The organism is Modestobacter muralis, assembly GCF_010682105.1.
Classification (GTDB): Bacteria; Actinomycetota; Actinomycetes; order Mycobacteriales; family Geodermatophilaceae; genus Modestobacter; species Modestobacter muralis.
Map to the genome: position 1 here is coordinate 1 of NZ_JAAGWH010000059.1, position 49,678 is coordinate 49,678.

General features: G+C 75.2%; 47 protein-coding genes. 27 read left to right on the top strand and 20 right to left on the bottom strand.

Features of this window, described 5'->3' with window-relative positions; genetic code table 11:
* The 4 genes from GCU67_RS19095 to GCU67_RS19110 all read right to left on the bottom strand — a co-directional run.
* Positions 1-657: hypothetical protein (locus GCU67_RS19095; RefSeq protein ID WP_211661728.1), on the bottom strand; the 657-nt coding region annotated here is incomplete at its 3' end.
* A gap of 228 nt (positions 658-885) precedes the next feature.
* Positions 886-1,722, bottom strand: coding sequence for a MaoC/PaaZ C-terminal domain-containing protein (locus GCU67_RS19100; protein ID WP_163612947.1), 837 nt, complete (start codon positions 1,720-1,722; stop codon positions 886-888).
* The gene (locus GCU67_RS19105; RefSeq protein WP_163612948.1) at positions 1,719-3,059 is read right to left on the bottom strand and encodes a 3-oxoacyl-ACP reductase; all 1,341 of its coding nucleotides are present in this window, start codon (positions 3,057-3,059) and stop codon (positions 1,719-1,721) included. Before GCU67_RS19105 ends, GCU67_RS19100 begins: the two co-directional genes overlap by 4 nt.
* 112 nt (positions 3,060-3,171) lie before the next feature.
* Positions 3,172-4,455, bottom strand: coding sequence for an acetyl-CoA C-acetyltransferase (locus GCU67_RS19110; protein WP_163612949.1), 1,284 nt, complete (start codon positions 4,453-4,455; stop codon positions 3,172-3,174).
* An 80-nt stretch (positions 4,456-4,535) separates the two neighbouring features.
* On the opposite strand from GCU67_RS19110, the gene GCU67_RS19115 reads away from it, so the two are divergent.
* The 3 genes from GCU67_RS19115 to GCU67_RS19125 all read left to right on the top strand — a co-directional run bounded on the left by GCU67_RS19115 (position 4,536) and on the right by GCU67_RS19125 (position 8,123).
* Positions 4,536-5,186 (top strand): TetR family transcriptional regulator, encoded by a 651-nt coding sequence (locus GCU67_RS19115; RefSeq protein ID WP_163612950.1) that lies wholly within the window; start codon positions 4,536-4,538, stop codon positions 5,184-5,186.
* A complete protein-coding gene (locus GCU67_RS19120) occupies positions 5,183-7,222 on the top strand; it encodes an acyl-CoA dehydrogenase family protein (RefSeq protein WP_163612951.1) in 2,040 nt (679 codons plus the stop codon). Before GCU67_RS19115 ends, GCU67_RS19120 begins: the two co-directional genes overlap by 4 nt.
* Before the next feature lie 190 nt (positions 7,223-7,412).
* Complete coding sequence (locus GCU67_RS19125) at positions 7,413-8,123, top strand: TRIC cation channel family protein (protein ID WP_163612952.1); 711 nt, start codon at positions 7,413-7,415, stop codon at positions 8,121-8,123.
* A gap of 6 nt (positions 8,124-8,129) precedes the next feature.
* Here the strand turns inward: GCU67_RS19125 and GCU67_RS19130 are convergent, their stop codons facing one another.
* Entirely contained in the window at positions 8,130-10,970 is a 2,841-nt protein-coding gene (locus GCU67_RS19130) for a SpoIIE family protein phosphatase (RefSeq protein ID WP_338105159.1), read from the bottom strand.
* A gap of 163 nt (positions 10,971-11,133) precedes the next feature.
* Between GCU67_RS19130 and GCU67_RS19135 the strand changes: the two genes are divergently transcribed.
* Positions 11,134-12,222, top strand: coding sequence for an EAL domain-containing protein (locus GCU67_RS19135; RefSeq protein WP_163612954.1), 1,089 nt, complete (start codon positions 11,134-11,136; stop codon positions 12,220-12,222).
* A 61-nt stretch (positions 12,223-12,283) separates the two neighbouring features.
* Complete coding sequence (locus GCU67_RS19140; RefSeq protein ID WP_163612955.1) at positions 12,284-12,457, top strand: DUF1059 domain-containing protein; 174 nt, start codon at positions 12,284-12,286, stop codon at positions 12,455-12,457.
* A gap of 99 nt (positions 12,458-12,556) precedes the next feature.
* On the opposite strand, the gene GCU67_RS19145 is transcribed toward GCU67_RS19140, so the two are convergent.
* Positions 12,557-13,480 carry an aldo/keto reductase gene (locus GCU67_RS19145; RefSeq protein ID WP_163612956.1) on the bottom strand — a complete coding sequence of 308 codons (924 nt, stop codon included), beginning with the start codon at positions 13,478-13,480 and terminating at the stop codon, positions 12,557-12,559.
* 370 nt (positions 13,481-13,850) lie between these two features.
* Between GCU67_RS19145 and GCU67_RS19150 the strand changes: the two genes are divergently transcribed.
* The gene (locus GCU67_RS19150; RefSeq protein WP_163612957.1) at positions 13,851-14,138 is read left to right on the top strand and encodes an HU family DNA-binding protein; all 288 of its coding nucleotides are present in this window, start codon (positions 13,851-13,853) and stop codon (positions 14,136-14,138) included.
* Positions 14,139-14,266: 128 nt separating this feature from the next.
* On the top strand, positions 14,267-15,220 hold the full coding sequence (locus GCU67_RS19155) for an acetamidase/formamidase family protein (protein WP_163612958.1): 954 nt from the start codon (positions 14,267-14,269) through the stop codon (positions 15,218-15,220).
* 192 nt (positions 15,221-15,412) lie between these two features.
* Here the strand turns inward: GCU67_RS19155 and GCU67_RS19160 are convergent, their stop codons facing one another.
* A complete protein-coding gene (locus GCU67_RS19160; protein WP_163612959.1) occupies positions 15,413-15,961 on the bottom strand; it encodes a DinB family protein in 549 nt (182 codons plus the stop codon).
* A 20-nt stretch (positions 15,962-15,981) separates the two neighbouring features.
* Between GCU67_RS19160 and folP the strand changes: the two genes are divergently transcribed.
* Both folP and GCU67_RS19170 read left to right on the top strand, forming a co-directional pair.
* Positions 15,982-16,854: a dihydropteroate synthase gene (gene folP, locus GCU67_RS19165; protein WP_246215385.1), complete on the top strand. Its 873-nt coding sequence runs from the start codon at positions 15,982-15,984 to the stop codon at positions 16,852-16,854.
* A 66-nt stretch (positions 16,855-16,920) separates the two neighbouring features.
* Entirely contained in the window at positions 16,921-17,907 is a 987-nt protein-coding gene (locus GCU67_RS19170) for an NAD(P)H-quinone oxidoreductase (RefSeq protein WP_163612960.1), read from the top strand.
* A gap of 73 nt (positions 17,908-17,980) precedes the next feature.
* On the opposite strand, the gene GCU67_RS19175 is transcribed toward GCU67_RS19170, so the two are convergent.
* A complete protein-coding gene (locus tag GCU67_RS19175; RefSeq protein ID WP_163612961.1) occupies positions 17,981-19,198 on the bottom strand; it encodes a cysteine desulfurase-like protein in 1,218 nt (405 codons plus the stop codon).
* 76 nt (positions 19,199-19,274) lie between these two features.
* On the opposite strand from GCU67_RS19175, the gene GCU67_RS19180 reads away from it, so the two are divergent.
* Both GCU67_RS19180 and GCU67_RS19185 read left to right on the top strand, forming a co-directional pair.
* A complete protein-coding gene (locus tag GCU67_RS19180) occupies positions 19,275-19,811 on the top strand; it encodes a bacterial proteasome activator family protein (protein ID WP_163612962.1) in 537 nt (178 codons plus the stop codon).
* 122 nt (positions 19,812-19,933) lie between these two features.
* Complete coding sequence (locus GCU67_RS19185; protein ID WP_211661729.1) at positions 19,934-20,212, top strand: DUF4190 domain-containing protein; 279 nt, start codon at positions 19,934-19,936, stop codon at positions 20,210-20,212.
* 42 nt (positions 20,213-20,254) lie between these two features.
* Here GCU67_RS19185 and GCU67_RS19190 read toward each other — a convergent pair whose 3' ends face one another.
* From GCU67_RS19190 to serS, 5 genes are all read right to left on the bottom strand, one after another.
* Entirely contained in the window at positions 20,255-21,793 is a 1,539-nt protein-coding gene (locus GCU67_RS19190) for a chemotaxis protein CheW (RefSeq protein WP_338105160.1), read from the bottom strand.
* Positions 21,794-21,798: 5 nt separating this feature from the next.
* A complete protein-coding gene (locus tag GCU67_RS19195) occupies positions 21,799-24,618 on the bottom strand; it encodes a methyl-accepting chemotaxis protein (RefSeq protein ID WP_163612963.1) in 2,820 nt (939 codons plus the stop codon).
* 153 nt (positions 24,619-24,771) lie between these two features.
* On the bottom strand, positions 24,772-25,581 hold the full coding sequence (locus GCU67_RS19200; RefSeq protein WP_163612964.1) for an HAD-IIB family hydrolase: 810 nt from the start codon (positions 25,579-25,581) through the stop codon (positions 24,772-24,774).
* Positions 25,574-26,572, bottom strand: a complete 999-nt coding sequence (locus tag GCU67_RS19205) for an HAD family hydrolase (RefSeq protein WP_163612965.1) — start codon at positions 26,570-26,572, stop codon at positions 25,574-25,576. Before GCU67_RS19205 ends, GCU67_RS19200 begins: the two co-directional genes overlap by 8 nt.
* Positions 26,569-27,873, bottom strand: a complete 1,305-nt coding sequence (gene serS, locus GCU67_RS19210) for a serine--tRNA ligase (protein WP_163612966.1) — start codon at positions 27,871-27,873, stop codon at positions 26,569-26,571. Before serS ends, GCU67_RS19205 begins: the two co-directional genes overlap by 4 nt.
* Positions 27,874-28,001: 128 nt before the next feature.
* On the opposite strand from serS, the gene GCU67_RS19215 reads away from it, so the two are divergent.
* From GCU67_RS19215 to GCU67_RS19230, 4 genes are all read left to right on the top strand, one after another.
* The gene (locus tag GCU67_RS19215; RefSeq protein ID WP_163612967.1) at positions 28,002-29,432 is read left to right on the top strand and encodes a GuaB1 family IMP dehydrogenase-related protein; all 1,431 of its coding nucleotides are present in this window, start codon (positions 28,002-28,004) and stop codon (positions 29,430-29,432) included.
* Complete coding sequence (locus GCU67_RS19220) at positions 29,429-29,776, top strand: metallopeptidase family protein (protein WP_338105161.1); 348 nt, start codon at positions 29,429-29,431, stop codon at positions 29,774-29,776. The genes GCU67_RS19215 and GCU67_RS19220 overlap by 4 nt, the downstream gene beginning before the upstream one ends.
* Positions 29,777-29,790: 14 nt before the next feature.
* Entirely contained in the window at positions 29,791-30,117 is a 327-nt protein-coding gene (locus GCU67_RS19225) for a GroES family chaperonin (RefSeq protein ID WP_269177701.1), read from the top strand.
* Positions 30,118-30,236: 119 nt separating this feature from the next.
* A complete protein-coding gene (locus tag GCU67_RS19230; RefSeq protein ID WP_163612968.1) occupies positions 30,237-30,521 on the top strand; it encodes a hypothetical protein in 285 nt (94 codons plus the stop codon).
* A gap of 30 nt (positions 30,522-30,551) precedes the next feature.
* On the opposite strand, the gene GCU67_RS19235 is transcribed toward GCU67_RS19230, so the two are convergent.
* From GCU67_RS19235 to pheA, 4 genes are all read right to left on the bottom strand, one after another.
* Entirely contained in the window at positions 30,552-31,004 is a 453-nt protein-coding gene (locus tag GCU67_RS19235) for a MerR family transcriptional regulator (RefSeq protein ID WP_163612969.1), read from the bottom strand.
* Between the two features lie 22 nt (positions 31,005-31,026).
* Positions 31,027-32,049, bottom strand: a complete 1,023-nt coding sequence (locus GCU67_RS19240; RefSeq protein ID WP_163612970.1) for an NAD(P)-dependent alcohol dehydrogenase — start codon at positions 32,047-32,049, stop codon at positions 31,027-31,029.
* A gap of 41 nt (positions 32,050-32,090) precedes the next feature.
* Positions 32,091-33,026 carry a quinone oxidoreductase family protein gene (locus GCU67_RS19245; protein ID WP_163612971.1) on the bottom strand — a complete coding sequence of 312 codons (936 nt, stop codon included), beginning with the start codon at positions 33,024-33,026 and terminating at the stop codon, positions 32,091-32,093.
* A 207-nt stretch (positions 33,027-33,233) separates the two neighbouring features.
* Positions 33,234-34,205, bottom strand: a complete 972-nt coding sequence (gene pheA, locus GCU67_RS19250; RefSeq protein WP_163612972.1) for a prephenate dehydratase — start codon at positions 34,203-34,205, stop codon at positions 33,234-33,236.
* Between the two features lie 125 nt (positions 34,206-34,330).
* On the opposite strand from pheA, the gene GCU67_RS19255 reads away from it, so the two are divergent.
* From GCU67_RS19255 to GCU67_RS19275, 5 genes are all read left to right on the top strand, one after another.
* Positions 34,331-36,085 (top strand): diguanylate cyclase, encoded by a 1,755-nt coding sequence (locus GCU67_RS19255; protein WP_163612973.1) that lies wholly within the window; start codon positions 34,331-34,333, stop codon positions 36,083-36,085.
* Between the two features lie 136 nt (positions 36,086-36,221).
* Positions 36,222-39,077: a diguanylate cyclase domain-containing protein gene (locus GCU67_RS19260; RefSeq protein ID WP_338105162.1), complete on the top strand. Its 2,856-nt coding sequence runs from the start codon at positions 36,222-36,224 to the stop codon at positions 39,075-39,077.
* Positions 39,078-39,309: 232 nt separating this feature from the next.
* Positions 39,310-39,909 (top strand): TMEM165/GDT1 family protein, encoded by a 600-nt coding sequence (locus tag GCU67_RS19265; RefSeq protein WP_163612975.1) that lies wholly within the window; start codon positions 39,310-39,312, stop codon positions 39,907-39,909.
* 25 nt (positions 39,910-39,934) lie between these two features.
* Positions 39,935-40,198 carry a hypothetical protein gene (locus GCU67_RS19270; RefSeq protein ID WP_163612976.1) on the top strand — a complete coding sequence of 88 codons (264 nt, stop codon included), beginning with the start codon at positions 39,935-39,937 and terminating at the stop codon, positions 40,196-40,198.
* 104 nt (positions 40,199-40,302) lie between these two features.
* The gene (locus GCU67_RS19275; RefSeq protein WP_163612977.1) at positions 40,303-40,884 is read left to right on the top strand and encodes a GGDEF domain-containing protein; all 582 of its coding nucleotides are present in this window, start codon (positions 40,303-40,305) and stop codon (positions 40,882-40,884) included.
* Between the two features lie 44 nt (positions 40,885-40,928).
* On the opposite strand, the gene GCU67_RS19280 is transcribed toward GCU67_RS19275, so the two are convergent.
* The gene (locus GCU67_RS19280; RefSeq protein ID WP_163612978.1) at positions 40,929-41,837 is read right to left on the bottom strand and encodes a haloalkane dehalogenase; all 909 of its coding nucleotides are present in this window, start codon (positions 41,835-41,837) and stop codon (positions 40,929-40,931) included.
* Between the two features lie 295 nt (positions 41,838-42,132).
* On the opposite strand from GCU67_RS19280, the gene GCU67_RS19285 reads away from it, so the two are divergent.
* From GCU67_RS19285 to GCU67_RS19300, 4 genes are all read left to right on the top strand, one after another.
* Positions 42,133-42,681: a TipAS antibiotic-recognition domain-containing protein gene (locus GCU67_RS19285; protein WP_246215386.1), complete on the top strand. Its 549-nt coding sequence runs from the start codon at positions 42,133-42,135 to the stop codon at positions 42,679-42,681.
* 142 nt (positions 42,682-42,823) lie between these two features.
* On the top strand, positions 42,824-43,906 hold the full coding sequence (locus tag GCU67_RS19290; RefSeq protein ID WP_163612980.1) for an aromatic acid exporter family protein: 1,083 nt from the start codon (positions 42,824-42,826) through the stop codon (positions 43,904-43,906).
* A gap of 69 nt (positions 43,907-43,975) precedes the next feature.
* Positions 43,976-45,223: an MFS transporter gene (locus tag GCU67_RS19295; protein ID WP_163612981.1), complete on the top strand. Its 1,248-nt coding sequence runs from the start codon at positions 43,976-43,978 to the stop codon at positions 45,221-45,223.
* A 49-nt stretch (positions 45,224-45,272) separates the two neighbouring features.
* On the top strand, positions 45,273-45,605 hold the full coding sequence (locus GCU67_RS19300) for a TfoX/Sxy family protein (RefSeq protein WP_163612982.1): 333 nt from the start codon (positions 45,273-45,275) through the stop codon (positions 45,603-45,605).
* Positions 45,606-45,723: 118 nt separating this feature from the next.
* Here the strand turns inward: GCU67_RS19300 and GCU67_RS19305 are convergent, their stop codons facing one another.
* The gene (locus tag GCU67_RS19305) at positions 45,724-46,518 is read right to left on the bottom strand and encodes a methyltransferase domain-containing protein (protein ID WP_163612983.1); all 795 of its coding nucleotides are present in this window, start codon (positions 46,516-46,518) and stop codon (positions 45,724-45,726) included.
* A 177-nt stretch (positions 46,519-46,695) separates the two neighbouring features.
* On the opposite strand from GCU67_RS19305, the gene GCU67_RS19310 reads away from it, so the two are divergent.
* Positions 46,696-47,034, top strand: a complete 339-nt coding sequence (locus tag GCU67_RS19310; RefSeq protein WP_163612984.1) for an STAS domain-containing protein — start codon at positions 46,696-46,698, stop codon at positions 47,032-47,034.
* 6 nt (positions 47,035-47,040) lie between these two features.
* Here the strand turns inward: GCU67_RS19310 and GCU67_RS19315 are convergent, their stop codons facing one another.
* On the bottom strand, positions 47,041-47,292 hold the full coding sequence (locus tag GCU67_RS19315; protein WP_163612985.1) for a hypothetical protein: 252 nt from the start codon (positions 47,290-47,292) through the stop codon (positions 47,041-47,043).
* Positions 47,293-47,534: 242 nt separating this feature from the next.
* Between GCU67_RS19315 and GCU67_RS22910 the strand changes: the two genes are divergently transcribed.
* Complete coding sequence (locus GCU67_RS22910; RefSeq protein WP_163612986.1) at positions 47,535-49,037, top strand: DUF3352 domain-containing protein; 1,503 nt, start codon at positions 47,535-47,537, stop codon at positions 49,035-49,037.
* Between the two features lie 92 nt (positions 49,038-49,129).
* A partial coding sequence (locus GCU67_RS19325) for an arginine deiminase family protein (protein WP_246215387.1) occupies positions 49,130-49,678 on the top strand: 549 nt, incomplete at its 3' end.

Below are 49,678 nucleotides of genomic sequence, written 5' to 3' on the forward strand. Positions count from 1 at the left end.
GCCGGTGTCCGTGCCCGTGCCGGTGTCCGTGCCCGTGCCGGTGTCCGTGCCCGTGCCGGTGTCCGTGCCGGTGTCCGTGCCGGTGCCGGTGCCGGTGCCGGTGCCGGTGCCCGTGCCGGTGCCGGTGCCGGTGCCCGTGCCGGTGTCCGTGCCGGTGCCCGTGCCGGTGTCCGTGCCGGTGTCCGTGCCGGTGTCCGTGCCGGTGTCCGTGCCCGTGCCCGTGCCCGTGCCGGTGTCCGTGCCCGTGCCCGTGCCGGTGTCCGTGCCGGTGTCCGTGCCCGTGCCGGTGTCCGTGCCGGTGTCCGTGCCCGTGCCCGTGCCGGTGTCCGTGCCCGTGCCGGTGTCCGTGCCCGTGCCGGTGCCGGTGCCGGTGCCGGTGTCCGTGCCGGTGTCCGTGCCGGTGCCCGTGCCGGTGCCGGTGTCCGTGCCGGTGCCGGTGTCCGTGCCGGTGCCGGTGTCCGTACCGGTGTCCGTGCCGGTGCCGGTGTCAGAGCCCGTGTCGCTGCCCGGGGTCTCGACCACTGGACCACAGTCGCTGACGCTGGGCGTGACCTCAGCGTTTGCCACGCCGGAGACGCCGAGGACGGCGGTCGAGAGGGCGATGGTGCTGGCGGCCAGCAGACCGCTCCAGCGCTTCGAAGGGTGGTTGATGCTCACAGTTGACTCCCCGTTCGGACCCGGCGAGCCGGGCGGCATTGCCCGGATTCCCAGGCGCGAAGTGACAACACCACCTCTCAGCCGAAGCACATATTTAGCAACACACGGTGTGACGTCCCGTTACCAAAGCGTTATGTTGGTCCTGAGCGGACTTCCTTTGTCATCTTCTGCCTACCGGGGTCCGAACCTAGACGTCGGGCTGCCCCCGAGCGGACGACTGCCCTCCGGTCAGTCCAGACGGATGGTGCCCACGAGGTGGTCGGGGCCGGCGTGACTCCCGTGGACGGCGAGGTCCCAGCCACCGCCGGCGCGGACGGTGGCCAGCTCGACTGTCGAGGGCAGCAGCAGCGGCTTGCGGAACGCGACGTCCACGGTGAACGCGTCGGGCAGCCGGCCGGACAGCGCCGCCAGCGCCCGGGCCTCCACCCACATGCCGTGCGCGATGGCCCGCGGGAAGCCGAACGCCCGCGCGCTGAGCGCCGACAGGTGGATCGGGTTCACGTCACCGGAGACCCGGGCGTAACGCCGGCCGGCGTCGGCGGACACCCGCCACCGTGCGCTCGCGCGGTCCAGCGCGCCCACAGGGACGTCGACGTCGGTTTCCGGGGCACCGTCGGGCGCCGTCGCGCCGCGGGCCAGGTACGTCGACCGGCCCCGCCACACCTCGGCGCCACCGGCCGACACCGCCGCGCACAGGTCGACGGTGGCGCCGCGCCGGTGGGTGGCGAACCGCTCGGCCCACACCTCGACGTCCAGCGGCTCGCCGGCCCCGATCGGTCGGACCACCGAGATCTGCTGCCGCACGTGCACCAGCCCGGGCAGCGCCAGCGGGAACGCCCGCTCGGTCATCAGCGCGGTCTGCAGCGGGAAGGCCAGCACGTGCGGGAAGGTCACCGGCAGCTCGCCGGTGAGCGGGAACCCGCAGACGGCCGAGTACGCGGCCAGCCGCGCGGGGTCGACGGCGACCCCGGCCCGGGCCAGCCGGGTGCCGGGCAGCGCGCCGCCCCGGCCGCGCGCGGTGAGCGCCGCCCGGAGGAAGAGCCGGGGCAGGGAGGGGGCCGTCACGCGCCGACCAGGGACTGGCCGCAGACCCGCACGACCTGCCCGTTGACCCCGGCGCTGGCCGGCTGGGCGAGCCAGGCGATGGTCTCGGCGACGTCGACCGGCAGCCCGCCCTGCTGCAGCGAGTTCAGCCGGGCACCGATCTCCCGGGTGCCCAGCGGCATCCCCGCCGTCATCTCGGTGACGATGAAGCCCGGCGCGACGGCGTTGACCGTGGCGCCCCGCTCGGCGAACGCCGGCGCCCAGGCGCGCACCATGCCGATGATCCCGGCCTTGGACGCCGCGTAGTTGGTCTGCCCGCGGTTGCCGGCGATGCCCGACTGCGAGCTGACGCTGACCACCCGGGCGCCGGCCTTCAGCGCGCCGGCGGTGTCCAGCAGCGCCTGGGTGAGGTCGAGCTGGGCCTGCAGGTTCACCGCCAGCACCGCGTTCCAGCGGTCGGCGTCCATGTTGACCAGCAGCTTGTCCCGGGTGATGCCGGCGTTGTGCACCACGACGTCCGCGCCGCCGTGCCGGGCGACGAGCTGGCGGGCCAGCCGCGGTCCGGCGTCGGGGGCGGTGATGTCCATGGCGACCGCCGTCCCGCCGACCTCGTTGGCCACCGCGGCCAGGGACTCCCCCGCCGCCGGGACGTCGACCAGCACGACGTGTGCGCCGTCGCGGGACAGCACCCGGGCGATGGCCGCGCCGATGCCGCGGGCGGCCCCGGTGACCACCGCCGTCCGCCCGGCGAGCGGCCGGTCCTCGTCCTGCCCGGCCGGGACGGTCGCGGGCGTCAGCGTGAGCACCTGGCCGTCGACGTAGGCCGCGCGGCCGGAGAGGAAGAACCGCACCGGGCCGGCCAGCCCGTCCTCGGCGCCGGCGGGCACGAGCACCAGGTTCGCCGTGGCACCGGCCCGCAGCTCCTTGGCCAGCGAGCGGACCAGGCCCTCCAGCGCCTGCCGGGCCGCGGCCTGCGCCGGGGAGTCGGCGTCGGCGGGCGGGTCGGCGAGCACCAGCACCCGGCCGCTCGGGGCCAGCCGCTTGACCGCCGGGGCGAGCAGCGCGTGTGCGGCGGCCAGGTCGGCCGGGCCGGTGAGCCCGGTGGCGTCGAGCAGGACGGCGGCCAGCCGCTCGCCGTCCGCCTCGGGGCTGCTCACGGTGACCCCGGCGTCGATGAGCAGCGCGGTCAGCTGCTGGCGCAGCCGCCCCTGCCCGGCCGACCCGACCACGGCCGGGCCCGGCAGCAGCGGCTGGCCCGGCTCGTAGCGGCGCAGCTCCACCGGCCGGGGCAGGCCCAACTGCTTGGTGATCGTCGCGCCGAAACCGGAGTTGGCGAAGTCGCGGTACCAGTCGCTCATGTCGTCGTCCTCGTGTCGGTGGGTGCGGGCTGGGATCAGGTCACCTGATCGTGCGTGCTCCTGGCTCACGGCAGGAGCTGAGCCAGGAGCACGCACGGTGAGCCAGGACGGGTCAGGACTCCAGGACAGCGACGACGCCCTGGCCGCCGGCGGCGCAGATGCTGATCAGCCCGCGCTTGCCGGGCCCGGCTTCGGCCAGCAGCTTGGCCAGCGTGGCGACGATCCGCCCGCCGGTCGCAGCGAACGGGTGCCCGGCGGCCAGCGAGGACCCGGCGACGTTGAGCTTCGACCGGTCGATGGCGCCGAGCGCACCGTCCAGGCCCAGCGTGTCCTTGCAGTAGGCGTCGTCCTCCCACGCCTTGAGCGTGGCGAGCACGGTGGAGGCGAAGGCCTCGTGCACCTCGTAGAAGTCGAAGTCCTGCAGGGTGAGGCCGTTGCGGGCGAGCAGCACCGGCACGGCGTGCACCGGCGCCATCAGCAGGCCCTCGCCACCGTGCACGTGGTCGACCGCCGCGGTCTGCGCGTCGACCAGGTGGGCCAGCACCGGCAGCCCGCGCTCGGCGGCCCACTCGTCGCTGGCCAGCAGGACCGCCGACGCCCCGTCGGTGAGCGGCGTGGAGTTGCCCGCCGTCATCGTGGCGTCCGCGCCCGTGCCGAAGACCGGCTTGAGCTTGGCCAGCTTCTCCATCGAGGTGTCCGGCCGCAGGTTGTTGTCGCGGGCCAGCCCCAGGTACGGGGTGACGAGGTCGTCGAAGAAGCCGCGCTCGTAGGCGGCGGCCAGGGCCTGGTGCGAGCGGAGGGCGAGCTCGTCCTGCTCGGTGCGGCCGATCTCCCACTGCGCGGCGGTGATCGCGGCGTGCTCGCCCATCGACAGCCCGGTGCGCGGCTCGGACGTGCTCGGCACCGACGGCGACAGGTGGCCCGGCCGCAGACCGGAGAGCGCCTTGATCCGCTGCTGCACGGTCTTGGCGCGGTTGAGCTCCATCAGCACCCGGCGCAGGTCCTCGTTCACCGCGACCGGGGCGTCGGAGGCGGTGTCGACGCCCCCGGCGATGCCCGACTCGACCTGACCCAGGGCGATCTTGTTGGCGACCAGCACGGCCGCCTCGAGTCCGGTGCCACAGGCCTGCTGGACGTCGTAGGCGGGGGTCGCCGCCGACAGCCGGGAGCCGAGCACGGCCTCGCGGGTGAGGTTGAAGTCGCGGGAGTGCTTGAGCACGGCACCGGCGGCGACCTCCCCGACCTGCTGGTCCTGCAGCCCGAAGCGGGCGACCAGGCCGTCGATCGCCGCGGTGAGCATGTCCTGGTTGCTCGCGCGGGCGTAGACGGAGTTGGCGCGGGCGAACGGGGTGCGGTTGCCCCCGACGATCGCGGCCTTGCGGGTCGGCGCTGCCATCGAGGACCTCCGTTGGTCGTGTCCGGAGTGACCCGGACGGGTGCTTTGCGGTACTGAGAGTACCAGGTACCGTTCGTGCCGTGAACGCTCCGACGACGCCGCCGCGCGACCGGCGCAGCACGCGCTGGGACGAGCACCGCCGCATCCGGCGCGAGCAGCTGGTGCAGGCCACGCTCACCGCCGTCGGCAAGCACGGCGCGGGCGTCGGCATGGACGAGATCGCCGCCGAGGCCGGCACCAGCAAGACCGTCGTCTACCGGCACTTCGCCGACCGCAACGAGCTCTACGTCGCCGTGTGCACCCGGGTCGCCGAGCAGCTGACCCGCAAGCTGCGCGAGGCCGTCGGCAGCAGCGACCACCCGCGCGAGATGGTCGCGGCCGCGGTCGACACCTACCTGCACTTCCTCGAGGCCGACCCCGAGGTCTACCGCTTCGTGGTCTCCCACCAGCTCCCCACCGACGGCGACGACCCGCTGACCAGCCTCTCCGACCTCGTCGGCGACCAGCTGGGCGAGATGGTCGCCGCCGCCCTGCGCCGGGCCGGGCAGGACACCGCTGCCGCCGTCCCGTGGGGGCACAGCGTCATCGGAGGTGTCCGGGCCGCCGCCGACTGGTGGCTGCGCGCCGACCGCCCGATGCCCCGCACCCAGCTCGCCGCCTCGCTGACCGACCTGGCCTGGGCCGGGCTCGGCGGCGTCGTCACCCCGCACACCCCCCTGGAGGACAGATGACCGGCAGCCCCGCACTCCAGCCCGTCGACCCCCGCGCCGTCCAGCAGGTGCTCGACGGCCGCTGGGCGCACGTGCGCCAGGACGCCCGCGAGATGCTCGGCACTCCCGAGTACGCCGTGGTCCACGGGGAGTCGATGACCGAGGCGCGGGCCCGGATCAGCGCCCTGACCGCGAAGCTGGCCGCCACCGGCCAGGTCGGCCTGGCCTTCCCGGCGGCCTACGGCGGCTCGGACGACGCCGGCGGCTCGGTCGCCGCGATCGAGATGCTCGCGCTCGCCGACCTCTCGCTGATGGTCAAGGCCGGCGTGCAGTGGGGCCTGTTCGGCGGCGCGGTGCAGGCACTGGGCAACCAGCGCCAGCACGACGCTTACCTGCCGGCGATCCTGTCCTTCGACCTGCCCGGCTGCTTCGCGATGACCGAGACCGGCCACGGCTCCGACGTCCAGCAGCTGCGCACCACCTGTACCTACGACCCGGCGACGCAGACGTTCGACCTGCACACCCCGCACGCCGCGGCCCGCAAGGACTACATCGGCAACGCCGCGCAGGACGGCCGGATGGCCGTGGTGTTCGCCCAGCTGGTGACGCAGGGGCAGGGCCGGGGCGTGCACGCCTTCCTGGTGCCGATCCGGGACGCCGACGGCTCCCCCATGCCGGGCGTGACCATCGGCGACGACGGCTCCAAGGCCGGGCTCCTCGGGGTCGACAACGGCCGGCTGTCCTTCGACCACGTCCCGGTGCCGCGGGACATGCTGCTGGACCGCTACGGCCAGGTCGCCGCCGACGGCACCTACAGCTCCTCGATCGAGAACGAGTCCCGGCGCTTCTTCACCATGCTCGGCACGCTGGTGCGCGGCCGGGTCAGCGTCGGCGGCTCGGCGTCCTCGGCAGCGAAGGTCGCCCTGGAGATCGCCGTCCGCTACGGCGACGTGCGCCGCCAGTTCGCCGCCCCGGGCGAGGACCGCGAGGTGGTGGTCAACGACTACCTGGTGCACCAGCGCAAGCTGCTGCCGGCGCTGGCCCGCACGTACGCGCTGGCCTTCGCCCAGGAGGAGCTGACCAGCACGATGCACGACGTGCTCATCGCCGAGGAACCGGATGACGCCGCGCAGCGGGAGCTGGAGTCCCGCGCCGCCGGGCTCAAGGCCGTGCAGACCTGGCACGCCACGGCCACCGTCCAGCTGTGCCGCGAGGCGTGCGGCGGCGCGGGCTACCTGGCGGAGAACCGGCTGCCGGGTCTGCGCGCCGACGTCGACGTCTTCACCACGTTCGAGGGCGACAACACGGTGCTCATGCAGCTGGTCGCCAAGGGCCTGCTCACCGGCTACCGGGACGCCTTCGGCTCCCTCGACGGCTGGGGGCGCGCCCAGTTCGTCGCCGACCAGGTGCGGGAGACGGTGCTGGAGCGCACCGCCGCCCGCGGGCTGATCCAGCGGCTGGTCGACGCCGTCCCCCGCCGGGACGAGGACACCTCGATGCTCGACCGCGGCTGGCAGCTGCGCGCCTTCGAGGACCGCGAGCAGCACCTGCTGGACGGCGCGGTGAAGCGGCTGCGGAAGAACGCCGCGACCAAGCGCGACCGGCCGTTCGACGTCTTCAACGACGTCCAGGACCACGTGCTGGCCACCGCGCAGGCGCACGTCGACCGGGTCGTGCTCGAGGCGTTCGTCGCCGGCATCGAGCGGACTCCCGACCCGGCCGCGAAGGCCCTGCTCGGGCGGGTGTGCGACCTGTACGCGCTGACCACGATCGAGGCGGAGAAGGGCTGGTTCCTGCAGCACGGCCGGCTCACCCCGGCCCGCGCCAAGACGCTCACCAGCGTGGTCAACGACCTGCTCCGGGAACTGCGCCCGCACATGCGCACCCTGGTCGACGCCTTCGGCACCCCTGAGCCCTGGCTCAACGCCGCACTGCTGACCGAGGAGCCCGCCCGGCAGGCGGAGATGGCCGCGCACGACGCCGCCCTCCGCCGGGCCGGCACCGAGCCCCAGCAGGCCGCCACCGCCACCGACCTGGCGGTCGCCCCGGCCCAGTGACGCCGCGGGCCGGGCGCCGGCGAGTTCTGCGATCTCGAGCCCTCCCGCCCCCGGTGGCCCTGAGATCGCAGATCTCACGGCCACCGGGACCCTGCCGCGCGGTGCAGCGGTCAGCCGCCCGCCGGCGACTCCCGGTCCCGGTCGGGACGGACGACGGGGCGTGCACGGGCACCCGGGATGATGTGCGGCTGTGGAACTGGTGGCAGCAGCGGCCGAGGGGCTGCACGTGCCGGCTGCGGTCGACCTGGTCGCGATCGTCATCGGGGCGCTGACCGGCGGGCTGCTCGCCGCGCGCGAGGGGTTCGCCGTCTCCGGCGTCCTGCTGCTGGCGGTCAGCACCGGGCTGGGCGGTGGGCTGATCCGCGACGTCCTGCTGGCGTCGGGGCCGCCGGTCGCGCTGACCGACCCCGCCTACCTGCCCACCGTGGCGATCACCGCGGCGGTGACCTTCTGGTTCTCCGGGGTGCTGTCCCGGTTCAACCGGCTGCTGGTCGGGCTGGACGCCGTCACCCTCGGGTTCTTCACCGTGATCGGCGCGCAGAAGGCCCAGCTGGCCGGGCTGCCCAGCGCCTCGGTGGTCTTCATCGGCACGCTCACCGCCGTCGGCGGGGCGGTGATCCGCGACGTGCTGCTGGCCCAGCGCGCCGACATCGTCCAGCCCGGCCCGTACAACGCGGTCGCCGCGCTGCTGGGCGCCACTTCCCTCACGGTGCTGGCCGGACCGCTCGGGCTCCCGCCGCTGCCGGTGGCCGCCGTGGTGATCGTGCTGGTCGCCGGCCTGCGGGTGCTGTCGGTGGAGCGGGGCTGGGAGGCGCCGGTGGCCGTCGACCTGGCCGAGCGGGCCCGCGCGCGGCGGCAGCAGCGGGCGACCCGGGCACGGCGTCGCCGCCGCCGGAGCTGACCCGACTCAGTCCAGGTCGGTGCCCGCGCCCGGGACGACCGGCGGCGCGGCCGGGATGCCCGGGGGGACCACCTGCGGGCCGGCCTCGGGCGGGCGCGGCTCGTCCTGCGGGTGCACCCGCACGGCCAGCAGCGCCACGTCGTCCTCGGTGTCGGGCAGGTACATCCGCTGCAGCAGCTGGTCGCACAGCTCCCGCAGCGGGAGCTCGGTGAGCCCGCCGAGGACCCGGCACAGCTCGGCGATGCCGGCGTCGAGGTCGCGGTCGCGCCGCTCGACCAGGCCGTCGGTGTAGAGCAGCAGCGTGCCGCCGCGGCCGATGGTGGCCACCCGGTCGTGGCGCGGGCTGGTGGGGTCGACCCCCAGCAGCAGGTCCGGGTCCTCGCAGTCGAGCAGCGTCACCGAGCCGTCGGCGCCGATCAGCACCGGCGGCGGGTGGCCGGCGGTCGACCAGCGCACCCGGGTCTCGTCCTTCGCGAGCTCGGGGGCGTCCTGCTCCAGCCGCGCGACCAGCGCGGTCGCCAGGGTGTCCAGGTCCAGCCCCAGGCCGGCCCGGTCCAGACCGGTCAGCACCTCGGCCGGGGTGCCGCCGGTGTGGTGGCCGATGCCGCGCAGCAGTCCACGCAGCTGGCCCATCGCGGCCGCCGCCCCGCTGTCGTGGCCGACGACGTCCCCGATGACCAGCATCGTCGCCCCGTCGGGCTGGACGAACGCGTCGTACCAGTCGCCGCCCACCTCGGCCCCGGCCGCGGCCGGGTAGTACCGGACGGCGATCTCGCAGTGGTCGGGCGCCGGTGGGGCGGTGAGCATGCTGCGCTGCAGCACCTCCGCGAGCTGGCGCTGCTGACCGAACAGCTGGGCCTGCTGCACCGCCACCCCGGCGCGCCGCCCCACCTCCAGTGCGGTGTCCAGCTCGGCGTCGGTGTGCGGGCCGCGCTCGGCGTCCCGGTAGATCCCCAGCGCCCCCAGCGTCCGCCCGCGGGCGGCCAGCGGGACGACGATGCCCGAGCCCGGCGCCAGCCGCGCCAGCATCTCCCGGGCCGCCGGGTCCGGCAGCGCCCGCTGCACGTACTCCGCGTCCAGCGCGCCGACGACGACCGGGTGCCCGGTGCGGGTGACGACCCGCGCGGCCGCGGCGTCGGTGATGCCGGCGACCATGGCGCGCACGTAGGCGGCCAGCTCGGGGTTGCGGGCGGTGTCGCGGTGCGCCGAGGCCAGCTGGCGCATGCGGCCGTGCTCGTCGGGCACCACGACCCAGCACCAGTCGCCGAGCGCCGGCACGACCAGCCCGGCGAGCCGGCCCAGCTGCTCGGTGATCTCGAGCGTGTCGGACAGGACCCGGCCGGCCTCGGCCAGCAGCTCCAGCCGGGCGTTGGCCACGCGCAGCGCCTCGACCGCGGCGTCGCGCTCAGCATCGGCCTGCAGCCGGGACACGCTCAGCCCGATCTGCGCGGTGAGCGCCTCCAGCAGCTCGACGTCCTCGTCGGCGAAGGTCCGGTCCTCACCCCACACGGCGACGAAGCTGCCCAGCACCCGGCCCTCGACCCGCAGCGGCAGGGCGGCCAGGGCGCGCACGCCGATCAGGTCGCCGACCTCGGCCATCTGCGGGAACCGGGCCACCGCCTGCGCCCGGTCGGCCAGCAGCACCCGCTCGCCGTGCCGGGCCACCCACTGGGTGGGCAGCTCGTCGTCCAGCTCGATCTCCACGCCACCGGTCGGCAGGTCGACGTCGGCACCGGTCGCGACCGCGTCGACCAGACGGCTGGTCAGGTGCAGCCGCAACGGGCCACCGCCGGTGTCGAAGGCGGCCAGCGCACTGCCGTCGGCGCCGAGCACGGTTGCGCACCCGCGCAGCGCCATCTCGGCCAGCTGCTCCATGCGCTGCGCGTTGGCCAGCGCGGCGGCCACCTCGGCGATCGCCGCCGCGCGCTGGACCGCCGACAGCCGCCGAGCCGCAGCCTCCCGCGCGTCGGTGACGTCGACGGTCGTGCCGATCAGCCGCACCGGCTCGCCCCGCGGGTCACGCACGACCCGGCCGCGGGAGACCGTCCAGCGCTCGCTGCCGTCGGGGCGCAGCACCCGCATCTCCACGGTGAACTCACCGCTGCCGGCCAGCGCCGCGCGCATGGCCTCCTCGACCGGGGCGTGGTCGTCGGGGTGGACGCTGGTCAGCAGGACCGCGTCGCCGTCCTCGATCGTCCGGGCGCCGTCCAGCCCGAAGATCGCGGCGTTGCGCTCGTCCCAGTGCACGGCGCCGGTGCGCAGGTCGCGGTCCCAGGTGCCCACGGACGCGGCCTCGAGGGCGATGTCGAGCCGGGTGAGGGAGGCACCGACCGCCGAGCGGGCCGCGGAGAGCTCCAGCTCGGCGACCACCGAGGCGGCCAGCTGCTCGAGCAGCTCGGTGGCGTCGGCGGACCAGTCGCGCGGCGTCGGGTCGTAGACGGCCAGCACGCCGACCACGTGACCGGAGGCGGCGACGAGCGGTGCCCCGAGGTATGCCTGCACCCGCCCGGAGACCACCCCGGGCAGCCGGACCACCCGCGCGTCGGCGCCGGCCGCCGGCACGTGCAGCGGCGTGCCCGTCCGGACGACGAGTGCGGAGAACCCCCCGGTCAGCAGCGCCGGCCCGCCGATCGCGCCGGCCGGCAGCCCGTGCCCGCCGATGACGACGTCGGAGTCGGTGAAGAGGGTGACCTTGGCGTGCGGTGCACCGACCAGCCGGGCGGCCAGCGCGGACAGCCGGTCGAACGCGGCCGGGCCGGCGGCCTCCTCCAACAGCCGGCGGGCCGCAGCCACCCGGTGCGGGTCGGTCAGCGGGTCCGGCGCCGCCGACGTGCTCGGTGCGGACACGACCAGTCGACCTCCCTCGTCCCCCCGGCGGGAGCTCGTGCCCATCCCGGACCGCCGTCCCCCGTGCAGAACGCCCCCATGCTGGCAGATCGGCGCCCCGATCCCCGAACTCCGGGCCGGACCGGCGCTCAAGCACCGCACGGCGGCGTCCGATCAGGAGGAGGTGACGTCGACCCTCTCCTCCCGTTGGGACTGTCGCCCGCTGCTGGCCGGCGAGGACGACCTGTCCGTGGTGTTCCAGCCGATCGTCGACCTGGCCGGTGCCACGGTCGCCGGCTACGAGGCGCTGGCCCGGTTCCCCGGCACCGCCACCCCCGACGTCTGGTTCGCCGCCGCCCACGAGGCCGGGCTGGGTGCGGAGCTGGAGGCGCTCGCGCTGCGCAAGGCGCTGGCCGCCCTGCCCGACCTCCCGGCCGACACCTTCCTGACCGTCAACGTCAGCCCGCACCTGCTCGGCACCGCCCCCGTGGCCGCCGCCCTGGCCGCGCCCCCCACGCTGCGCCGGGTCGTGGTCGAGCTGACCGAGCACATGCCCACCCCCGACCTCGCCGCGCTGCGTGAGCAGACCGCCCTGCTGCGCGGCCGCGGCGCGCTGATCGCCATCGACGACGCCGGCTCGGGCTACGCCGGCCTGCAGCAGCTCGCCGAGGTGCGCCCGCAGCTGGTGAAGCTGGACCGCGCGCTGGTCTCCGGCGCCGACACCGACCCGGTCAAGGCCGCACTCGCCGAGATGGTCGGCACGTTCACCAGCCGGATCGACGCCTGGCTGCTCGCCGAGGGCATCGAGACCGTCGGGGAGCTGGCCGTCTTCGCCCGGCTCGGCGTCCCGCTGGCGCAGGGCTGGCTGCTCGGCCGGCCCACCCCGCACTTCGCCCCGCTCGCGCCCGAGGTCGTGCAGCTCGTCCGCGCGCAGGTCGCCCGCGTCCAGCTCACCGAGAGCGTCGCCAGCCTGCTGCGCCCGGTCCGCCAGCTCGACGTCGGCGACGAGGCCGGGTCACCGGCGCCCTACGTGCTGCTGGACCGCACGGGTGTGCCGGTGGAGCTGGTGCTCGCCGACCCCCGCACCAACGCCGCCTACCGGGCACCGGTCTCCCTGCGCGTCCCACCGTCGGCGCCGGTCGCCGAGACCCTGCAGCGGGCGCTGACCCGCTCACCCGTGCACCGCTTCGACCCGGTGCTGTGCACCGACCGCGCCGGCACGGTCGTCGGCCTGCTGCGCGTCGAGGACCTGGCCGCGGCCGCCGCCGCCTGACCTCACCCCTGCTCCCGACCCCCACCCGGCGGCCGGGCCCTCCCGATCACCCGGAGTCTCGATGAAGAGCTTTGCCTGTGGGGACGTCGTCCCCGGTTGCACCCAGACGTTCACCGGCCCGGACGACGGCGCCGTGCTGTCCCAGGTGGCCGCGCACGCCTCCGCCGACCACGGGCTGACCACGGTCCCGCCGGAGCTGGTCGAGCAGGTCCGCGCCGCCATCGTCTACGCCTGACGAAGGACCCTGCTGCCCCCCACGACACGCTGCGCGCGCCGCGGGTCCCTGCAGCAGGGCCGATGAGCCGGGTGGGCCGCCCTCGGCGACCCACCCGGCTCACGCGCTGGCGTCGGTGAGGCGCTGGCGCTCGTCGTCGGTGAGCACCAGGTCCTGCATGGGCAGCAGGTCGGCGAGCTGCTCGACCGAACGGCCGCTGGCGATGGGTGCGGTGACGGCGGGCTGGTCGGCCAGCCAGCGCAGCGCGACCGCCGCGCCGGGCACCGCGTGCGCCTCGGCGACCTCGGCGAGGGCGGCAAGCACCCGGTCGCCCTTCTCCCCCACGTACTGCGCCGCGCCCTTGGCCCGCGGCGAGTCGATCGTCTCCCCGGCGGAGTACTTGCCGGTCAGGAAGCCCCGGGCCAGCCCGAAGTAGGGCATCGAACCCAGACCGCGCCCGGCCACGACGCCGGCCAGCGCGTCCTCGTAGACCGGGCGCTCCATCAGGTTGTAGTGCGGCTGCAGCGCGACGTAGCCGGTGACGCCCAGCCGGTCGGCGGTGTCCAGGGCCTCGGTCAGCCGCTCGGCCGAGTAGTTCGAGGCCGCCACGTGGCGCACCTTGCCCGCCTGCACCAGCTCGTCGAAGGCCGTGAGGGTCTCCTCCAGCGGCGTGGTCGGGTCGTCGTAGTGCGCGTAGTACAGGTCGATCGTGTCGATCTTCAGATTGCGCAACGACCGCTCGCAGGCCTCCCGGATCTCCCCCGCCGACAGCGGGTGCTCCTTCTCCCCGGGGCTGGCCTTGGTGGCCACGACCATCCGGTCACGGACGCCGCGCTCGGCCATCCAGTTGCCCAGGATCGTCTCCGACACCCCGTTGCCGTACATCTCGGCGGTGTCCACGAACGGCGACTGCGTGCTGGGGACGGCGTCGAGGAAGCGGTCAAGCAGGGCGAAGGACGTCGCCTCGTCGGCGGTCCACCCGAAGACGTTGCCGCCCAGGCAGAGGTCGCTGACGGTCAGGTCGGTGCGGGGCAGCTGAGGCATGCCCCCACGCTAGAAGGGCCCTCCGACAGCCACCACTCGCAGGTCGGGGGAGGCCGCCGCCGGTCGGCCCGGTAGCCGCGGAAACGTGACGGTTGTGACGAATGAGCGGGAAATCCCCGGGAATCCGGGCTTCCGGCTGGCCATGACCGACGTGTCGTGGCAACGTGCCCGCCGTTCCTGGTCGACGCCGGGGACGGCCAGGTCCGCCCCACAGGACCCCCGCCGCGCACCCGGTGCAGGGCGGCAGGGCACCGTGGAGGACCCGGACGTCCGCGCGGACCCCGGGACGCGACCGGTCGGACCGGGCGCGACACGAGCTGCGACCGCTCCACCGGGGCCGGCCGCGAGAACCCACTTCGAGAGGAACCCGATGAACAAGGCCGAACTCGTCTCTGCCATCGCCAAGCGCGCCGACGTCCCCGCGGCCACGGTCGACTCCGTGATCCTGGGCCTGCAGGAGGAGCTCGTCGAGGCCATCACCCGCGGCGACAAGGTCTCCCTGCCGGGTCTGCTGACCGTCGAGCGCTCGCAGCGCTCGGCCCGCACCGGCCGCAACCCGCAGACCGGTGAGTCGATCGAGATCGCCGCGGCCCACACCGCCAAGGTCAGCGCCGGCTCCAACCTCAAGAAGGCCGCCGCCGCCGTCCCGGTGAAGTGACCCTCCAGCACTGACCGCGCCCCCGTCCGCCGCCGACCACCCGGTCGGTGTGCGGGCGGGGGCGTCGTGCGTCCCGGAGTGGATCGGCCGCCGTCACCGGCCCTGAGCCACTCCACCAAGATGGGCACATGGAGCCCCGCCACGTCCTGCTGCCCGGCGAGCGCACGCTGCACGGCCACTGGGACCCCTCGCTCCCGCCCGCGCTGACCGTCGAGCCCGGGACGACGGTGCGCATCGGCACCCTGGACTCCGGCTGGTCCACCGGCCCCTACACCGGCCCGGACACCACCGCGGGCCTCGCCGTCCGGCCCCGGCACCCCCTGCACGACCCGGCCGCCGGGCACGCGCTCACCGGCCCGGTCGCGGTCGCCGGCGCGGAGGTGGGCCAGGTGCTCGCCGTCCGCATCGACGACGTCGTCCCCGGGGCGTTCGGCACGACGTACGTGGGGCTGCGGTCCACGGCGCTCAACGAGCGGCTCGGGGTGACCGCGGACCCCAAGGTGCACCGCTGGACCCTCGACGCCACCGCCGGCACCGGCCGCAACCACGCCGGCCACTCGGTCGCGCTGCGGCCGTTCCTGGGCGTGATGGGCGTGCCGCCGGCCGAGCCGGGGCAGCACTCGACCATCCCGCCGTACTGGCACGGCGGGAACATCGACTGCCGCGAGCTGGTCGCCGGCTCCACCCTGTACCTGCCGGTGACGGTGCCCGGTGGGCTGCTGTCGGTCGGCGACGGGCACGCCGCGCAGGGCGACGGCGAGGTGGCCGGGACGGCGATCGAGTGCCCGATGGACGCCGTCGACCTCACGCTCGATGTGCTGCCCGACCTGTTCGGCGCCCCGGTCCGCACGCCCGTGGCCAGGACGCCGGCCGGCTGGGTGACCATGGGCGTGGCCGACGACCTGGACGAGGCGATGGCCGTCGCGCTGGACGCGATGCTCGACGTGATGGCCGCGGTGCACGGCATCGGCCGCTCCGACGCCCTGGCGCTGGCCAGCGTGGTCGTCGACCTGCGCGTCACCCAGGTCGTCAACCAGGTGGTCGGCGTCCACGCCGTCCTCCCCTGGGGCGCCGTCCGCTGAGCTCGGCCGGGATCAGGTGACCTGATCGTCGGTGCTCTTGGCTCACGACAGGGGGTGAGCCAGGAGCAACGACGGTGAGCCCAGCTGATCCCGGAGCGGCCCGCGGCCCCGTCGCAGGGGCCCACCACGAGGGGGAGGACCCCGACCCCGTCCCTCACCAGCTCGGGACCAGGCCGGGGGTGACGGGGTCCCTCACTCGCCGGTGACGCCGTCGATGCGCTCGCGGAGCAGGTCGGCGTGGCCGTTGTGCCGGGCGTACTCCTCGATCATGTGCAGGAAGACCCAGCGCACCGACACCTGCTCCGGGCTGCGGCTGGTGCGGCCGCGGCCGAGGTCGTCCAGCGACCCGAACCCGTCGGCGACCTCGCGGCTGCGTGCGCAGGCGTCGGCGAAGCGGGCGAGCTCGGGCCCGACCGCGGCAGCGGGGTCGTCGCCGTCCCGGCCGACGCCGTCGAACTCACCGTCCGGGTCGTCGGTGGAGCTGTACAGGTCGGGGACGTCCCGGCCGTCGAGCACGTGCTGGAACCACCCCTCCTCGACCTCGGTCATGTGCCGCACCAGCCCGCGCAGGCTCAGCCCGGACGGCGGCACCGACCGCTCCCCCAGCTGCTCCGGCGTCAGCCCGGCGCACTTGGTGAGCAGCGTGGCCCGGTGGAACTCCAGCCATGCCTCGACCGCGGCACGCTCGCCGTCGCGGTAGGGCGGGTCGACGCGGTCGGGCGCTGTGAGGAACTCGGCCATGGCCGCAGATGATGGCGTGGTTGGGTGACGTCGTGCTGCGCATCGGCTCCCTCGACGTCCCCGACGGCGGGCTGGTCGTGATGGCCATCGTCAACCGCACCCCCGACTCCTTCTACGACCGCGGCGCCACCTTCGGCCTGGACGCCGCGCTGGCCCGCGTCGACCAGGTGGTGGCCGAGGGCGCGGACATGGTCGACGTCGGTGGGGTCAAGGCCGCACCCGGCGCCGACGTCGACCCGGCCGAGGAGATGCGCCGCACCGTCGACCTGGTCGCGCGGATCCGGGCCGCCCACCCCGCGCTGCCGATCTCCATCGACACCTACCGCGCGGAGGTGGCCCGCGAGGCGCTGGCCGCCGGCGCCGACGTGGTCAACGACGCCTGGGGAGGGGTCGACCCGCAGCTGGCCGTGGTCGCCGCCGCGGCCGGCGCCGGGATCGTCTGCACGCACGCCGGCGGCCTGCCGCCGCGCACCCGGCCGCACCGGGTCACCTACGACGACGTGGTCGCCGACGTCGTCCGCCGGACGACGGCCCTGGCGGAGGCCGCGGTCGCCGCGGGCGTCGACCCCGAGCGGGTGCTCATCGACCCCGGCCACGACTTCGGCAAGAACACCCGCCACTCGCTGGAGGCCACCCGCCGGCTGGACGAGCTGGTGGCGACCGGCTGGCCGGTGCTGGTGGCGCTGTCGAACAAGGACTTCGTCGGCGAGACCCTCGACGTCCCGGTCGAGGACCGGCTCACCGGCACGCTGGCGGCGACGTCGGTAAGCGCCTGGCTGGGCGCCCGGGTGTTCCGGGCGCACGACGTCGCGGCGACCCGGCAGACGCTGGACATGGTGGCCTCCATCCGCGGCGACCGGCCGCCGGTGCGCACCACCCGCGGCCTCGCCTGAGAGAGGACCCCGCTGCCCCGCACGCTCGCCGCGGGGCCCTGCAGCGGGGCCACCTAGGGTCGGGGCATGCGCGCTGTCACGATCTCCGAGCCCGGCGGCCCCGAGGTGCTCGGCTGGGGCGAGGTGCCCGACCCCGTCTGCGGGCCCGGCGAGGTGGTCATCGACGTCACCGCCGCGGCGGTCAACCGGGCCGACCTCATGCAGCGGCAGGGGAGGTACCCGCCGCCCGCGGGGGCGTCCGAGGTGCTGGGCCTGGAGTGCAGCGGCGTGATCAGCGAGGTCGGCGCCGAGATCACCGGCTGGGCGGTCGGCGACGAGGTGTGCGCGCTGCTGTCCGGCGGCGGGTACGCCGAGCGGGTCGCCGTCCCGGCCGGTCAGCTGCTCCCCCGCCCGGCCGGCGTCGAGCTGGCCACGGCCGCCGCGCTGCCCGAGGTGGTCTGCACCGTCTGGTCGAACGTGTTCATGCGGGCCGGGCTGCGCGCCGGTGAGGTGTTCCTCGTCCACGGCGGGTCCAGCGGCATCGGCACGATGGCGGTCCAGCTCGCCGTCCGCGCCGGCGCCCGGGTCGCGGTCACCGCCGGAAGCCCGGAGAAGCTGGCCTTCTGCCGCGAGCTGGGCGCGGAGATCACCGTCGCCTACCGGGACGAGGACTTCGTCGAGGCGGTCCGAACGGCGACCGGCGGGCACGGCGCCGACGTCGTCCTGGACAACATGGGCGCGGCCTACCTGGCCCGCAACGTCGACGTCCTGGCCGACGGCGGACGGCTGGTGGTGATCGGCATGCAGGGCGGCGCGCGGGCCGAGCTGGACCTGGGGAAGCTGCTCGCCAAGCGGGGCAGCGTGACCGCCACCGCGCTGCGGTCCCGCCCGGCGACCGGGCCGGGGAGCAAGGCCGAGATCGTCGCCGCGGTCCGGCGCGAGGTCTGGCCCGACGTGGAGCGCGGCGTCGTCCGGCCGGTCGTGGACCGCCGGCTGCCGATGTCCCGCGCCGGCGAGGCGCACGCCCTGCTGGAGGCCAGCACCCACATCGGCAAGGTCCTGCTGCTGCCCTGACCAGGCATTGGTACCAATACGTGCGTCTCGCCGCCCAGGACGCACGTATTGGTACCAATGCCTGGGGGCGGCGTCAGCGCAGGGAGGAGACGGTGTCGAGCAGGTGCTCGACCTCCTCGACGGTGTTGTAGTGCATCAGCCCCAGCCGCACGGCACCGCCGGACTCGTTGACCCCGATGGCGTCGAAGAGCTCGCGGCAGTAGAAGTCGCCGTCCCAGGCGCAGACGCCGCGGCGAGCCAGCTCCCGGGCCACCGCGCGCGGGCGCAGCCGGGACACGGTGAACGACAGCGTCGGGGTCGTGTACCGGGGCTCGCCGAGCACCTGCACGTGCCCCATCGACCGCAGCCCGCGGTCCAACCGGGAGAACAGCGCGCTCTCGTACAGGCTCACCGCGGTCATCGAGGTGGCCAGCCGCTCGCGCCGGGTGCCCCCGGTCTCCGGGCACAGGCCGGCCAGGTGGTCGACGGAGGCGGCGACGCCGGCGTAGAGCTCGTAGGGCGGGGCGCCCAGCTCGAACCGGTCGGGCACCCGGTCGGGCGCGGGCACGAGCTTGTCCGGGTGCAGCTCCTCGAGCAGGCCGGGGTGGGCGACCACGGCGCCCACGTGCGGGCCGCCCCACTTGTAGGCCGACAGCGCCAGGAAGTCCGCGCCCAGGACGTCGGCGTCCAGCAGTGCGTGCGGGGCGGCGTGCGCCCCGTCGAGGAAGACCAGCGCCCCGACCCGGTGGGCGCGCAGCGCGATCGCCGCGACGTCCGGGCAGGTGCCGATGGCGTTGCTGGCCGCGGTGACGGCGACCAGCCGGGTGCGGCTGGTGAGCAGCTCGTCGTACTGCCAGTCCGGCAGCTCGCCGGTCTCGATGTCGACCTCGGCCCACCGGACGACCAGGCCGAACTCGGCGGCGATCTGCAGCCACGGGCGGACGTTGGCGTCGTGGTCGAGCCGGCTCACCACGATCTCGTCGCCGCGCCGCCAGTGCTTGGCCAGCGCCCGGGCCACCGCGTAGGTCAGCGTGGTCATGTTCGGCCCCAGGACGACGCCGGCCGGCACCCCGCCGACGAGGTCCGCGATCGCCGCGCGGGCACCGGAGACGAGCTGCTCGGCGCGCGCGGAGGGGGCGAACACCCCGCCCCGGTCGGCGATCGGCACCCGCATCGCCTGGGAGACCGCGCGCACGACGCTCTCGGGCACCAGCGAGCCACCGGGCCCGTCGGCGTGCACCAGGCCGTCGGAGAGGCCCGGGAACAGCCCCCGGACCCGGGCCACGTCCAGCTGGCCCTCCCCCGACGCCATGCCGGGAGCGTAGTTCGGCCGGGGCCCCCACCGGGCACCTCGGCGTGTCCGTCCGGGGCCGGGGCAGGATGGGGGCATGACAGCACCAGGCAGCGGTGACCCCCGGGCGCAGCAGGTCCTCGTCGTGGGGCCGGACGGCCAGCCGGTCGGTACGGCCCCCGTCCCCTACGACGACGGGGCCGTCGACGGCATGGGCGGCATCGGCGACCTGGTCGAGCAGCCGGCCAAGGTCATGCGGATCGGCACGATGATCAAGCAGCTGCTGGAGGAGGTCCGCGCCGCTCCCCTGGACGACGCCAGCCGCAACCGGCTGCGCGACATCCACGCCTCCTCCATCCGCGAGCTCGAGCAGGGCCTGGCCCCCGAGCTGCGCGAGGAGCTGGAGCGCATCGCGCTGCCGTTCAACGAGGACGAGACGCCGTCGGACGCCGAGCTGCGGATCGCCCAGGCGCAGCTGGTCGGGTGGCTGGAGGGCGTCTTCCACGGCATCCAGACCGCGCTGTTCGCCCAGCAGATGGCCGCCCGCGCGCAGCTGGAGGAGATGCGGCGCAAGGCGCTGCCGCCCGGCGCCAGCACCCCCGACGCACGCCCCGGCGGCGGCCAGTACCTCTGAGGGAGCAGCCGGCTCACCCGTTGGGGTGATCCGGCGGGTCCGGCATTGCCGATGACCCCGCTGGTCGTCACCGTCGGCCACCGGAGGCCGGACTCACCGGCCCCGTCCACGGGAGGACCAGCATGACCGCAGCACACCGACCCGACGTCACCGGCAAGGCCACCGGCTCCAACGGCCAGGCCGTCGCCGGGTTCGTCACCGGCCTGCTCAGCCCGATCTCGGCGCTGTTCATCCCGATCGTCGGCATCGTCCTGGGCGTCGTCGGCATCGTGCTGGGCCTGCGCGCCCGCAAGCAGCCCGGCTCGACCGGGCTGGCCACCGCCGGCATCGTGCTCGGTGCCGTCGGCATCGTCCTGGCGATCGTGCTGGTCGTCGCCGCGGTGGCGATCGTCAACAGCTGACGGCCATCGCCGGCCGGGGGCACGCGCCCCCGGCCGGCGGGCTCAACCGGCGACCAGCTCCTCCGCCCGCGGCACGCGGGGGACCGGGACGGCGACCGGCCCCTGGACGGCGCGGGCCACCCGCTGCAGGTCCAGCCCGGGCAGCAGCCGGGTCTCCCCGCCCACCTGCACCAGCGGCGAGGTCTGCAGCACCCGCTCGAGCTGGTCGGCGCCGCGGTCGCGGACCTGGTCGGGGTCGGTCCAGGTCAGCGGGTCGATGCTGCGCAGCGTGTCGACGGCGAAGGCGACCGACGCGCCGTCGACGTCCACCAGCAGCAGGCAGGTCGAGGCGGTGACCGGCCGGCTCGCGTGGCCGATGAGCGAGGCCAGGCACAGCACCGGTACCACCGTCCGCCGGTGAGTGATCAGCCCGAGCAGCCCCGGCACCGACGTCCGGGTGAGGGTCTCCGGGAACGGCAGGATCTCGCTGACCTGCTCCAGCGGCGTGGCGATGTCCAGGCCGATCGAGTACGTCAGGTACGCCGGCGCCCCGCTGGCCGCCGCGGCCGCCGCGGACACCCTCGCCTCGTCCCCACCGTGGGTGGGCTCCAGCGCGGTGTTCACCGACGCGAAGCCCGACAGCTGGGCGTCGGCCAGCAGCGCCGTCCCGTCCAGCACCAGGCAGTCACCGAAGCCGTCGACCTGCACCATCCCGTCGAGCAGGTCGGGCCGGGGCAGCGCGAACGACGGGGTGGGCAGGACGTCGTCCGGGCCGACGTGGGCCAGCTCCAGCAGCTCGCTGAGCGCCAGCACCACGTAGCCGGTGCCCAGGTCGAGCACCAGCCCGGCGCCGGTGTCCGCGCGCGCGAGCTCGCCCAGGCCGAGCAGCACCAGCGGGTCGACGACGGGCACCTCCCGGTCGTCGTACTCGACGGTGCCCGGGCACATCCGGCTGGTCAGCACCGAGGCGCGCAGGTCCGGCGTCGGGATCGTGGTGTGCACGTGCGCGGCGTCGATCGCCAGCCGGTACTCCCCGCAGCGCAGCACGGTGAGGGTGCGCCGGCCCGCCCCCGGGCTGCCGTCGCGCCCCGCGGCCGGGGCCCGGGTGACGTCGGTGACCGTGGGGACGCCGGGCAGCTGGAGTACCGCAGCGGCGTCCAGCACGCTGTAGGCGCGACCGGTGTCGGGGTGGCGGAAGGTGTGGGAGAACAGCAGCCCACCGCCGTGTGCGTGGGCGGCCACCAGGGTCTCGGCGGCGACCTCGCAGATGCCCTGCACCTGGTCGGCCAGCAGCCCCAGCACCCGGTCGCCCCAGGCCACGACGACGACGACCTGGTCGGCGCGCCGGACCTCGGGACGGCCGGTCACCGCCTGCAGGTCCAGCACCGGCAGCACCAGCCGGCGCAGCTCGATCGCGCCGAGCAGGCCGGGCGCCACCGCGGGCAGCCCGGCCAGCTCGGCCGGGCACGGCACGACCTCCCGCAGCGCCGACAGCGGCAGGGCGACGTCCATCCCGGCCAGCCGGAGCAGGCCGTAGACGACGTACCCGCCGGTGTCCCCGTCAGCGCCCCCGGGCACCGGGTGCTCCAGCGAGGTGGTCACGGCCGTCAGCCCGCCGAGGCGAGCTGGGCGATGAGCTCGTCGACCTCACGGGATGCCTCCTGCTGCAGCTGCGTGGACTCCGAGATGCTCAGGATCGTCTCGTTGGTGCGCGTGACGCTGCTGACGATCCGCTCGAAGGCGTTCTCGGCCCGCTTGGACACCTCCGAGCCCTGGGCGACCCGCTCGGCGGACTCCTCGATGAGCTTGCCGATCTGCTGCGAGGCCTCGAAGGAGCGCTCGGCCAGCTTGCGGACCTCACCGGCGACGATGGAGAAGCCGACGCCGTGCTCACCGGCCCGGGCCGCCTCGATCGAGGCGTTGAAGGCCAGCAGGTTGGTCTGGTTGGCGATCTCGCCCATGACCCGGACGATCTCGGTGATCGAGTTCGACGACTTCTGGATCAGCGCGATGGCCTCCAGCGAGGCACGCAGCGCCTCCACGCCCTGACGGGCGTTGTCCTGGGTCTCGGCGGCCAGCCCGGTCGCGGTCTGGGAGCTGCGGGCGATGTCCTCGATGGAGGTGGACAGGTGCTGCACCGAGGCGGTCATGTCCCGGGTGCCCAGGGCGATGCGCCGCTCCCGCTCGACCTCCGCGGTGACGTCGTAGGCGAACTTGACCACCTTGAACGGCTTCCCGGTCAGGTCGAGGATCGGGTTGTAGGTGGCCTGGATGTGCACGTCGCGGCCGTACTTGCCCTTGCGGTGGAACCGCCCGGCCAGCACCTCGCCGTCGGCGAGCCGGATCCAGAAGTCCCGGTACTCCGGCGAGCGGATGTGGTCGTCGGTGCAGAACTCACTGTGGTGGTGACCGAGGACCTCGCGGCGCGAGTAGCCCATCGTGCGCAGGAAGTTGTCGTTGGCGGCCAGGACGTTGCCCTCGAGGTCGAACTCGATGACCGCCTGGGCGCGGTCCACCGCGTTGACCCGCGCCTCGATCTCGGCGCTGCGCAGCTTGGCCGTGGTGACGTCGGTGGCGAAATTGACGACCTTGAACGGGCGGCCGGTGTCGTCGAGGATCGGGTTGTAGGTCGCCTGGATCCACACGTCCCGGCCGCTCTTGTGCAGTCGCCGGTACTCCCCGGTGTGGAAGTCGCCGCTCCCGAGCTTCTCCCAGAAGTCCCGGTACTCCTGGGTGGCGGTGTAGGCAGGGTCGCAGAAGACCCGGTGGTGCTTGCCCTGCACCTCCGACAGCGTGTAGCCCAGCGCGTCGAGGAAGTTGCCGTTCGCGGTCAGGATCGTGCCGTCGAGGTCGAACTCGATGACCGCCTGGGCGCGCTCGATCGCGGCGACCTTGCCGGTGAACTCCGCGTTCTGCCGCTTGGCCCGGGTGACGTCGGTGGCGAACTTGACCACCTTCAGCACGCGGCCGGCGTCGTCGAGGATCGGGTTGTAGGTGGCCTGCAGCCACACCTCGCGCCCGTCCTTGTCCCGGCGCTTGAACTCCCCGGACTCGTAGTGGCCCTGGCCCAGACGCTGCCAGAACTCGGCGTACTCGTCGGAGGCGGCGTAGGTGGCGTCGCAGAACATCCGGTGGTGCTTGCCGCGGATCTCGTTGAGCGGCCAGCCCATGGTGTCGACGAAGTTCTGGTTGGCCGTCAGCACCCGGCCGGTGAGGTCGAACTCGATGACCGCCTGCGCGCGCTCGATGGCGGCCACCTTGCCGCGCGCCTCGGCGCCGGCGAACTTGGCGTCGGTGATGTCGCTGGCGAACTTGACGATCTTGATCGGCCTGCCGGTGTCGTCGAGGATCGGGTTGTAGGTGGCCTGCAGCCACACCTCGCGCCCGTCCTTGGCCAGCCGCTTGAACTCCCCCGCCTCGTACGCGCCGGCCCCCAGCCGCGCCCAGAACTCCTCGTACTCCTGGCTGCTGGCCAGCGTCGGCTCGCAGAAGACCCGGTGGTGCTTGCCCACGACCTCGTGCAGGGCGTAGCCCATCGTCTCCAGGAAGTTGGCGTTCGCGCCGAGGACGGTGCCGTCGGTCTTGAACTCGATCACCGCCTGGGCCCGGTCGATGGCCGCCACCTTGCCCCGCGACTCCACGTCGGCCAGGCGCGCGACGGTGATGTCGCTGGCGAACTTGACCACCTTCACCGGGTGGCCCTCGTCGTCCAGGATCGGGTTGTAGGTGGCCTGCAGCCACACCTCACGGCCGCCCTTGGCCAGCCGCTTGTAGACCCCGCCCTCGAACTGGCCGGTGCCCAGCCGCTGCCAGAACTCCGCGTACTCGGCGCTCGCGGCCACCGCGGGCTCGACGAACATCCGGTGGTGCTTGCCCCGCACCTCGGCGAGGGTGTAGCCCATCGCGTCCAGGAAGTTGCTGTTCGCGCTGAGGACCGTGCCGTCGAGGGTGAACTCGATGACGGCCTGCGACCGGTCGAGGGCCACCGCCTGGCTCTGCCGCTCGAGTGCGGCGACCTTCCCCTCGGTGATGTCGGTGGCCAGCACGACGACCTTGACCGGCTGGCCGGTCGCGTCCGGCATCGGGATGTAGGAGCCGCGCAGCCACACCTCGCGGCCGCCCTTGCCCATCCGCTTGACCACCACGCCCGCGTCGATCTCCCCGGCCGCCATCCGCTCCCAGAACGCGGCGTAGTCGGCGGAGGCGGCGTGCACGGGGTCGCAGACCATCCGGTGGTTCCGCCCGATCAGCTCGGCGGCGGAGTAGCCCATGACGTCGAGGTAGTGCTGGTTGGCCGTCAGCACGGTCCCGTCGAGGGCGAGCTCGACCATCGCGGACGACTCCCGCATGGCCAGCGCGATGCGGCGCAGCTCGAGGACGTCGTCGGGGACGGCCGGCGAGCTGGCCGGGGCGGGTCGATCGGGCATGGGGGACCTCCGGGCGAGGGCAGTGAGGGGGTCCGGCCGCGTCGTCGACCGGTGTTCCCCCTTCTCATCGGCAGTCCCACCGCGGGGATGACCGGTGGCGCGCGGTCCGGTCGTGCGCCACCGGACTGCGCGGTGGAGCGGCCCGGCCCCGGCTCAGCGAGGCAGCGACGCCAGGAAGACCGCCACGCCGTCGGCGGTGTGCGCGTCGGTGACGTCGGTGGCCGCGGCCAGCACGTCGGGGTGGGCGTTCGCCATGGCCACGGCCCGGCCACCGCCCTGCCGGACCCAGTCGAAGGCGGCGAGGTCGTTGGGCATGTCCCCGAAGTAGACGACGTCGGCCGGGCCCAGCCCGCGCTCGGCGGCGACCCGGGCCAACCCGGTGGCCTTGGTGACGCCGCGGGCGGAGATCTCGGCCAGCGCGTCGGTGGATGAGTTGGTGACCGTCGCGGCGTCGCCGACGACCTCGGCGACCATCTCGACGAACTGCTCACGGGGCAGGTGCTCGTGCCGGGCCAGCAGCTTGGCCACCGGCTGGGCCACCATCTCCTCCAGCGTGGCGAGCGAGACACCGGGGGCGTCGACGTCCCACCGGGGCTGGTAGATCGGCTCGTGCCGGAACTGGTCGCCGTACTCGACGGCGAACCAGGTGTCCGGCTCTCGGCGCCGCAGCTCCCCGGTGACCTCGCGCAGCACGTCGGTGGTGACCGGGTGCTCCTCCAGCACGGTGAACGACTCGAGGTCCAGCAGCACCGCGCCGTTGCAGCACACCGCGAGGCCGCTGCCCAGCTGCTCGCGGATGCCCAGCATCCAGCGCGGCGGCCGGCCGGTGGCCAGCAGCAGCGGGACGCCCGCCTCGGCCCAGCGGCCCAGCTCGGCCAGGGTCGTGTCGCTGATGACCTCGTCGGAGCCGAGCAGGGTGCCGTCGATGTCGCTGACGATCAGCGACGGGCGCCAGTCAGCCACCGTGCACCCCCAGCGCGCTGTCGTCGAGTGCCAGGAGGGCCTCGAGGTAGCGGGCCACCCCGTCGGCGTCGTGCCCGCTGGTGCGGTCGGCGGCCGCGGCCCGGACCGCGGGGTGTGCGTTGGCCATCGCCACCGCGCGGCCCCCGGCGGCGGTGACCGCCTCGATCATCGGCAGGTCGTTGGGCATGTCGCCGAACACCAGCACGTCGGCGAGGTCCAGGCCCAGGTCGGCCAGGGCGACGGCGAGGCCGGTGGCCTTGGTGACCCCGGGCGGCAGCACCTCGATGAAGCCGAGCCCGGCGTGGGTGAGCTCGGCGTCCGCGGGGTCGACCACGGTGCGGGCGAGGGCGACCAGCTCGTCCTCCACGAGGCTCGGCGAGCGCAGGAACACCTTGAGCACCGCACCGACGGGGAGCACCTCGTGCCGCGGCAGCAGCTGCGCGGGCTCGGGGTAGGGCCAGTCGAAGCCGTGCTGGACGCGCAGCGGGCGCAGCGCCTCGATCTGGTCGGCGGCGTCCTCGACGGCCACGACGAGCTCGCCGGTGACCTCCTCGATGGCCGCGATGACCCGGGTGGCGACCTCCCGCGACATGCCGACGGTGCGCAGCACCTCGTCGGGCGCACCCTCGGTGCCGAACCGGACGACGTAACCGCCCTGGGCCAACACGGCCAGGCCCTGCCCGGCGAGCGCCTCCCGGACGCTGTCCAGCAGCCGGGGCCCGCGGCCGGTCGCGCCGACCACCGGCAGGCCGGCGGCGCGGCAGGCGGCGACGGCGGCGTGCGTGCGTGCGCTCACCACCCCCGCACCGTCCAGCAGCGTCCCGTCCATGTCGCTGACCACGACCCGCGGCCGCCAGTCGCCAAGCCGGGCACCGAGGTCGCCCAGGTCGACGACGTCGCGGGCGAGGGCCGCTCCCGCCGGCGCAGTCAGGCCGGCGCCGGTCGGGACGCCGAGCACCGGGACAGCGCCGTCCGGCTGCGGGCTGCTCATGCGGGCAGGCCCGGTGCGGCGACCGCGGCCAGCGACATGCCGGGGGTGAGCACGGCGTGCCCGCCCAGCCAGGGGCGCAGCGCGGCCGGGACGTGCACCGAGCCGTCGGCCTGCTGGTGCACCTCGAGCAGGCAGGCGATGGTGCGGGCGATCGCGCACAGCGTGCCGTTGAGGGTGGCCAGCGGCTGGGGCTTCCCGTCGGCGTCCCGGGAGCGGATGGCCAGCCGGCGGGACTGGAAGGTGGTGCAGTCCGAGGTGCTGGTGAGCTCGCGGTAGGCGCCCTGGCTGGGGAACCACGCCTCGATGTCGAACTTGCGGGCGGCACTCGTGCCCAGGTCGCCGGCGGCGATGTCGACCACGCGGTAGGGCAGCTCGAGCAGCTGGAGGAACTCCTCCTCCCACTGCAGCAGCCGGCGGTGCTCGGCCTCGGCCTCCTCGGGCGGGCAGAAGCTGAACATCTCCACCTTGTCGAACCAGTGCACGCGGATGATGCCGCGGGTGTCCTTGCCGTAGGAGCCGGCCTCGCGGCGGAAGCAGGACGACCAGCCGGCGTAGCGGCGGGGCCCGGCGGAGAGGTCGAGCACCTCACGCGCGTGCATCCCGGCCAGCGCGACCTCCGAGGTCCCGACGAGGTACAGGTCGTCGCGCTCGACCCGGTAGATCTCCTCGTCGTGCTCGCCGGTGAACCCGGTGCCCTCCATCGCCTCGGGCTTGACCAGCGCCGGGGCGATCACCGGGATGAAGCCGGCGGCCACCGCGCGGGTGATCGCCAGCTGGGCGAGGGCGAACTCCAGCAGCGCACCGGGGCCGGTGAGGAAGTAGAAGCGGGCGCCGGAGACCTTGGCGCCGCGCTCCATGTCGATGGCGCCGAGGGCCTCGCCGATCTGCAGGTGGTCGCGCACCTCGAAGTCGTAGGTGGGCACCTCGCCCACGGTGCGCAGCGTGACCGCGTCGTCCTCACCGCCCGGCGGGACGTCGGGGTGCACGACGTTGGGGATGCGCAGGTGCGCCTGGCGCAGCACGTCGTCGGCGGCGCGCTCGGCCTCCTCGGCCTCCTTCACCGCGGCGGCCAGCGCCTTGGCCCGTTCCAGGACGGCCGGGCGTTCCTCCTTCGAGGCGCCGCGGACGGCGAGGGAGGCGGCCTTCTGCTCCCCGCGCAGCTCGTCGGCGGCCTTGACCGCGGCCCGCCGCTCGGCGTCGGCGGACAGCAGGGCGTCGACCAGGGACTCGTCGGCACCCCGGGCACGCTGGCTGGCGCGGACGAGGTCGGGGTTCTCGCGGACGAGGCGCAGGTCGATCACCCCCTGATCGTAGGTGGCCGACCACAGCGCCCCAGGCATTGGAACCAACACCTGCACCGCCGGGCCCGATGTGCACGGGTTGGTACCAATGCCTGGGGCGGAGAGGCGGGGGCTGGGACACTGGGGGCATGCGCTTCCTCGGCGACCGCCGTCCCGACCACGACCTGACCTACGCCGACGTCTTCATGGTGCCGGCGCACTCGACGGTCGGCTCCCGGCTCGAGGTCGACCTGACCACGCCGGACCGGGTCGGCACGACCGTGCCGATCGTGGTCGCCAACATGACGGCGATCTCCGGCCGCCGGATGGCCGAGACCATCGCCCGGCGCGGCGGGGTCGCGGTGCTGCCGCAGGACATCCCGGTCGACGTCATCGGCGAGGTCGTCTCGTGGCTCAAGGCCCGGCACCCGGTCTACGACACCCCGATCACGCTGGGCCGCACGGCGACGGTGTCGGAGGCGCTGGCCCTGATGGGCAAGCGCGCGCACGGTGTCGTGGTCGTCGTCGAGGGCGGGCGCCCGGTCGGCGTCGTCACCGACGGCGCCTGCCAGGACGTCGACCGGTTCACCCAGCTGTCGGAGGTCATGGCCCCCGACCCGCTGACCATCCCCGCGGGCACCGACCTGCCCAAGGTGTTCGACGTGCTGTCCGAGGAGCGGGTGAACGCCGCCCCCGTGGTCGACGGCGACCGGCTGGTCGGCCTGATCACCCGCAAGGGCGCGCTGCGCTCGGCGATCTACGCCCCGGCCCTGGACGCCGGCGGGCGGTTGCTGACCGCCGCGGCCGTGGGCATCAACGGCGACGTGGCCGGCAAGGCCGAGGCGCTGCTGGCGCACGGGGTCGACGTCCTCGTGGTCGACACTGCGCACGGACACCAGGAGAAGGCCATCGAGGCGGTCCGCGCGGTGCGCGCCGTCGCCGGGTCCGTGCCGGTGGTGGCCGGCAACGTGGTCACCGCCGAGGGCACCCGCGACCTCGTCGAGGCCGGTGCGGACGTCGTGAAGGTCGGCGTCGGCCCGGGCGCGATGTGCACCACCCGGATGATGACCGGCGTCGGGCGCCCGCAGTTCTCCGCCGTCGAGGAGTGCGCCGCCGCAGCCCGTGAGCTGGGGAAGCACGTGTGGGCCGACGGCGGGGTCAAGCACCCCCGGGACGTGGCGCTGGCGCTGGCCGCGGGTGCGGCGAACGTCATGGTCGGCTCCTGGTTCGCCGGCACGTACGAGAGCGCCGGTGACCTCTACGACGACGGCGGGCGCAAGTACAAGGAGAGCTTCGGCATGGCCTCCGCCCGCGCGGTCAAGGCCCGGACGTCGAACCAGAGCGGTTTCGACCGGGCCCGCGCCGGCATGTTCGAGGAGGGCATCAGCGCCTCGCGGATGTACCTCGACCCGGCGCGTCCGGGCGTGGAGGACCTCGTCGACTCGATCGTGGCCGGGGTGCGGTCCTCGGCGACCTACGCCGGTGCCCGCACCATCGACGAGCTGCACGAGCGCGCGGTGCTCGGGGTGCAGAGCGCGGCCGGCTACGACGAGGGCCGCCCGCAGCCCACCAGCTGGTGAACCCGCTCCCGCTCCCCCGCTTCGAGGAACTGGTCGCCGACGCCCTCGACGAGGTGCCGGCCGAGCTGATGCGCCTGCTGGACAACGTCGTCGTCCTGGTGGAGGACCGGCACCCCGAGGAGCCCGACCTGCTGGGCATCTACGAGGGGTACGCGCTGACCGAGCGCGGCGCCGACTACGGCGGCACCCTGCCGGACCGGATCATGATCTACCGCGAGGCGATCTGCGACATCTGCGAGGACGAGGAGCAGGTGGCCGAGGAGGTCACCGTCACCGTCGTCCACGAGATCGCACACCACTTCGGCATCGACGAGGAGAAGCTCCACGCCCTCGGCTGGGGCTGAGTAGCGTCGGCGTCGTGCCTGAGGACGCTGCCCGTCTCCCGATCAAGATGCTGCACGACCGCCTGCTCGTCTCCCTCCGCAAGGAGGACGGCGACCGGCGCTCCACCGGCGGCATCCTGATCCCGGCCACCGCGCAGGTCGCCAAGCGCCTGGTCTGGGGCGAGGCCCGCGGCGTCGGGCCGAACGTCCGGCAGGTCGCGGTCGGCGACCAGGTGCTGTTCTCCCCCGAGGACCAGCACGAGGTCGAGGTGCACGGCGAGGACCTGATCATCCTGCGCGAGCGCGACGTGCACGCCGTCGCCGCCGAGCGCATCGAGGAGTCGACCGGCCTGTACCTCTGACCGAGCCCCCGCTCGGTCGGGGCGGGCCTCGGCGAAGGCCCTGCACGGAACGCGGAGAGACGTCGTCGATGGGAGCCGCCGCCCGTCTGCGGACCGACCGAGCCTCCAGCGTGCGCGACATGGTCGAGCCAGGCGAGGACGAGCGAGCCACCCTCGAGGACGGCGACTTCGTGCGGATTCTCCCCCACGCCCACGATCAGGCGGACGGCAATCCGCCCTTCGGTGTGGTCGGCGACGAACTGCCCGTCGGCGGGCTGCTGGTCGCGCAAGCGGGAGCAGGTCTCGGTGTGTTTGCTCCGGAGGACCTGCAGCGGGTGTCACCTGACGACATCCCGCCCGACGCCCTCGCCGACATGCGCCGCCGCGCCGGACTGACGCCACCGGACGCCCACCCCGAGCGGTAGCGGCCGCTGCGGCGCCCTGGGACGGCTGACCTAGGGCAGCATCTCCGCCAGCAGCTCGTCGGCGCGCAGCTGGTCGACGAGGTCCTCGGACAGCTCGTCCTCACAGTCCAGGCCGCGGGCGATCAGCCTGCGGTAGGTCGCGATCTTCGCCCGCACCACCGCCAGGTCGTCCTGCAGCTCGGCCAGGCGCTGCTCGATCGCGACGCACTGCCGCTCCAGCAGCGCCATCCGCTCGGGGTGGTGGGCCAGCTCGCCGCCGCCGGCCTCGATGAACTGACGCACCTCGGCCACCGGCATGCCGGTCCGGCGCAGCGCCTGCACCAGCCGGATGAACCGCAGAGCGCCCGGCGGGTAGCGCCGCTGGCCGCTGCCGCTGCGCTCGACCAGCGGCAGCAGCCCCTCCCGCTCGTACCAGCGCAGCGTGTCGATGCTCAGCCCGGTCTCCTCGGAGACCTGCCGGATGCCGAGCGTGTCGCCGTCCATGCGCACCATGGTGGACCCCACGTCAGAGCGCCAGGACGAACCGGTACCGGACGTCGTTGCGCGCCAGCCGCTGGAACGCCGTGTTGACCTCGCCGAACGGCAGCACCTCGACGTCGGCGGTCAGCCCGTGCTCACCGCAGAAGTCGAGCATCGCCTGGGTCTCGGCGGTCCCGCCGGAGCCGGAGACGGTGAGGGTGCGGCCGAGCAGGCTCATCGGCGAGACCGTGTAGCTCTCCGGCAGGCCGAGCACGCACAGCGTCCCGTCCAGCCGGAGGGCGCCCAGGTAGGGGCCCAGGTCGTGCGCGCCGGAGGCGGTGTCCAGCACGAAGTCCAGCCGGCCGGCGACCGCGGCCACCGCCTCGGCGTCGGTGGACAGGACGACGTCGTGCGCGCCCAGGGCCCGGGCGTCGTCCGCCTTCGCCGCCGAGGTGGTGAACACCGTGACCCGGGCGCCGAGCGCGACGGCGAACTTGACCGCCAGGTGGCCCAGCCCGCCGAGGCCGACGACCCCGATCTGCGTCCCCGCCCCGACCCCGGCCCGGCTCAGCGGGGACCAGGTCGTCACCCCGGCGCACATCAGCGGCGCGACCGCGGCCGGGTCAAGCCCGGCGGGCAGGGCGTAGACGAAGGCGTCGCGGACGACGTACTCGGTCGAGTACGCCCCCTGGGTCGGGCTGCCGTCGCGCAGGTCGCGCCCGCCGTAGGTCGTGGCGGGGAACTGGCGGCAGTAGGGCTCGCGGTGGGCCAGGCAGTTGTCGCACACCCCGCAGGAGTCGACGATGTTGCCCACCGCGACCGCGTTCCCGACGGCGAAGCGGGTGACGTCGGCGCCGACGGCGGTGACCTCGCCGGTGAACTCGTGCCCGGGCACCAGCGGCGGGGCGCCGGCGGGGAGGCCGTCGACCGCGTGCAGGTCGCTGTGGCAGACCCCGACGTGGGTGACCCGCACGGCGACGTCGTCGGCCCGCAGGTCCCGGCGGGTGAACTCGATGGGCCGCAGCGGCTCGGACGGGGCGTACGCGGCGAACCCGGTGACTGTCCTCATGAGCCCGACGCTAGGAGCTGGAGTGCACTCCAGCGCAAGTGTCAGGGCAGCAGCGCGAGCTTCCCGCCGGGGTGACCACCGGCCAGCAGCTCCAGCGCGACGCGCGCCTCGGTCAGCGGGAACGTCCGGGCCATCGGCACGACGAGCCGGCCGTCGGCGGCCAGCTCGACCAGCCGGGCCCGCGCCGCGTCCCGGAACGCCTTGCTGGCCGGCATCGCGCCACCGATCGCTCGGATCCCGTCGCGCCCTGCCCGGCTCTGTGCGGCGATCGTGACGATCCGCTGCCGGTCGGCGACCAGCTCCAGCGAGACGTCGACGGCCTCGTCGGTGCCCACGGCGTCCAGCGCGGCCACCACCCCGCCGGGAGCCAGCGCGCGCACCCGGTCGGCCAGCCCGTCGCCGTAGCGCACCGGCTCGCCCCCGAACCGGCGGACGACGTCGGCGCCGGCCTCCCCCGCCGTGCCGACGACCCGGACGTCGATCAGCGCGGCCTGCTGCAGCAGGCTCACGCCCACCGCGCCGGAGGCCCCGTGCAGCAGCACCGTGTCGCCCGCGCGCACGCCGGTGACGTGCAGCATCTCGGCGGCCGTCGTCCCGGCGAGGAGCAGGTTCGCCGCCTCCTCGGGGGCGAGCGCAGGCGGCCGGGCGAAGACGGCGGACGCCGGCACGGTCAGCTCGGTGGCGTAGCCGCCGCGGACCCGGAAGGCGAGCACCTCGTCGCCGACCTCCCCGCCGCCGGAGGCGATATCGGTGTCCGGGCCGACCGCGGTGATCCGGCCGGCGACCTCGTAGCCGATCGGGACCGGCAGCTGGTCGCGGTCACCGGGGCGCGCGACGTGCTTGGCGTCGGCGGGGTTCACGCCCGCGGCGGTGACCGCGATCGTCACCTCCCCCGGCCCGGGGGCCGGGACGTCGACGTCCACCAGCCGGAGGACGTCGAGGCCGCCGAAGTCCGTTGCCACCCAGTGCTGTGCCATGCGATCCCCATGCCCGGCCAGCCGCCCGGGCGAACGCCCCGGGCGACCACCGTCGTGCGCTCACGGTCGTCCCGCAGCGGAGGAGACGACCGTCAGCGCACAACGGCGCGCGGATGTGACCGATCGGTCCCACGGGGTGTGCTCAGGGTCCCCCGAGCGGCACACTGGGTGACCATGGCGGGGATCAGCAGGGAGCCGGGGCGGACGTCAGCCCGCGGCGCCCTCGCGTACCCGCGCCAGCCAGGCCTGGGCCTCGGCGAAGGCGGCGTCCTCCACCCGCTCGGCGACCGGCTTTCCGGGCAGGGCGTCGGCCCGCGGGTAGGAGCCCAGGAAGCGCACCTCCGCGGAGAGCCGGTGCAGTGCTGCCAGCGCGTCGCCGACCCGGGCATCGGCGACGTGGCCCTCGCAGTCGATCGAGAACGAGTAGACGCCCAGCCGCTCGCGGGTCGGCCGGGACTCGATCCGGGTCAGGCTGATCCCGCGCACGGCGAACTCGGTGAGCAGGTCCAGCAGGGCACCGGTGCGGTCGGGCACCACCGCGGTGACCGTCGTCTTGTCCGCCCCGGTGGGCGCGGGCAGCGCACCCGGGCGCTCGACCAGCACGAAGCGGGTCACCGCGCCGGGGTGGTCGGCCAGGTCGGTCGCGAGCGTGCTCAGGCCGTAGCGCTCGGCGGCGATGGCGGCACAGACGGCGGCGTCGTGCTCGCCGTCGGCGACCCGGCGGGCGGCGTCGGCGGTCGAGGCGGTCGGGACGACCTCGGCAGCCGGCAGCAGCCCGGCCAGCCGGCCGCGGGTCTGCGCCAGCGCGTGCGGGTGGCTGGCCACGGTGCGCACGTCGGCCAGGGTCACCCCGGGCCGGACGGCGAGCACGAAGGCCACCTCGAGGAAGACCTCCCGGGTGACCACCAGCGGCGCCCCGCCGACCAGGCCGTCCATGGTCGCCGGCACCGAGCCCTCGACCGAGTTCTCCAGCGGAACCAGGGCGGCCGCGCACTCCCCCGCCCGGACCGCGGCCAGCGCCGCGGCGATGCTGGCCGCGGGGCGGTCCTCGCCCCCGGGCGCGCCGTCCGTCGCCCCCGGCGAGGTCACGAGGATGCGGAGCGCGGCCTCGGCGAAGGTACCCTCGGGCCCCAGATAGGCGAACCTCGTCGGCGCTGTGCTGCGATCTGCACTCGGCATCCGGTGAGGGTAGTGCGGCCGTACCGGGTCCCGGCTCCAGCTGGGGACCCGGTGCGGGGGGAGCTGCCTCGTCACCGGCAGGGCACGTGTGCGTCGCGGCCCGTGAGCGCTGAGTGGAGGGACGCGTGACCCCGGCAGCCCCGACCGTCGACGAGGACCTCGCCAGCGCACGGTGGCGGCTGCTCGCCGTCAGCGGCACCGAACACGCGCACGTCTTCTCCGCCGAGCTGGCCGCCGCCGCCGTCCTGACCGACGCCGAGGAGCCCTGCTGGCGGGCCTGGGCCGCGGCCTTCACCGCGCGCGCCGCGCTGCTGTCCGGCGACCGGGACGGCGCGGCCGCCGGCGTCGCCACCGCCCGGGCCGAGCTCGAGCGCTGCCTGCCCACGGCTGAGCACGCGCTGGGGCTGGCCTACCTGGCGCACCTGGAGGCGGTCGCGGACCGCTTCGACGCCGCCCTGCACCTGGCCGTCGACGCCAGCCTGCTCGCCGACCAGGTGGCCCCCGAGGCGCCCAGCCGCGAGCTGCACCAGGCCCACCTGTGGCTGTCGCTGGCGCTGACCCGCCTGGACCTGGAGGAGCTCGCGGTCGACCAGGCCCTGGCCGGCGCCCGGGTCGCGGCCGCGCTGCCCGACCTCGGTGACCAGTGGCAGCTGCTGCGGCTGGCCGCCCAGCAGCACGCCGAGCTGGCCCAGACGGTGCACCGCCGGGGCGACCTGCCCCGCTCCCGGGAGCTCGCCGCGGTGGCCCTGCGCTGCGCGACCGCGGCCCGTGAGCTGCCCGTCGAGCCCACCGACGACGACCTGGACCTGCTCGACGTCGTCCAGGCCTGGGCGCTGACCCTGGCCGGCCGGCTCGACGACGCCCTGCCCCCGCTGCGCCGGGTCCAGCGGCACCTGGCCACCGGCGAGCTGCGCACCTGGCTGACCGGGTACGCCGACCTGGTGCTGGCCCGGCTGCTGGCGCAACGCTGCGCGGCCGACCTCGACGACCGGCAGGGCGACGAGGCGGTGGATCGGCTGGTGACGGCCTCGGGCGCGTTCGCCGCGGTCGGCGACCGGCGGCGGTACCGGCAGTGCCTGCTGGAGCTCGGCCGGGCCAGCGCGGCGCTGGGCCACACCACCGAGGCGCTGCACTGGCTGGAGGCCTACCGCACCGAGACCAGCCGCACCCACCTCTACGGCCGCGAGCTGTGGGCGGAGATGTTCGTGCGGCGCAGCCGGCTGCGGGAGGCCGAGCGGCAGACCGCGGTGCTCCGCCGGCACGCCCTCGAGGACACCCTGACCGGGCTGGGCAACCGGCGCAGCGCGGAGCACCGGATGGACGACCTGCGGATCGACCGCGAGCCGGTGTCGCTGGCCGTCGTGGACGTCGACGGGTTCAAGTCGGTCAACGACCAGAACTCCCACCTGCACGGCGACGAGGTGCTGCGTCGGGTCGCCGAGCTGCTGCGTCAGCACAGCCGCACCGGCGACGAGGTCTTCCGCTGGGCCGGCGACGAGTTCGTCGTCGTCCTGCCCGACACCACCCAGGCCCAGGCCGTGATCGCCATGGAGCGGCTGCGCACCGCCATCGCCGACGCCGACTGGGGCGACATGGACGTCCCGGTGCGGGTGACGGTGAGCATCGGGGTGGCCAGCGCGAGCCCCGGCGGCGCGGCCGGCCCGCGGTCGTGGCGGGAGCTGTTCGAGAGCGCCGACCTACACCTGTTCGGCGCCAAGAGCAGCGGCCGCAACCGGGTGCGGGCCGCGCTCGGCGGTGCGACCCCGCCGGCCCCGGTGGCGCGGCCGGCCGGATCGATCGACGAGCTGGTCGCCGAGGTGCTGAGCACCTCGGAGCGCCGGCCCGGCTGGGCCTTCGACGACGGCGAGGTCGCCTCGTGAGCGGGGCGCCGGCCGGTGGGGCGGCTCCGTGAGCCTGCTGCGTCCTCGTGGGGCGGGTGAGGCGGGTGTGCGACGGCGGCGTGGTCAACCGACCCCGCAGCGTGACAGTTCCGCGGACAGCAGGCACAGTGCCCTGGTGCCGCCCGGAGTCCTGCACCAGCAGGTGAGCTCAGCCCTGGCCAGCTGGCAGCTCGACTCCGCCGAGGCCCTGCTGCGCGAGGTCGACGGTGAGGCGTCCGCCGCCGACCGGGCCGCCGCACCGCTCACCTCGCTGGCCCGCGCCTGGGCCGACACGCTCCGCGCCGAGCTGCTGGTGCGCCGGCTGCGGCTGGCCGGCTACTCCCTGCTCGGCGACCCCCTCGTCGACGGTGGCCCTGAGCAGGACGGCCCCCTCGACCTGCACGGCGGCACCGGCCTGCTCTCCGACGTGCCGGTCGACCGCGACAGCCGCTCCGAGTCGGCCACCCACGCCGCGCTGGCCATCGCGCTGGTGCGCTCGGCGCGCGCGGCCTTCGACGCCCAGGACGACGACCTGCAGCGCGCCGCCGGCCTGGCCCGGCACGCGCGCATCGAGCTGCTGTCCCGTCGCGTCGACGCGGCCATGGACGAGGCGGTCGAGGCCGCGAGCCTGCTGGACCCGGGCCTGGCGCCCAGCCCGCTGCTGGTGCACACGCTGGGCTCGCTGGCCGCCGTCCTGGCCGACCTGGAGCTCATGCCGCTGGCCCTGGACTACCAGCGCCGCGCCGCCGACGTCGCCGCGGGCCTGGCCGGCCGCACGATCGAGGACGACGACCCCGCCGACTCCGAGCTGCTCGCCGGGCTGGCCGGGGAGACCGCGACCCGGCTGGCCGCGCTGTGCGCCGAGGTCGGCGAGGCGCTGCTGGAGGACGGCAGCCCCGACGCCGCCGCCCCGCACTTCGCCGAGGCCCGCGACCTCGCCGTCCGGGCGCTGGCCCAGCTGCCGCCCACCGACGCCGGCGTGCTCGACGCCCGGGTCGTGCACGGCTGGGCACTGGTCGGGCTGGGCGAGCACGCCACCGCCGTGTCCGTGCTGCGCCCCGTGGTCGGGCGGACCGGCGAGGACCGTGCGCTGCTGGCCTCGGCGGAGCTGGGGCTGGGCCGGGCGCTGCGCCGGTCCGGCGACCCGCGGGCCGCCGACGACCACCTGGCCACCGCCCTCGCCCTGGCCACCGAGCACGGCCTGCCGCGGCTGCGCCGGGCCGCGCTGCGCGAGCTGTGCACCCTGCACGCCGAGCTCGACGACGCCGCCCGGGCGCTGCCCTACCTGCAGGCCTACCTCGCCGACGAGCTGGACCGGGTCGACGAGCGGCGCACCCGCTGGGTCGAGCTGTTCGGCCGGCGCAAGAGCCTGCTGGAGACCGAGCGGGCCGCCGGGCAGCTGCGCCGGCAGGCCTACGAGGACCCGCTGACCCACCTGCCCAACCGCCGCTACGCCGAGGCCCGCCTGGACGGGCTGCTGTCGGCCGGCTCCTCCCCTGCGCTCGCGGTCGTGGACATCGACCGGTTCAAGGCGATCAACGACGCCGCCGGCCACCCGGGCGGGGACGCCGTGCTGCGCGCGGTCGGCCAGCTGCTGGTCGAGGGCTGCCGCGGCAACGACGAGGTGTGCCGCTGGGCCGGCGACGAGTTCGTCATCCTGCTGCCCGACACCACCGCCGAGCAGGCCGAGCGGGCGATGGAGCGCATCCGCCGCTCGATCGCCGGGCACGACTGGTCGGCGCTAGGGGTGAGCGTGCCGGTGCGGATCAGCGTCGGCATCGCCCAGGCCGCTCGCGGCGACGACCGGCGCACCCTGTTCGCCGCCGCCGACGGCGTGCTCTACGACGCCAAGCGGGGCGGCCGCGACCGCGTCGTCCGGCTGTCCGGGGTCACCCAGACCCGGGCCGCCGAGGACGCCGCGGAGACGATCGAGGGCACCGCGGGCACCGCCGTCGACACGCCGCTCACGACGGCGGTCGAGGTGGCCGGGACGCCTATCGTCGGCGACGTGACGGCCTCCCCGCGGTTCGACGGTCCGGACGAGCACGACGGCGACCGGGCCGACGCCGCCGGCGGCTTCGCCGCGCTGCTGGTCGAGCCCGACGACCAGCCCGACGCGGCGTCCGCGCCGGTGCCGGCCGCCCCGGTGGACGCCGTCCCCGTGGAGTCCGCCGCCGACGACCGGGCCCCCGCGCGCAACCCCCTCGACGAGCTCTTCGGCGGCCCGGTGCGCCGTCCGGCCGGCCGCCGGATCGGCCCGGCCGAGCCGGCACCCGCGGCCCCGGCGGCGGAGCCCGTGGCCTCCGCACCGACGGCCAGCGCGCCGGTCCCCCCGTCCGCGCCGCCGGCCCCCGTGACCCGCGAGCTCGGCCTGCCCGCCGGGCCCGACGTCATCTGGGGCACCGGCCGCAGCACCGAGCAGGTCCTGGCGCTGGTGCGCGAGGCCCGCCGCGACCACCCCGACCACCCCGCGGTCGTCGTCCGGGCCAGTGCCGACACCCTCGTCGCGCTGGCCAGCGAGCACGATGCGTACACGACCATGGACGCCGGTGCGATGTCTGCCGCGGTCGGTCCGGTGCCCGAGCCGCGTGGCCGGGTCGGCGTGCTGTGCGCCAGCAGCGGCGACACCCCGATCGCCGCCGAGGCCGCCTTCGTCGCCCGGGTCAGCGGCACCGAGGTCGTCCGCGTCGACGACGTCGGCGGGAGCCGCATCCACCCGCTGCTGGCCGACCGCTCGCTGCTCACCGACGTCGACTGCCTCGTCGTCGTCGCCGGCCTGGACGCCGCGCTGGCCAGCGTGGTGAGCGGGCTGACCGAGGTGCCGGTGGTCGCGGTCCCGACCTCGGCCGGCGCCGGGGCCTCCTTCGGCGGCTTCGGCGCGCTGCTCACCATGCTCAACTCCGCCGCCCCCGGCGTGGTGGTCAGCAACATCGACAACGGCTGGTCGGCCGGTGTGTTCGCCGCCCGCATCGCCCGCCGCACCGCCCGCTGAGTCCACGGTCACGCCCGAGCGGCACCCTGCGTCGGCTACGCTCCTGACCTGAGAAGGGGAGTAGCCCCCCGACCGCTGGTCGACATGCTGGCGCGCTCGCGCGCCCGGTCAGCGGGCCCGCACCCCGGTGCGGGTGGGCGAGACCTTCGACCCTGCAGTCACCCCCGTCGGTGCTGCCGGTCGGAGGCGCCTGCGCACTCGACCGGGAGTGCGCGCACAGAGAAGAGCTCCCGTGGTCCTGTCGGTCGTGCTGGCCGCCTTCGTGTTGATCCTGCCCGTCGAGCTGCCGGACAAGACGCTCTTCGCCACCCTGGTGCTGGCCACCCGGTTCCCGCCGCTGCCGGTGTTCGTCGGCGTGGGCGCGGCCTTCGGTCTGCAGACCGCGATCGCGGTCACGGCCGGCAGCCTGCTGTCACTGCTGCCGGAGGCCCTGGTCAGCGGGGTGGTCGCGGTGCTGTTCCTCATCGGCGCGGTGCTGCTGTGGCGCGAGTCGAGGTCCGGTGAGGAGAAGGAGGCCGAGGCCGACCAGGCGCGGGAGCGCACCTCGTTCGTCCGCGCGGCCGCCATCTCCTTCGGCGTCCTGTTCGCCGCCGAGTGGGGCGACCTGTCCCAGCTGGCCACCGCCGGGCTGGCGGCCCGTTACGCCGAGCCGGTGTCGGTCTTCGTCGGGGCGTGGGCGGCGCTGCTGGTCATCTCGGGGCTGGCCGCCTTCCTGGGCCGCAAGCTGGCCGACCGGCTGCCCCTGGCGCTGCTGCACCGGGTCGCCGCGGGACTGTTCGTGGTGTTCGCTGCGATCGCAGTGGTGGAGACCGTGCGCGCACTGGTGGGCTGACCACCGCCCCCCCGAGAGGAGCCCCATGGACAGCGAGGACGCCCTGCGGATGCTGTCCGCCGCCCACGCCCGGCAGGACCGGCGGCGCTACGCGAACGTGCACGCCCGGCTGCACCCCGGCGAGCCGCTGCCGACCGAGCCGCGGCGCAGCCAGGAGATCGAGGTCTTCGGCCGGGTCTTCCGCCAGTGGATGCGGCTGCGCACCTCCGCCGAGCGGGCGGTCACCGCGGCGACCGTGGTGGCGGCGGAGGACGCCGCGTTCGCCCAGGCCCGGGCCCTGCCCGACTGAGCCCTCCTTTCGGGTCACCGGCGGCCCCGGGCCTCAAGCCCGGACGTCGCGGTGCCGACCTGGGAGAGACGGCCGGGACTCGGCCGGACGGGACAGGAGGGGCCATGGACACCATCAGGCTCGAGGAGCAGCAGGACGTGCTGGTGCAGACGGCGGCCGTGATCGCCGCCCAGCGCCAGTTCGCGCAGCGGCTGCGGCAGCGGACGGTGCCCGACCCGCTCACCGGCCTGCCGGTGCGCAGCCTGCTGATCGACCGGCTCGAGCTCGCGCTCGCCGCCTCCGACACCGGCCTGCTGGGCGTGCTGTCCTGCAACCTCGACGGCATCACCGCCCTGGAGGACCTCCGCGGCCGCGCCGTCGCCGACGCCGCACGCGCCGAGGCCGCCGGCCGGCTGGTCACCGCCGTGCGCCAGGGCGACGTCGTCGCCCGGATCAGCGCCCAGACCTTCGTCCTGATCTGCCCGGGCATCACCGACGCCGACGACGCGCACGGCATCGCCCGCCGGATCGCCACCGCCTTCGACGAGCCGCTGCACCCGCTGCCCGGCGTCAGCCACAAGGTCCGGCTCAGCGTCGGGGTCGCCCTGTCCGGGCGCGCGTCGACCGCCGAGTCGCTCATCGCCTCGGCGAACGAGGCGATGACCCAGATCCGCCACGAGCGCCAGGGCAGCGGCCGCCACGGCTGATGCGGAGTGGACCCGTCGGCGTGATGCCGGCGGACCCACTCCGCTCATGCCAGGGTCGGGATCCAGTCGGCCAGGGCCCGGCCCAGCTCGTCGGGGGCGTCCTCGGCGACCAGCCGGCCGGCCGGCAGCGTGACCTCGGTCAGCGCCGGCCAGCGGCGCACCACCCGGCGCATCCGGTAGCTGCGTGGGACGGCGGGTGAGGTGTCGACGAACAGCTTGGGCACCTCGCTGTGCGCCATCCACTGGCCGGCCGCGTCGAGGACGTCGTGCACCGCCGGCGGCGCGTGGTCGATCGGCAGCTGCCGCGTCCACTCCAGCGTCGGCCAGCGGTCGGCCGGGTCGCGGTAGGGCTGCCGGTACCGGTCGAGGGTCTCGGCCGCCAGGCCGCGCAGCACCGACGCCGGCAGCAGCTCCTCCACCACCGGGTCCTCCTGCTGGCTGAGCTGCTCGCCGCCCGGGCCGCGCAGCTGCTGGTAGAGCCGCTTGGTGTCCTCGGGCACGTCGGCCCAGATCACCGGCTGGACGACGGGCTCCATGAACGCGATCCCCCGGACGGCGCCGGGGTTCCTGCGCGCCCAGTCGAAGGCCAGCGCGGACCCCCACTCGGAGCCGACGAGGACCACCCGCTCGGTGACCTCCAGCTGCTCCAGGAAGTGCGACAGCAGCTGCGCGTGCCGGCCGAAGGAGTAGCTGCCCGGCCCGGGGTGCGGCAGCCTGCTCGACTCGCCCATGCCGATCAGGTCGACCGCGATGCACCGGCCCAGCTGCTGGACGTGCGGGACGACGTTGCGCCACAGGTGGGACGACGTCGGGTTGCCGTGCAGGAAGACGATCGGGTGGCCGAACCCGACCTCGTAGTAGGCGAGCTCCAGCTCGTGGTCGTCCTCACGGCCCAGGCGCACCCGCTGCCGGGGGAACGGGTCGGCGGCGGGGACGGGAGCGAGGTCTGCCATGACCTGGAGGTGCCCCGTCGTCACGCCGTCCGAAACCGCACTTGACCCTGACGCGGCGTCAGGCTGTTGCCTGGTCGGTGTCGGATGAGGAGGGGCGATGAGCTGGACGGTGGGCGAGCTGGCCCGGCTGACCGGGGTGACGGTGCGCACGCTGCACCACTACCGGAAGGACCCCGCTGCCCCCCACCACTCGCAGGCTCGCGGCGGGCCCCTGCAGTGGGGCCGACCCGCGGCGAGTGACAGTGGGTGTGGTTCGTCGGCCCGCCTGCAGGGGCCCGCGCCGAGCTCGCGAGGCATGGGGGGCAGGCGGGTCCTTCGACTGCGCCGGCAGCACCGGCTGCTGCGGGACCGGCTGGAGGCCACCTCGGCGATGGTCGCGGCCGTCGAGAAGGAGATGGAGGCACGGCAGATGGGGATCTCCCTGACCCCGGAGGAGCGGTTCGAGGTGTTCGGCGACTGGCTGCCCGAGGAGTACGCGGCCGAGGCCGAGGAGAGGTGGGGCGACACCGAGGTGTGGGCCCAGTCGCAGCGGCGGACGGCGGCGATGACGAAGGAGGACTGGCTGCGGGTCAAGGCCGAGACCGACGACCTCGAGGGCCGGTTCGCCGCGGCCCTGGCCGCCGGCACACCCGCGGACGACCCCGGCCCGATGGACGTCGCCGAGGAGCACCGCCAGCACATCACCCGCTGGTTCTACGACTGCCCGCCCGGGATGCACGCCGGCCTCGGCGAGATGTACGTCGCGGACGAGCGGTTCACCGCGTACTACGAGCGGATCGCCCCCGGCCTGGCGCAGTACGTGAGCACTGCCGTCCGGGCCAACGCCGCCCGCCAGGGCGGCTGACCGCCGGACCCACCCGGGGCCTCCGACCGCTCGGGGCCCCGGGTGGGCGCCGTCCCGCTCGCTCGAGCCGACACCCCACCCGCGACCGACGTCACGACCACCCCGGCGGCGGACGAGCCGGACCGGGTCGCATGCTGGCCGGGTGGGCCGGGTCATCGCAGTGCTGCAACAGCCGTGGGTGCAGCGCGGGATCCGGGCGGCGCTGGCCGCGGCGCTGGCCTGGCAGGCCGCGCTGCTGCTGCCCCCGGCCCTGTCGGCCTACGCCTACTACGCCCCGCTGGGCGCGATCATCGCCGTCTCCCCCACCGTCGCGGACTCCGCGTCGGCGGCCTGGCGCAGCGTGCTGGCCATCCTGGTCGGCTTCGCCCTGGCCGTGGCGGTGTACGAGGTGACCCGCGGCATCCCCGACGCGCTGACCATCGCCCTCATCGTGGCGCTGGCGATCGGGGTCGAGCAGTGGCGGCTGTTCCGGGAGCAGGCCAGCTGGGTCAGCTTCGCCGCGGTGCTGATGATCACCGTGGGCACCTCCGACCCGGCCGAGTACGCCGTCCGGTACGCCGGGCTGACCCTGCTGGGCGCCGCGGTGGGCGTGCTGGTGACGACCCTGCTGTTCCCGCCGCTGCAGCTGACCACCGCCGTCCAGCGGATCGCCGCGGCCCGGGAACTGCTCGCCGGGCACCTGGACGAGATGGCCGCGGGGCTGCGCACCGGCGAGATCCCCGAGCCGGGCGAGTGGGCCGCGCGCACCCAGGCCCTCGGCGCGGTGCTGGACCTCATGCGCGGTGCGGAGGCCCAGGTCGAGCGGGCCCGGCGGGCGAACCCGCGGGCCCGGAACTGGCGGGGCACGGCGGGCAGCATCCGGGAGCAGTCCCGCGCCCTGGACCGGGTCGCGGTGCTGGTGGACGACCTCACGACGCTGGTGGTGGAGTTCCAGCCGCACCGGCGGGGCCTGGACCGGGTGGACGGCGCGACCGGCTGGGTGCTCGCCGACGCCCTCACCGGCCTGGCCCGCGTCGTGCGCATCCCGTACCACGCCACCGACGCCGAGCCCGACGAGCGGGACGCCGCGATCGTCGCCGCGGTCTCCGCGCTGGACCGGCTCACCGGCCTGCTGCGCACCTCGCAGATCGCCGACGACGCGGGCTTCTTCGCCCTCGGGGCGGTCACCGTCGGGATGCACCGCTCACTGCAGACCCTCGAGGCGCACGTCCGCTTCCCCGCCTGACCCGGCCCGCGTCCGCCCTCAGGGGAAACGGACGACCCGGTGCCTGATCGCGACTAGGGTCTCCTCCTCGTGAGCCGCATCGCTGAGGTCGTCGTCCCGGCTCGGCTGGGCAGGAGCTTCCGCTGGCTGCTCGCCTCGTCCTGGACGTCGAACCTCGGCGACGGGATCGCCCTGGCCGCGGGCCCCCTGCTGGTCGCCTCGCTGACCCGGGACGCGTTCCTGGTCGCCCTCGCCGCGACCGTGCAGTGGCTGCCGCCCCTTCTGTTCGGCCTGGTCGCCGGCGCGCTCACCGACCGGCTGGACCGCAAGCTGATCGTGGTCACCGTCGACGCCGCACGGGCCGTCGTCCTGGCCGTGCTCACCCTGGCCGTGGCCACCGACCGGGTGTCGATCGTGGCGGTGCTGGCCGCGCTGTTCGTGCTCGCCACCGCCGAGGTGTTCGCCGACAACAGCTCGCAGACCATGGTCCCGGCGCTGGTGGCCCGCGAGGACCTCGCCGTCGCCAACTCCCGGCTGCAGACCGGGTTCATCACCGTCAACCAGCTCGCCGGGCCACCGCTGGGCGCCGCGCTGTTCACCGTCGCGGCCGGCTGGGCGCTGGGCGTGCAGGCGGTGGTCGTCGCGCTGGGGGCGGTGCTGGTCACCCGCGTCGTCCTGCCCGCCCGGGAGCCCGGCACCGGCCCGCGGCCCGCCCTGCGGCACGACATCGTCGAGGGGCTCCGCTGGGCGGTGGCGCACCCCGCCGTCCGGACCCTGGTGCTGACCATCACCATCTTCAACGTCACCTTCGGGGCGGCCTGGTCGGTGCTGGTCCTCTACGCCACCCAGCGGCTCGGCCTGGGCGAGATCGGGTTCGGGCTGGTCACCACCGTCGGCGCGGTCGGCGGCCTGGCCGGCGTGCTGGTCTACGGCTGGATCACCCAGCGGGTCAGCCTCGGCAGCATCATGCGGATCGGCCTGGTCATCGAGACGCTCACCCACCTGGTGCTGGCGCTGACCACCAGCCCGTGGATCGCGCTGCCGGTGTTCTTCGTGTTCGGCGCGCACGCCTTCGTCTGGGGGACGACGTCGATCGCCGTCCGCCAGCGCGCCGTCCCGCTGGCGCTGCAGGGGCGGGTGGGCAGCGTCAACCAGGTCGGCGTCTTCGGGGGGCTCGTGGTCGGCTCGGCGATCGGCGGCGTGCTCGCCCAGCACGCCGGGGTCACCGCCCCCTTCTGGTTCGCCTTCGCCGGGTCGGCGGTGTTCGTGGCGCTCATCTGGCGCTCGCTGCGGCACGTCGCGCACGCCGACGAGGAGCAGGTGCCCGCCACCGCCTGACGCGCCCGGACACCTTGCCCGGGACGGCGGCAGGGCGGGAGGCTGGGGCATGACGTACGACCGGGAGCTCGCCGACCGGCTGCGGGCCGAGCTGTCGGCCGACCCGCGGGTCACCGAGCAGGCGATGTTCGGCGGCCTGGCGTTCCTCGTCGAGGGCGCGATGGTGGTCGCCGTCAGCGGGCGGGGCGGGCTGATGGTGCGCTGCGACCCCGCCCGGGCCGAGGAGCTGCTGGCGGCCGAGGGCGTGTGCCCGATGGTCATGCGCGGCCGCGAGCTCGACGGCTGGCTGCGGGTCTCCCCCGCCGCGGTCGACGACGACGCGGCGCTGCGCCACTGGGTGGGCATCGGCCAGGACGCCACCCGCCGCCTCCAGGACCGCTGAGCCCCGCCGCCGACCGCGCTCTGGCCGCAGACGAGGTGCTCACCGGGCCTCCGCCCCCGACTGTGCGCTCAGCGGGCTGCCGGAGCCCCACCGACCCCGCTGAGCGCACGGTCAGTGGTCAGATGCGGACGAGCAGCTCCCCGTGCAGCATGCCGAGCCAGCCGTCGTCGGACGCCGCCCACTCCAGCCAGGCCGCGGCGATGTCGTCCAGTTCGGCGGCCGAGGACAGCCCGTACGCCACCGCCTGCTCCGCGAACGCCGAGGCGGTCGCCCGGCCGGCCCACGACCGGCCCCACCACTCGCGCTCGGCCGGGGTGGCGTAGCACCAGGCGCCGGTCGTCGCGACCACGTCCCGCAGCCCGGCGGCGTGCGCCCAGGACAGCAGCCGCCGCCCGGCGTCGGGCTCGGCGTCGTTGCGCCGGGCCACCTGCCGGTACAGCCCCAGCCAGCGGTCCAGCCCCGCGGACGCCGGGAACCAGGTGGTGGCGGCGTAGTCGACGTCCCGCACCGCCACCAGACCGCCGGGCCGGCACACCCGGGCCATCTCCCGCAGCGCCGCGACCGGGTCGGTGAGGTGCTGCAGCACCTGGTGGGCGTGCACGACGTCGAAGGAGGCGTCGGGGGCCGCGAGCCGGTAGACGTCGCCGACGGCGAACTCGACGGACACCTGCGCCCGCCCGGCCAGCGCGCGGGCCTCCTCCAGCGGCGCGGGTGAGACGTCCAGCCCGACGACCCGGCCCGGCGCGACCCGGGCGGCCAGGTCGACGGTGATCGTGCCGGGCCCGCAGCCGACGTCGAGGACGTCGAGCCCCGGCCGCAGGCGCGGCGCGAGGTACGCCGCCGAGTTCTCCACCGTGCGCCAGCGGTGCGACTGCAGCACCGCGTCGGCGTGCCCGTGCGTGTAGGTGTCCACGGCACCACCCTGCCCGACCGTCCCGCTCAGTGGTACTGCCTTCCCATCAGATGGGACGTCGACCCGTTGATGTCGTGGGCCGGCCCGGCCGCGCGGCGGGCGGGGTCCGCCTGGTCCACACCGGGGTGGCACTGCCCACGGGGCGTTTGAGCAGGACGGCAGGGGTACCGCAGCACCATGACCACCGGCGCCCACCCTGCTGACGGGGCCGCCGCCGGCGAGGTCCGCTGGACAGAGGACGCCGCCGGCCCCCTGCTCACCTTCGTCGGGCGGATCGACCGCGAGACCGTGCGCCGGTTCCGGCTGCTGGTGCCGCCGGCGTCCTGGCCGGCCCGGGCCGACCTGGCCGCGGTGACCGCCCTGGACGTCGCGGGGCTGGAGCTGCTGGTGCACCTGGCCCGCAAGCCCGCCCGCACCGGCTCCCGCCTGGTGCTGCTCGACGTGCCCGAGCGGCTGCGTCCGGCCATCGAGCGGGCCGGGCTGTCCCAGCTCCTCCCCCGGCCCGCCGGGTCCTGACCCCGGTCAGCCCCTGGGGGGTCGCCGCACGTCGGGCAGCCGGGGCGCCAGCCGGCGGGTGACCCAGCCGCCGACGAGCGCGGCGACGACGACGACGGTGACGAAGCCCAGCGAGCTGATCGCCTCGACACCCACGGCCTGCAGCACCAGCAGGAACACCACGGCCACCAGCAGGGAGAGGCCGGCGGCCAGCATGACCAGCAGCCAGCGCGGCGGGCCGGCCGGGACGTCGGGACGGCGGGGAGGCGTCGGGCTCACCGCGGTAGTGGACCACGCGTCGGCAGCACCGCCGCCGCGGAACGACCGCCGCCGTCCCGGCGGGACCGGCGTCCCACCCGACCGGGTGGACCTCCGCGCGCCTCGCGGCCGAACCCGGCCACCGGCGGGCTCCTGCGTGCTAGAACCGCGGTACCGGCATCGAGACCGCAGGTCACGGCCTCGGGTTGGACCGCCAGCTGACCGCAGCTGGGGCCGATGCCCCGACCACCTGGAGACCAGACGTGACCCAGCCGCCCGCGGCCGGCCCCACCCCTCCCCCCGGCCCCGGCTGGTCCGGCGCCGACGAGATCCACGACGGGCTCCCGCCCGCACCCGCCGAGCCCCAGGCCGGTGGGCGCCGCGTCCGCCGCGGACTCCTCGTGGCCGGTGCCACCGCGGGCGTCCTGGTGCTGGGCGGCACCGGCTACGCCGTCGCCTCCTACGTCTCCGGGGGTGGCGCCCAGCCCGAGGAGGTGCTGCCGGCCGACACCCTCGCCGTCGTGAAGCTCGACCTGGACCCGGCTGCCGGCCAGAAGATGGCGGTGTCCTCGCTGCTGGACCGGTTCCCGTCCCTGACGTCCGGCGAGGACGACGCCGACCTCCGGGAGCGGCTGGTCGCCCCGCTGCTGGCGGACAACGAGTGGGGCCTGACCTACGACCGGGACGTCGAGCCCTGGCTGGGCAACCGGATGGCCGTGGCCGCGGTGCCCGACCCCGGCTCGGAGGCCGGCGTCGCCCCCGTCGTCGTCCTGGCCGTGACCGACGAGGACGCGATGACCGAGCGCCTCGGGGCGGTGACCGACCGCGGCTTCGCCTTCGCGGTGCGCGACGACTTCGTCCTGCTCGGCCAGACCCAGGAGCTGGTCGACCGCCTGGCGGCCTCGGGCAGCACGCTGGACGAGGACGCCGACCACGCCGAGGACGTCGACGCGCTCGACGGTGACCAGGTCGCCGTCGCGTGGGCCGACCTCGCCGCCCTGCAGGACCTCCTGCCGATGGCGCAGACCGGCGTCGGCCTCGGGGACCAGCAGCTCTCCGGGCGGGTGGTGCTCGGGGTCCACGCCGAGGACGACGCGCTCGAGGTCGAGGGCCTGGCCCGCGGGACGGCGCCCGCGCCGACCACGGCCGGCAGCGAGCCCACCCAGCTGGTCGGCGACCTGCCCGCGGACACGGTGGCCGCGCTGTCGGTCAGCGGACTCGGGGAGGCCCTCACCACGTCCTGGGCCACCCTCCAGGAGGGCGGCATCCCGCCGGAGTTCCAGGAGCAGATCGACGCGCTCGGCCTGGACCTGCCCGACGACCTGGGCACCGTCCTGGGCACCGACCTGGCCGTGGCCGTCACCGGCGACCTGGCGGTGCCGTCCTTCGGCGCCCGCGTGCTCACCGACGACCCGCAGCGGGCCACCGAGGTCCTCGACGGCCTGGTCGGGGACCTCGGCCTGCCGGTCGCCGTCCTCCCCCTGGACGACGGCTACGTCCTGGCCTCCGACCAGCCGCTCGCCGACGCGCTCACCGCGGACGGCGGCCTCGGGGACACCGAGGCGTTCCGCGCCGCGGTGGTCGACGCCGACGACGCCGGGGCCGTCGGCTTCGTCGACCTCGGGACGCTGATCGACCAGGTCGTGGCGGAGGGCGGCGACGACGCCACCCAGGCACAGGAGTTCAGCGCCCTGCGCGCCCTGGGCTTCAGCGCCTCGACCACCGACGACGGCGGCCGGTTCGTCCTGCGGATCACCACCCGCTGACCCGTCGGCCGGGCGGGCCCTCGCAGGCTCGCCCGGCCCGCGCGGGTGACCCGGGCTGGCCGCGGTGATCGACATCGGCGAGGCTCGACGCCATGACCGCTGCGACCCCGACCCCCGCCGGCCTGGGCGTGAGCAGCGAGGTGGGCCGACTGCGCACCGTGCTGCTGCACCGCCCCGGGGACGAGCTGCGCCGGTTGACCCCGCGCAACAACGACCAGCTGCTCTTCGACGGCGTGCCGTGGGTCGACCGGGCGCAGGAGGAGCACGACGCGTTCGCCGCGGCGCTGACCGCCCGGGGCGTCGAGGTGCTGCACCTGGACCGGCTGCTCGCCGAGGTGATGGACTCCCCGGCCGCCCGCGCCGAGGTGATCGCCGCCGCCGTCGACGACCCGCGCCTGGGCGCGACGCTGCAGCACGCCACGACCGCCCATCTCGACGGCCTGGCCGCCGAGGACCTCGCCCGGGCCCTGGTCGTCGGGGTCGCCCACGACGAGCTGCGCGGGGGCCGCGGGCTGGCCTACGAGCTGATGACCCGGGGGGAGTTCGTCGTCCCGCCGCTGCCCAACCTGATGTTCACCCGCGACTCCTCCGTCTGGGTGGGCGGGCAGGTCGCCGTCACCTCGCTGGCGATGCCGGCGCGG

Coding starts and splice junctions, on each gene's coding strand:
- GCU67_RS19105 (WP_163612948.1), bottom strand. CDS start 3,059: ATGAGCGACTGGTACCGCGACTTCGCCAACTCCGGTTTCGGCGCGACG.
- GCU67_RS19110 (WP_163612949.1), bottom strand. CDS start 4,455: ATGGCAGCGCCGACCCGCAAGGCCGCGATCGTCGGGGGCAACCGCACC.
- GCU67_RS19120 (WP_163612951.1), top strand. CDS start 5,183: ATGACCGGCAGCCCCGCACTCCAGCCCGTCGACCCCCGCGCCGTCCAG.
- GCU67_RS19140 (WP_163612955.1), top strand. CDS start 12,284: ATGAAGAGCTTTGCCTGTGGGGACGTCGTCCCCGGTTGCACCCAGACG.
- GCU67_RS19145 (WP_163612956.1), bottom strand. CDS start 13,480: ATGCCTCAGCTGCCCCGCACCGACCTGACCGTCAGCGACCTCTGCCTG.
- GCU67_RS19150 (WP_163612957.1), top strand. CDS start 13,851: ATGAACAAGGCCGAACTCGTCTCTGCCATCGCCAAGCGCGCCGACGTC.
- GCU67_RS19155 (WP_163612958.1), top strand. CDS start 14,267: ATGGAGCCCCGCCACGTCCTGCTGCCCGGCGAGCGCACGCTGCACGGC.
- GCU67_RS19160 (WP_163612959.1), bottom strand. CDS start 15,961: ATGGCCGAGTTCCTCACAGCGCCCGACCGCGTCGACCCGCCCTACCGC.
- GCU67_RS19170 (WP_163612960.1), top strand. CDS start 16,921: ATGCGCGCTGTCACGATCTCCGAGCCCGGCGGCCCCGAGGTGCTCGGC.
- GCU67_RS19175 (WP_163612961.1), bottom strand. CDS start 19,198: ATGGCGTCGGGGGAGGGCCAGCTGGACGTGGCCCGGGTCCGGGGGCTG.
- GCU67_RS19180 (WP_163612962.1), top strand. CDS start 19,275: ATGACAGCACCAGGCAGCGGTGACCCCCGGGCGCAGCAGGTCCTCGTC.
- GCU67_RS19185 (WP_211661729.1), top strand. CDS start 19,934: ATGACCGCAGCACACCGACCCGACGTCACCGGCAAGGCCACCGGCTCC.
- GCU67_RS19195 (WP_163612963.1), bottom strand. CDS start 24,618: ATGCCCGATCGACCCGCCCCGGCCAGCTCGCCGGCCGTCCCCGACGAC.
- GCU67_RS19205 (WP_163612965.1), bottom strand. CDS start 26,572: ATGAGCAGCCCGCAGCCGGACGGCGCTGTCCCGGTGCTCGGCGTCCCG.
- GCU67_RS19215 (WP_163612967.1), top strand. CDS start 28,002: ATGCGCTTCCTCGGCGACCGCCGTCCCGACCACGACCTGACCTACGCC.
- GCU67_RS19230 (WP_163612968.1), top strand. CDS start 30,237: ATGGTCGAGCCAGGCGAGGACGAGCGAGCCACCCTCGAGGACGGCGAC.
- GCU67_RS19235 (WP_163612969.1), bottom strand. CDS start 31,004: ATGGACGGCGACACGCTCGGCATCCGGCAGGTCTCCGAGGAGACCGGG.
- GCU67_RS19240 (WP_163612970.1), bottom strand. CDS start 32,049: ATGAGGACAGTCACCGGGTTCGCCGCGTACGCCCCGTCCGAGCCGCTG.
- GCU67_RS19245 (WP_163612971.1), bottom strand. CDS start 33,026: ATGGCACAGCACTGGGTGGCAACGGACTTCGGCGGCCTCGACGTCCTC.
- pheA (WP_163612972.1), bottom strand. CDS start 34,205: ATGCCGAGTGCAGATCGCAGCACAGCGCCGACGAGGTTCGCCTATCTG.
- GCU67_RS19270 (WP_163612976.1), top strand. CDS start 39,935: ATGGACAGCGAGGACGCCCTGCGGATGCTGTCCGCCGCCCACGCCCGG.
- GCU67_RS19275 (WP_163612977.1), top strand. CDS start 40,303: ATGGACACCATCAGGCTCGAGGAGCAGCAGGACGTGCTGGTGCAGACG.
- GCU67_RS19280 (WP_163612978.1), bottom strand. CDS start 41,837: ATGGCAGACCTCGCTCCCGTCCCCGCCGCCGACCCGTTCCCCCGGCAG.
- GCU67_RS19285 (WP_246215386.1), top strand. CDS start 42,133: ATGGGGGGCAGGCGGGTCCTTCGACTGCGCCGGCAGCACCGGCTGCTG.
- GCU67_RS19300 (WP_163612982.1), top strand. CDS start 45,273: ATGACGTACGACCGGGAGCTCGCCGACCGGCTGCGGGCCGAGCTGTCG.
- GCU67_RS19310 (WP_163612984.1), top strand. CDS start 46,696: ATGACCACCGGCGCCCACCCTGCTGACGGGGCCGCCGCCGGCGAGGTC.